General features: G+C 55.7%; 42 protein-coding genes, 2 tRNA genes, 1 pseudogene and 1 CRISPR repeat array (2 of these 46 only partly in view). Of the genes and pseudogenes, 26 read left to right on the forward strand and 19 right to left on the reverse strand.

The window, feature by feature from the left end:
• The 3 genes from mfd to ACUZ9P_RS14170 all read right to left on the reverse strand — a co-directional run.
• A protein-coding gene (gene mfd / locus ACUZ9P_RS14160) for a transcription-repair coupling factor (RefSeq protein ID WP_449250261.1) crosses the window boundary here: on the reverse strand, nt 1-1,340 show its 5' end (the start). 2,104 nt of this gene lie to the left of the window's left edge; only the first 1,340 of its 3,444 coding nucleotides appear in the window; it begins with the start codon at nt 1,338-1,340; its stop codon lies off the left edge, out of view.
• Between the two features lie 113 nt (nt 1,341-1,453).
• Nucleotides 1,454-1,771: an IscA/HesB family protein gene (locus ACUZ9P_RS14165; RefSeq protein WP_215647804.1), complete on the reverse strand. Its 318-nt coding sequence runs from the start codon at nt 1,769-1,771 to the stop codon at nt 1,454-1,456.
• 104 nt (nt 1,772-1,875) lie between these two features.
• The gene (locus ACUZ9P_RS14170; RefSeq protein WP_215647805.1) at nt 1,876-2,202 is read right to left on the reverse strand and encodes an IscA/HesB family protein; all 327 of its coding nucleotides are present in this window, start codon (nt 2,200-2,202) and stop codon (nt 1,876-1,878) included.
• A gap of 125 nt (nt 2,203-2,327) precedes the next feature.
• Between ACUZ9P_RS14170 and pyrR the strand changes: the two genes are divergently transcribed.
• The 5 genes from pyrR to ACUZ9P_RS14195 all read left to right on the forward strand — a co-directional run bounded on the left by pyrR (nt 2,328) and on the right by ACUZ9P_RS14195 (nt 6,217).
• Nucleotides 2,328-2,864: a bifunctional pyr operon transcriptional regulator/uracil phosphoribosyltransferase PyrR gene (gene pyrR, locus ACUZ9P_RS14175; protein ID WP_449250183.1), complete on the forward strand. Its 537-nt coding sequence runs from the start codon at nt 2,328-2,330 to the stop codon at nt 2,862-2,864.
• Nucleotides 2,865-3,232: 368 nt separating this feature from the next.
• A complete protein-coding gene (gene yedE / locus ACUZ9P_RS14180; RefSeq protein ID WP_449250184.1) occupies nt 3,233-4,327 on the forward strand; it encodes a YedE family putative selenium transporter in 1,095 nt (364 codons plus the stop codon).
• Nucleotides 4,327-4,545, forward strand: coding sequence for a sulfurtransferase TusA family protein (locus ACUZ9P_RS14185; RefSeq protein WP_449250185.1), 219 nt, complete (start codon nt 4,327-4,329; stop codon nt 4,543-4,545). The genes yedE and ACUZ9P_RS14185 overlap by 1 nt, the downstream gene beginning before the upstream one ends.
• 155 nt (nt 4,546-4,700) lie before the next feature.
• Nucleotides 4,701-5,327, forward strand: coding sequence for a DUF3343 domain-containing protein (locus ACUZ9P_RS14190; protein WP_449250186.1), 627 nt, complete (start codon nt 4,701-4,703; stop codon nt 5,325-5,327).
• On the forward strand, nt 5,315-6,217 hold the full coding sequence (locus ACUZ9P_RS14195) for an NAD(P)H-hydrate dehydratase (protein WP_449250187.1): 903 nt from the start codon (nt 5,315-5,317) through the stop codon (nt 6,215-6,217). The genes ACUZ9P_RS14190 and ACUZ9P_RS14195 overlap by 13 nt, the downstream gene beginning before the upstream one ends.
• A 182-nt stretch (nt 6,218-6,399) precedes the next feature.
• Here ACUZ9P_RS14195 and ACUZ9P_RS14200 read toward each other — a convergent pair whose 3' ends face one another.
• Nucleotides 6,400-7,959, reverse strand: a complete 1,560-nt coding sequence (locus ACUZ9P_RS14200) for a lysylphosphatidylglycerol synthetase family protein (protein WP_449250188.1) — start codon at nt 7,957-7,959, stop codon at nt 6,400-6,402.
• Nucleotides 7,960-8,356: 397 nt separating this feature from the next.
• Here ACUZ9P_RS14200 and greA point away from each other — a divergent pair, with 397 nt between their 5' ends.
• The 3 genes from greA (at nt 8,357) to ACUZ9P_RS14215 (ending at nt 11,306) form a co-directional block, all read left to right on the forward strand.
• Nucleotides 8,357-8,845 carry a transcription elongation factor GreA gene (gene greA / locus ACUZ9P_RS14205; protein WP_022660011.1) on the forward strand — a complete coding sequence of 163 codons (489 nt, stop codon included), beginning with the start codon at nt 8,357-8,359 and terminating at the stop codon, nt 8,843-8,845.
• Between the two features lie 369 nt (nt 8,846-9,214).
• Nucleotides 9,215-10,321, forward strand: a complete 1,107-nt coding sequence (locus tag ACUZ9P_RS14210; RefSeq protein WP_449250189.1) for an AI-2E family transporter — start codon at nt 9,215-9,217, stop codon at nt 10,319-10,321.
• The gene (locus ACUZ9P_RS14215; RefSeq protein ID WP_449250190.1) at nt 10,314-11,306 is read left to right on the forward strand and encodes a D-alanyl-D-alanine carboxypeptidase family protein; all 993 of its coding nucleotides are present in this window, start codon (nt 10,314-10,316) and stop codon (nt 11,304-11,306) included. Before ACUZ9P_RS14210 ends, ACUZ9P_RS14215 begins: the two co-directional genes overlap by 8 nt.
• A gap of 491 nt (nt 11,307-11,797) precedes the next feature.
• Here the strand turns inward: ACUZ9P_RS14215 and ACUZ9P_RS14220 are convergent, their stop codons facing one another.
• The gene (locus tag ACUZ9P_RS14220; protein WP_449250191.1) at nt 11,798-13,060 is read right to left on the reverse strand and encodes an O-acetylhomoserine aminocarboxypropyltransferase/cysteine synthase family protein; all 1,263 of its coding nucleotides are present in this window, start codon (nt 13,058-13,060) and stop codon (nt 11,798-11,800) included.
• A 438-nt stretch (nt 13,061-13,498) separates the two neighbouring features.
• Here ACUZ9P_RS14220 and ACUZ9P_RS14225 point away from each other — a divergent pair, with 438 nt between their 5' ends.
• From ACUZ9P_RS14225 to ACUZ9P_RS14235, 3 genes are all read left to right on the forward strand, one after another.
• Complete coding sequence (locus ACUZ9P_RS14225; protein WP_192112984.1) at nt 13,499-14,446, forward strand: hydrogenase small subunit; 948 nt, start codon at nt 13,499-13,501, stop codon at nt 14,444-14,446.
• 8 nt (nt 14,447-14,454) lie between these two features.
• Nucleotides 14,455-16,134 carry a nickel-dependent hydrogenase large subunit gene (locus ACUZ9P_RS14230; RefSeq protein WP_291444855.1) on the forward strand — a complete coding sequence of 560 codons (1,680 nt, stop codon included), beginning with the start codon at nt 14,455-14,457 and terminating at the stop codon, nt 16,132-16,134.
• A 227-nt stretch (nt 16,135-16,361) separates the two neighbouring features.
• Nucleotides 16,362-16,853, forward strand: a complete 492-nt coding sequence (locus ACUZ9P_RS14235; protein ID WP_449250192.1) for a HyaD/HybD family hydrogenase maturation endopeptidase — start codon at nt 16,362-16,364, stop codon at nt 16,851-16,853.
• 225 nt (nt 16,854-17,078) lie between these two features.
• On the opposite strand, the gene ACUZ9P_RS14240 is transcribed toward ACUZ9P_RS14235, so the two are convergent.
• The 4 genes and pseudogenes from ACUZ9P_RS14240 to ACUZ9P_RS14255 form a co-directional block, all read right to left on the reverse strand.
• Nucleotides 17,079-17,513 carry a DUF523 domain-containing protein gene (locus tag ACUZ9P_RS14240; RefSeq protein WP_449250193.1) on the reverse strand — a complete coding sequence of 145 codons (435 nt, stop codon included), beginning with the start codon at nt 17,511-17,513 and terminating at the stop codon, nt 17,079-17,081.
• Nucleotides 17,513-17,743 carry a hypothetical protein gene (locus ACUZ9P_RS14245; protein WP_324835265.1) on the reverse strand — a complete coding sequence of 77 codons (231 nt, stop codon included), beginning with the start codon at nt 17,741-17,743 and terminating at the stop codon, nt 17,513-17,515. The genes ACUZ9P_RS14240 and ACUZ9P_RS14245 overlap by 1 nt, the downstream gene beginning before the upstream one ends.
• A 277-nt stretch (nt 17,744-18,020) precedes the next feature.
• Entirely contained in the window at nt 18,021-18,185 is a 165-nt protein-coding gene (locus ACUZ9P_RS14250; RefSeq protein ID WP_022660002.1) for a hypothetical protein, read from the reverse strand.
• A gap of 20 nt (nt 18,186-18,205) precedes the next feature.
• Nucleotides 18,206-19,644 (reverse strand): annotated as a pseudogene (locus ACUZ9P_RS14255) (putative sulfate exporter family transporter).
• 446 nt (nt 19,645-20,090) lie between these two features.
• On the opposite strand from ACUZ9P_RS14255, the gene ACUZ9P_RS14260 reads away from it, so the two are divergent.
• The 4 genes from ACUZ9P_RS14260 (at nt 20,091) to cas2 (ending at nt 24,504) form a co-directional block, all read left to right on the forward strand.
• Nucleotides 20,091-20,165, forward strand: a tRNA-Gln gene (locus tag ACUZ9P_RS14260).
• A 10-nt stretch (nt 20,166-20,175) separates the two neighbouring features.
• Nucleotides 20,176-20,252 (forward strand) — tRNA-Glu (locus tag ACUZ9P_RS14265).
• Nucleotides 20,253-20,663: 411 nt separating this feature from the next.
• A complete protein-coding gene (gene cas9, locus ACUZ9P_RS14270) occupies nt 20,664-24,167 on the forward strand; it encodes a type II CRISPR RNA-guided endonuclease Cas9 (protein ID WP_449250194.1) in 3,504 nt (1,167 codons plus the stop codon).
• A gap of 19 nt (nt 24,168-24,186) precedes the next feature.
• Nucleotides 24,187-24,504, forward strand: coding sequence for a CRISPR-associated endonuclease Cas2 (gene cas2 / locus ACUZ9P_RS14275; protein WP_449250195.1), 318 nt, complete (start codon nt 24,187-24,189; stop codon nt 24,502-24,504).
• Here the strand turns inward: cas2 and cas1 are convergent.
• Nucleotides 24,501-25,424 carry a type II CRISPR-associated endonuclease Cas1 gene (gene cas1 / locus ACUZ9P_RS14280; RefSeq protein WP_449250196.1) on the reverse strand — a complete coding sequence of 308 codons (924 nt, stop codon included), beginning with the start codon at nt 25,422-25,424 and terminating at the stop codon, nt 24,501-24,503. The two genes, cas2 and cas1, sit on opposite strands and share 4 nt — an antisense overlap.
• Before the next feature lie 123 nt (nt 25,425-25,547).
• Nucleotides 25,548-26,440: a CRISPR direct-repeat array (repeat unit 36 nt; unit sequence AGTTTAGCAGGATAGATTTGGACAGACAACTATAGC).
• A gap of 112 nt (nt 26,441-26,552) precedes the next feature.
• Here cas1 and dpaL point away from each other — a divergent pair.
• Complete coding sequence (gene dpaL / locus ACUZ9P_RS14285) at nt 26,553-27,770, forward strand: diaminopropionate ammonia-lyase (protein ID WP_449250197.1); 1,218 nt, start codon at nt 26,553-26,555, stop codon at nt 27,768-27,770.
• Nucleotides 27,771-27,863: 93 nt separating this feature from the next.
• On the opposite strand, the gene ACUZ9P_RS14290 is transcribed toward dpaL, so the two are convergent.
• The 3 genes from ACUZ9P_RS14290 to ACUZ9P_RS14300 are packed head-to-tail and all read right to left on the reverse strand — an operon-like array spanning nt 27,864 to nt 32,817.
• Nucleotides 27,864-28,400 carry a GNAT family N-acetyltransferase gene (locus tag ACUZ9P_RS14290; RefSeq protein WP_449250198.1) on the reverse strand — a complete coding sequence of 179 codons (537 nt, stop codon included), beginning with the start codon at nt 28,398-28,400 and terminating at the stop codon, nt 27,864-27,866.
• A 46-nt stretch (nt 28,401-28,446) separates the two neighbouring features.
• Complete coding sequence (locus ACUZ9P_RS14295) at nt 28,447-31,587, reverse strand: efflux RND transporter permease subunit (protein WP_449250199.1); 3,141 nt, start codon at nt 31,585-31,587, stop codon at nt 28,447-28,449.
• 3 nt (nt 31,588-31,590) lie between these two features.
• Nucleotides 31,591-32,817 (reverse strand): efflux RND transporter periplasmic adaptor subunit, encoded by a 1,227-nt coding sequence (locus ACUZ9P_RS14300; protein WP_449250200.1) that lies wholly within the window; start codon nt 32,815-32,817, stop codon nt 31,591-31,593.
• 123 nt (nt 32,818-32,940) lie between these two features.
• On the opposite strand from ACUZ9P_RS14300, the gene ACUZ9P_RS14305 reads away from it, so the two are divergent.
• Nucleotides 32,941-33,756 (forward strand): MerR family transcriptional regulator, encoded by an 816-nt coding sequence (locus ACUZ9P_RS14305; RefSeq protein WP_449250201.1) that lies wholly within the window; start codon nt 32,941-32,943, stop codon nt 33,754-33,756.
• Nucleotides 33,757-34,091: 335 nt separating this feature from the next.
• Here the strand turns inward: ACUZ9P_RS14305 and ACUZ9P_RS14310 are convergent, their stop codons facing one another.
• The 5 genes from ACUZ9P_RS14310 to ACUZ9P_RS14330 are packed head-to-tail and all read right to left on the reverse strand — an operon-like array spanning nt 34,092 to nt 39,959.
• Nucleotides 34,092-36,272, reverse strand: coding sequence for a hypothetical protein (locus ACUZ9P_RS14310; RefSeq protein ID WP_449250202.1), 2,181 nt, complete (start codon nt 36,270-36,272; stop codon nt 34,092-34,094).
• Nucleotides 36,251-37,525, reverse strand: a complete 1,275-nt coding sequence (locus ACUZ9P_RS14315) for a hypothetical protein (protein ID WP_449250203.1) — start codon at nt 37,523-37,525, stop codon at nt 36,251-36,253. The genes ACUZ9P_RS14310 and ACUZ9P_RS14315 overlap by 22 nt, the downstream gene beginning before the upstream one ends.
• A complete protein-coding gene (locus tag ACUZ9P_RS14320; RefSeq protein ID WP_449250204.1) occupies nt 37,449-38,609 on the reverse strand; it encodes a HesA/MoeB/ThiF family protein in 1,161 nt (386 codons plus the stop codon). The genes ACUZ9P_RS14315 and ACUZ9P_RS14320 overlap by 77 nt, the downstream gene beginning before the upstream one ends.
• Nucleotides 38,606-39,733: a HesA/MoeB/ThiF family protein gene (locus ACUZ9P_RS14325; RefSeq protein WP_449250205.1), complete on the reverse strand. Its 1,128-nt coding sequence runs from the start codon at nt 39,731-39,733 to the stop codon at nt 38,606-38,608. The genes ACUZ9P_RS14320 and ACUZ9P_RS14325 overlap by 4 nt, the downstream gene beginning before the upstream one ends.
• 13 nt (nt 39,734-39,746) lie before the next feature.
• On the reverse strand, nt 39,747-39,959 hold the full coding sequence (locus tag ACUZ9P_RS14330) for a hypothetical protein (protein WP_449250206.1): 213 nt from the start codon (nt 39,957-39,959) through the stop codon (nt 39,747-39,749).
• A 584-nt stretch (nt 39,960-40,543) separates the two neighbouring features.
• Here ACUZ9P_RS14330 and ACUZ9P_RS14335 point away from each other — a divergent pair.
• The 9 genes from ACUZ9P_RS14335 to hmcF all read left to right on the forward strand — a co-directional run bounded on the left by ACUZ9P_RS14335 (nt 40,544) and on the right by hmcF (nt 57,337).
• Complete coding sequence (locus ACUZ9P_RS14335) at nt 40,544-40,840, forward strand: STAS domain-containing protein (RefSeq protein ID WP_209818972.1); 297 nt, start codon at nt 40,544-40,546, stop codon at nt 40,838-40,840.
• A 78-nt stretch (nt 40,841-40,918) separates the two neighbouring features.
• Complete coding sequence (locus ACUZ9P_RS14340; RefSeq protein ID WP_449250207.1) at nt 40,919-43,162, forward strand: SpoIIE family protein phosphatase; 2,244 nt, start codon at nt 40,919-40,921, stop codon at nt 43,160-43,162.
• Between the two features lie 109 nt (nt 43,163-43,271).
• Entirely contained in the window at nt 43,272-44,612 is a 1,341-nt protein-coding gene (locus ACUZ9P_RS14345; RefSeq protein WP_449250208.1) for a hypothetical protein, read from the forward strand.
• Between the two features lie 481 nt (nt 44,613-45,093).
• Nucleotides 45,094-49,230, forward strand: a complete 4,137-nt coding sequence (gene rpoB / locus ACUZ9P_RS14350; RefSeq protein WP_449250209.1) for a DNA-directed RNA polymerase subunit beta — start codon at nt 45,094-45,096, stop codon at nt 49,228-49,230.
• Nucleotides 49,231-49,348: 118 nt separating this feature from the next.
• Nucleotides 49,349-53,518: a DNA-directed RNA polymerase subunit beta' gene (gene rpoC, locus ACUZ9P_RS14355; RefSeq protein ID WP_449250210.1), complete on the forward strand. Its 4,170-nt coding sequence runs from the start codon at nt 49,349-49,351 to the stop codon at nt 53,516-53,518.
• Nucleotides 53,519-54,371: 853 nt separating this feature from the next.
• On the forward strand, nt 54,372-54,656 hold the full coding sequence (locus ACUZ9P_RS14360; RefSeq protein WP_022658301.1) for a hypothetical protein: 285 nt from the start codon (nt 54,372-54,374) through the stop codon (nt 54,654-54,656).
• Nucleotides 54,657-54,773: 117 nt separating this feature from the next.
• Nucleotides 54,774-55,181: a cytochrome c3 family protein gene (locus ACUZ9P_RS14365; protein ID WP_449250211.1), complete on the forward strand. Its 408-nt coding sequence runs from the start codon at nt 54,774-54,776 to the stop codon at nt 55,179-55,181.
• A 47-nt stretch (nt 55,182-55,228) separates the two neighbouring features.
• Nucleotides 55,229-55,909 (forward strand): sulfate respiration complex protein HmcE, encoded by a 681-nt coding sequence (gene hmcE, locus ACUZ9P_RS14370; RefSeq protein WP_298998004.1) that lies wholly within the window; start codon nt 55,229-55,231, stop codon nt 55,907-55,909.
• A 42-nt stretch (nt 55,910-55,951) separates the two neighbouring features.
• Nucleotides 55,952-57,337, forward strand: coding sequence for a sulfate respiration complex iron-sulfur protein HmcF (gene hmcF / locus ACUZ9P_RS14375; protein WP_298998002.1), 1,386 nt, complete (start codon nt 55,952-55,954; stop codon nt 57,335-57,337).
• A gap of 187 nt (nt 57,338-57,524) precedes the next feature.
• On the opposite strand, the gene ACUZ9P_RS14380 is transcribed toward hmcF, so the two are convergent.
• A protein-coding gene (locus tag ACUZ9P_RS14380; protein WP_449250212.1) for a response regulator crosses the window boundary here: on the reverse strand, nt 57,525-57,671 show its end. The gene runs 207 nt beyond the window's last position; only the last 147 of its 354 coding nucleotides appear in the window; its start codon lies beyond the right edge, outside the window; it ends in the stop codon at nt 57,525-57,527.

The raw sequence follows: 57,671 nt of genomic DNA on the forward strand, positions 1-57,671 counted from the left end.
TTGTCCCACGCCAGATCCGCCCCCTGGCGGAAGGGTGAAACAAGCGCGAAAAGACCTCGCTGGTCGGGCGCGTAGCGCTGAGCAGGAAGGATGCCGTCCTGCTCTGCCAGCTTCAGAAACTTGGCGCGGCTGCGGCCAGATGAAAAACTCAGCACCACCTGCCTGCGCGCGCCCTGCCACTCCTTGAGAGCGGCGGCAAGGTGCTGCCAGGGGCGATCCTGCGCACCGGAAAGGGGAAAAAGATCACTGAAGGAATGCAGAGTTCTTTCCGCAAAATCCAGACCGCGTTCCTCCACGCCCATGACTAGAGGTTCGGCGTACACGCGCTGAAAGGCGTTCCACGGCGCGGGCTGCGAGCTTTTACGCAGGGCCAGCGCCGCAGGTTGCGGCAGGGGCGCGTCCTCGGCCTCCAGCCGCTCCTTGAGGGCAAGGCGGCCATCCCGCAGGACCTCGGCGCTGTCGGCCTCTCCGGGCAGCAGCCACAGGCAATCCTGCGGCAGCCAGTCTTCCAGCAGGCTGGGAGATTCTACGGCGCAACCGGGCAGCAGGCCCGCGCCGCCAGCATCCAGCGATTTTTTAAAGGAATAGCAGTCGTTTTCGCCAATGCGGCCTTCGGCAAACATGCGGTCAAAACGCTTGCGCGTGGCATCGGTCTCGCGCGCATCAAAGGCCAGTGGGCTGACAGGCAGCAGGGTCAGTTCATCGCATCCATGCAAGGACCGTTGGGTCTCCGCGTCAAAGAAGCGCATCTCCTCCAGCGTGTCGCCAAAAAATTCCAGCCGCACGGGTCGGGCATAGCCAGAGGGGTACAGATCAAGAATGTCGCCGCGCCGAGCCATTTCGCCGGGCCGCGTGACCATGGCAACGCGCTCGTACCCCCACTCCACCGCCTGCTCCAGCAGCAGCTCGGGGGCGTAATCGCTGCCCTTGCCAAGTTCCAGTGTGCGCGTGTGGAAAAAATTGACCGGCATGTAGCGCAACAGCAGGCTTTCAACACTGACTACCAGCACTCGCGGTTTGCCAAGGGTGAGGGAATACAGCGCGGCAAGCCGGGCAGCCCATGATGGCTTGTCCTGCCACTGGCTCAGGGTTGGCAGCCCCAGGCAGGGCCACTGCCATGCAGGGCGCACAACTGCCGGATCTGCCAGAGAAATTTCGGGAGAAAAAAGGGCCGCAAGGGAGCGGGCCGCGTGGAATTCTTCGCGGGTGCGGGCCACAAGGGCCACGCTGCGCCCTTTGTCCAGAGCCTCGCAGGCAAGGCGGCAGCGTGTGACCATGCCGCTACGTTCCAGATATATCTGCCTGTCGTTGCTTGAGAGCAATGCGCCGAAAGTGTCCATGAACCTGTGGGGGTTATATAACAGCACAAGGGGCAGCCTGCGCCGCCCCGACGATAAACGGTCAAACCTGGCGGCAGCCGGAGGCCACCGCCAGGTTTGCAAGTCATTTGCTTCTAGTGTCCGCAGCCGCCGCCGCAGCTGCTGCAACCACCGCCCGTCTGGGGCAGGGGCACCGTGGGTTCAACTGTGAAACCCGCGTAGGAAAGATCAATCTTCACGCCTTCAACCTGAGCAAGAAGCTCCTTGTTGATGCAGAAGGTGAATCCGCCCTGATCTTCGCTCATATCTTCATCCGTCGCGGCGTCCAGGGCAAGGGCCAGATGCGGCCCGCTGCACCCGCCGGGGGCGAGGTAAACGCGAATGGTGCTTTTTTCCTTACCTTCAAAAAAGGCCGCCAGTTCCTTCTGGGCGCTTTCGGTCAGTTCAAGCATGGTTCCTCCGATGTTTTTCGATACGCTCGATATGTATATTATATGGTAGAGTAACGAAAAACAGGCTGGCCTGCTTCGTCCGGCCAGCGGGAAACCACCCCGCCTTACGCGTTGCTGCCGCAGCCGCTTGAGCAGCTGCTGCAACCACCGCTGTTGCCTTCAGAAGCGAAGGGCACTACGGGTTCAACCGCAAAGCCCATGTAGGTTAAATCAATTTTTACACCCTGCACTTCTGACAGAAGAGCACTGTTGATGCAGAAGGTGTAGCCGGCCTGTTCCTCGGTTTGATCCTGGTCGTTAGGCTCATCCAGAGCCAGGGCAAGGCGCGGGCCGCCTCAACCTGCGGTCATGTAGACCCGGATGGGATCCTTTTTCTTGCCGGTAAAGAACGAATCCAGTTCCTTACGGGCGCTGTCGGTCAATTCGATCATACGTCCTCCATGATTCGAGTGTTTTACTAACTAAGGTCATGCGTGGGGCTTGTCAATTACCGCAGGGCTTTTCTTTAAAGCCGAAAACAGCTAGAATGACGGGCATATCCACCCTTGGAGGAACCATGTCCACGACCCGGTTACTGGAAAAAGACGAAATGGCGCGCGTACTTGAACGCCTCGCCTCGCAGATACTTGAACGCCACGCGGCGTGCCAGGATGTAATGCTGGTGGGCATTGAACGGCGCGGCGCAGACCTGGCCCGGCGCATAGCTGCCCTGCTGCAAACACGCCTTGACCGCGTCATGCTTCTCGGAACCCTGGATATCAATCTGTACCGCGATGACTGGACAAGCCTTGTGGGCAAGCCCAGCATCGGGCAGTCGCGCATCACCGAAAGCGTGGACGAAAAGGTTATCATTCTGGTTGACGATGTGCTCTACACCGGGCGCACCATCCGAGCCGCCCTCGAGGCCCTGCTCGACTATGGCCGTCCGCGCTGCGTGGAGCTGCTGACCCTCATCGACCGTGGTCACCGCGAACTGCCCATCCATGCGGACTACGTGGGCCGCGTCATCAATACCAGCAGGCAGGAACACGTGGACGTCATGCTCGCCGAGCGCGACGGCGAAGACAGCGTGAACCTGACCACCGCATCGTAAAACAGACGCGAAAAATTGCCCCAGCGGCAGGCACGGCCCTGCGAAATGCCCGGCCCAGAAAAGAGCCTCAACAGGGATTTGCCGGACCATAAACCGCGCACAGGAACAGAAATTCATTCACCACGCTGACGTGCCGCTCCCCATCGGGCTGCGGCAGCAGATACAGAGCAGAGGAAACCATGCCCAAGCGCAAAACCTGACGCACAGCAAGGAGCTTCACGTTGTGGAGCTTACGCGAACGGCGGCCCGGTTTGGGGCTGGCGCATGGCTTTCCTGCCCTGCACCACTGACCCGACAAATCCTCCGTTCGCGCTGCCGTTTCATACATCGGCTTCGCCACGGGCCTGTGGCCCCAAAAGGAGGATTTCATGAAATCAGGCTTCAACTTTTTCTCCACCACAACAGGTATCATCGCCACCGGACTTGTGTTCGGCGTGCTTGCCGTATTGCTCCAGCAAATGGGCAATCCCGGCAACATGGGCATCTGCGTGGTCTGCTTTAACCGCGATATTGCTGGCGCGCTGGGCTTTCACCGCGCTGCCGTTGTGCAGTACCTGCGGCCCGAAATCATGGGCATGGTGCTTGGCGCATTTGGCGCGGCGCTGGCCTTTGGCGAATACAAGCCGCGCGGCGGCTCGGCCCCCATCACCCGCTTTTTGCTTGGGGGCATAGCGGGTATTGGCGCGCTGGTCTTTCTGGGGTGCCCCTGGCGCGTTATCCTGCGCCTTGCGGGCGGCGACGCCTTTGCGCTCTTTGGCCTTGCGGGCCTGATCTGCGGCGTGGGCATTGGCACCATATTTTTCCGCATGGGCTTTTCGCTGGGCCGCAGTCAGGGCCAGAGCAAAATTTCCGGCATGGTGCTGCCCGGCATCATGCTTTCCTTCGTGGCCCTGTATCTGCTCAATCTGCAGGTAGCAGAACAGCCGCAGAGCGGCGTGCTCTTCTATTCCGTCAAAGGCCCAGGCGCGCAGCATGCACCCTTTATACTCTCCATTGGCGTGGGGCTGATCGTGGGCTTTCTGGCCCAGCGCAGCCGCTTCTGCACCATGGGCGCGCTGCGCGACGTGATGCTGTTCAAGCAATGGCATCTGGCACTGGGATTTCTGGCCATGCTGGGCGCGGCCCTTGTTCTGAACCTGTACTTCGGCGCGTTCAAGCCCGGCTTTGAAAACCAGCCCATCGCCCAGCCCGACAACCTCTGGAACTTCCTCGGCATGGCTACTGCCGGTCTTGCCTTTGCCCTTGCGGGCGGCTGCCCTGGCCGTCAGCTCTTTATGGCTGGCGAAGGCGACAACGATGCCGCCGTATTTGCTGTTGGCCTGATCGTTGGCACCGCAGTTGCCCATAACTTCGGTTTGGCCTCCAGCCCCGCAGGGGTCGGCCCTCACGGCATGGCAGGCACCCTTGCTGGACTTGCCATCTGCCTGTGCATCGGATTTTTCAACTGCAAGAGAGGCGCGTAATGTCTACCACCATCGACACCCGGGGGCTTTCCTGCCCGCAGCCCGTGCTCATGTTTCTTACCGCTGCCAAGGCCGATGAACAGGGGCCTTTCAGCGTATTGGTGGATAACGACGCCAGCCTTGAAAATGTCAGTCGCGCTGCCCGCAACCGGGGATTTGCCGTCAGCACCACTGAAGAAGGCGAAGGCATAACGCGCATAGACATCCGCAAGCATTAACGGTCAGATTGGGGGACTGGCGGCGCGGGTGAACAAAAACGCCCGCGCCGCCACTGTCGCCTTGATCAGCCAATGATGGCTGCAAGCTGCAATTCCCCAGCTCTCGGCATGAGTGCTGCAACATATCCGGCGAGCCAGACGTTTCGGGAGTAATCATGACGCAGAACAGTTCCCAGACCAGCCTGCTGCAGGGCTTAGCGCAAAAACTGCGCGGCCTGTTTTCTCCCGGCGGCAAAGGTCCGGATATGGATTCTCGCGGCGGCGGCAAGCGCGGCTGTAATGACCGGGGCCTGCTGGTTTTTGACCACACAGGCGAGGTTATCCGCGCCGAGCGCCTGCTGCGCAAGGCCGGGCTGGATGTGGAAGTCAAAGGGCCACCGCCGGAACTGCGCACAGGCTGCGACATGGTGGTGGTTTTTGAACTGGTGAGTCAGGCGCGCGTTCTGGATGTTCTGGAGCGGGAAGGTCTTGCGCCCAGCCAGGTAGTCAGCGCCCACGATGTGCTGCTGGAGCCAGTGTCCCTGTTTCAGATAAAACATCTGGATGACCGCTGGCTGATGGTGCGCGCCGCCAACATGAAAATTACCCTTGATGCTGCTGACGGGCGCATTGTGAATATTTCGGGCGGCGGCTGCCCCGATGTGCCGTGGGTGGCGCATCGGCTGTGCGGCCTGCGCCTTGATGAAGCCCCGGACCCCCTGACTCTTGGGCAGACCCTCTGCTGCTACAGCCTGCAAAAGGCCTTTGAAGAATTACGGAGGCAAGTCGCATGTGGTGCATAGCAGGGACCCTGCCCGACCCTGATTTTGCACTCTGCCCTGCTGGGCTTGAGGACGAAAGCACGGTCGCAGGCGGCCTGCTCCACCTGCCCGATGGTCAGGCAGTGCCCGTGCAGCGGGGCACTGCGGCCCTTGCCGCCACTGCTATTCTTGCCTGCAAGGAACTGGGCATTGCTCCGCCGCGTCTGCTGCTGGCGGGCGACCCTGGTTCCGGCGCGGGCAGCCGAGCCATTTACGCATGGCTGGAACAAAACCTGGCGGGCATTGTCCCTGCGGGGCTGACCTTTCACTATCTTTTCCCTGATCAGGATTGGCACAACCGGGTGCTCATGGCCGTTCAGGCCCTTGCCGTGCCGCCAGTCATGGTGGCAGATGCGGGCTTTATGTATGTAGCGAAAATGAGCGGTTATGCCGATGCCTACGACCTTTTTACCCCTGATCTGGGCGAACTGGCCTTTCTGGCAGATGAAAAAGCCCCCCACCCCTTTTATACGCGGGGTTTTCTGCTGGCGCGCGAGGATGACGTGCCGCCGCTTTTGCAACGCGCTCTTGAGCACGGCAACTGCCCGAAAAACCTGATTATCAAGGGATCAAAAGATTACATTGTTGTGGATGGCCGCGTGGTCGCCAAGGTGGATGCGCCTTCGGTTCCGGCCATGGAATGCATTGGCGGCACAGGCGATCTGGTGACCGGGCTGGCAACAGCTTTTTTGTGCGGCGGCGCGGCAATGGGCGAGGCCTGCACGGCGGCGGCCCGCATGGCGCGCCTGCTGGCGCAGCTCTGCGCGCCCAACCCCGGCACCCAGATTGGCGAACTGATTGAAATGCTGCCAAAAGCCATGCGCGGTGCGCGCTCAGTGTGGCCGACCACTCTTTCTGCATCATCCGTCTAGTCCGCGCCGCAAGGCGCAGACATGCCCCGCGCTATCAGATTCGTGCAGACGGGCGCAGACCTCCTACCCGCCGGATCAGCAGACCCGCAAGCCCGTTTACAAAGAAAAGGCCCTCCGTAAGCACGGAAGGCCGCATTTTTTAATGAAATACAGTGCAATGCCGGTATACGCTCACCGCGCTATCAGTGATGCTCGGCCTTTTGCCGCCGGGCGCGCAATCGCAAGGCAACGCGCCACATCCAGCCCGCTGCCAGCCCCACGGCGATGCCAAGAAAATCAAACAGTGTTTGCGCGGCCATATGCGGGCGGTCAAAACCCCAGGCAGCGGCTTTATTCCACGAGGGATGGTAAAGCGCCCAGGCAATGGAAGCCATCAAGGCCAGCACCCCCAGCGCACCGAACAGCCAGTAGGCGGGAATGGGTTCTTCCCAGAAAAAGGACGAACGGTAAAAACGTCGCCGGGCCATGCACACAGTCAGCAGCACAATACTGACCATGGATGCGGTTATCCACGAAAAACCGTTGAGCAGGGCTCCCGCAATCCCCAGGCAAAGAAACAGCACCGCCATCTGGAACCCGCGCGACTGCCGCCGCTCAAGCCCGTATGAAACAAAGAGCAGCATCGCGCCCGAAATAGCCGTAAGAAAATGCCCCACAGCCAGCGCCTCGTAAGGAATCATGCTGCGCAAGGCGTGCAGCATATGCCTGCCGGGCGGCAGCATGGCGCAGACAAGCAAAATCACGCCCGCTGCAAAAACCATATAGGCAGAAATGGAATGCGAGAGTACGGAAAGCCAGCGGCCAGTCTCGCGCAGCATGTCGCTGCGCTGGCGCACCTCGTAAACAGCCAGCAGCAATGCGGCTGCCAGCAACGGAATGATAAAGTAAATGATGCGAAACAGCAGCACCGCCGCAAATACAGCCTGCGCCTGCGTTGTGTGGGTAAGGTGCAGAATGACAAGCTCAAAAACACCAACCCCGCCGGGGATGTGCGTAAGCACCACAGCCACCTGGGCCATGAGGTAGCTTGGCAGAAAATCAAGAAACGATATGCCCATGTTGCCGGGCAGCAGCACGTACATGCAGCCCGCTGCGGCGATAATGTCCACCCCGGCCACAAGGGCCTGGGCAAAGGCGATATGCGGCGGCGGAAAGACAAATTCCTTACCAAACAGGTGTACGGGCTTGCGCACGGTACAGCATAAAATCAGGTAGGAGCAGGCAATAAGCAGCAGCACCACGCCCAGAATGCGCACGTCTGTCATGGGCATTTTTGCCAGCAGATCATCAGGAATGGCAGGCGGGCTTATGATAAAAATCAGACCGCACAGCCCCAAAGCGCCCACCCAGAATGTGACCGCCAGCATCAGCACCAAGCGCACAATCTCTGCCAGCGAAAAACCCCAGGCTGAATAAAAACGGTAACGCACGCTGGTGCCGCCCAGCAGCGCGCCAAAGTTGTAGCTGACAGCCTGCCCCACAAATGAAACAAGCCCCACTCGGGGCAAAGGCAGGGTTTTGTGAATGGCCTTGAGCGCCAGCCAGTCGTAGCCCACAAGAATAATGTAATTGACCACCATCAGCAGCAACGAGCAGAGAATCCGCCCGTGCGATATCTGGCTTATACTTTCGCGAATCTGGGCTATGCTGTAACTTTTAAGCTTATGGTACAAAAGGTACACAGCCAGAAAAAACACCGCCGTGACAAGCACTGCCCCAAGATAACGCAAATATTTTTTCATAGTCTGCCGTTGTTCATACAGTTGTTATATGCCGCTCAAACCAAGCGTTTTACGCAGCTCTTCCCTGCGGGCGCAAGCGCCTGCCGCGTTGGGCGCATCTCCAACATATACGCAGGCTCACTGCCGCGCAAGCCTGAACCTCATGTCGATTACATGACATTATGCAGAGGCAGGGCAGGTCTTTCCCAGCCCGCGCGCTTCGGGGCTTGACCGTTTTGCGCCCAGTAGGTAGTGTGTACTTGCTGTTACGGATTATCGCCCGGTTAACGCAGCCGGGTTTTGCGCACAGTCACTGCGGCCCGTGCAGCCTTTTTCCCGGAAAATACCCCCCATTGCTTGCTCCGCTGCCTGGGCAGCGGCGCTTTTTTTTCGTTTGTGAGGTCAGATTATGGCAACCATGACAAGCATCCCCATTTCCGTGCAAGGCTACAAAAAGCTGGAAGACGAACTGGCCCGCCTGAAGAGCGAACGGCCCGCCATCATCCAGGCCATCAAAGAAGCCCGTGAAGAAGGCGACCTGCGAGAAAACGCCGGGTACGACGCCGCGCGGGAACGTCAGGGCATGGCTGAAGCCCGCATCAAATACATTGAATCCCGCATGGCGCTCTATCAGGTCGTTGATCTTGATTCCCTGAAGGGCGACAAGGTCATCTTTGGCTCTACAGTTGAGGTTGAGGATGTGGACAGCGGCGAAGCACGCTCCTTCACCATTCTCGGCCCCGACGAGGCCGACCCCGCCAAGGGTTCCATCTCGTTCCTTTCCCCTGTGGGCCAGGCCCTGCTGGGGCGCGAAGTAGGCGATGAAGTGACCGTGGATATTCCGCGTGGCCGCGTTACCTACGAAGTGATCAACATCAGCTTTAAAGGCAGCAACGTGCTGAACTAGGGCCGGGGCTGCTGCCCTGGTCTCCGCCAGCCGACGCCGCGCCTTTCTGGCTTCGCGGCAACGGTTTTATCCCAGACGTATTTTCCGCAGCGCGTCAACGCGCAAACATACCGCAGTGCGACCACATGGCGCGCTCTGGCCTCTCTGCACAACCGCAGGGCGGCGGGGCGCGCCTGACAAAAACTTTCCGGTCGGGCCGTTGCGCCGTGATGCTCACAGGCATATGCCGCACGGCTGCCAGCCCAGACCCGCACGGGCGTATTTATACCTATGCGCCTCTTGGCAGACCCCGCCCGCATTTGCTACTCTTGCGCGTTCCAACGTTCCGGCGCTGGTAAAAAAACAGCGCCACATAACCCAAGGCCTACTATGACTCTAACGCTGCCGCGTCTGCTCTACCTCTTGGCCGCGCTCGCGCTGTATATGCTGCTCTGGCACAATCCGGTGACCATATTCATGGCTGCCTGTCTGTCATGCCTTTCGTTGCCGCTTTACCGGACGCTACAAATGAAGGGCCGGATATGGCGCAAACGCCTTGAAAAAACTCGGAGCGGCCCCCGCTGGCGTAAATTCCGGCTTGGTCTCTCAAGCAGCCTGCCCCTCTATGCGTATATAACCACTCTCCTCTCTTCCATACTAGTTCCCATTGCCATGCTCGCCCTGCTGGTGACGCCGCAGGCGGCGGCTGGTTTTGCGCGCTTGCGCGAACTGCAAGCCAACAACTTTCAGTTGCCGCCCGAGTGGGTGGCCAATATTCAGCAATGGCGGCTAAGCCTTGCAGAATATCCGCGCGCAGAAAAGATGGTCAGCGACTTTCTGCAAAAACTGGATGCATTTTTTGGCGACGCCATGAGCCTGCTTTTGAGCCGAAGCATGGATTTTCTCGGCGGCACCATGACAGTGCTGTGGACAAGCTTTCTGTTCTTTACGCTCACGGTGATCTTTACCACTTATGCCCGCCACATCCGCAAGATTTCCGGCAGGATATTCCACATACCGCAAGCAATGCTCTGCCGCTTTACGGCTGCCATCCACCGGGCGTTACGGGGCATTCTGCTGGGCATTGTGCTGGTGGCTGCGGCGCAGGGCATCTTGTGCGGCATTGCCTTTGCCGTTGCAGGGGTGCGCCAGCCAGCATTCTGGGGCCTACTCGCCACGCTCGTGGCCCCCATTCCCGCCATTGGCACGGCCATAGTGTGGGCGCCGCTTTGCCTTTCGCTCTGGTTCACCGGCAACAGCATGGCAGCTGTGGGCCTGGCCCTTTGGGGAGTTGTGGTGGTGGCTGGCGTGGATAACATCCTGCGTCCGCTCTTTTTGCAGCAGGGCATCAAGGCCCCGTTCTTTGTATTGATCATCGCCATACTTTGCGGTCTGGCGAGCTTTGGGCCGGTAGGCCTTATTGTGGGCCCTGTGCTGCTGGCATTTGCCATCCAGGCAGTGGAAGAAGGCAACCGCACTTATAGGCACAATGGATAAGATAGACACCATACATTCCGGTTTTGGCAGGCTTGCCCCCGGCGATCAGCCCGGCAGATTGCAGCCCAGCAGACGTCCGCAAGACGGTAAACCCCGCGATGCTGTGTTTGCGCCATCAGCTCTGAGCTGCGTGCGGCGCGTGGCGGTATTCAGCATCCTTTTTTGCGCCATATGCGCAATGCTGCTTGCAGGTGCAACAGAATCTCGTGCAGCCAGAGGCGTGCGCGCGGCTATTCTAGTCAACATGGATACTGGCAAGGTGCTTTTTGAAAAAAACGCCGACATGTCCATCCCGCCTGCATCGCTCACCAAGGTGATGTCCATGTTCCTGACCATGGATGCCGTCAGCGCCAACCGGCTAAGCCTTGACGAAAAAATCCGCATCACACCTGCCGCGTCCACCGTGGGCGGCTCGTCCATGCACCTCCGCAACGGTGAGCGCGTGGCGGTCAGGCAACTGCTCACCGGTGCTGCCGTTGCATCCGGCAATGACGCCATTACGGCGCTTGCCCTGCGTGTGGCTGGCAACGAGCGGCAATTCGTGCGCGCCATGAATCAAAAAGCCAAAGGGCTGGGCTTGAACCGCACGGAATTCAAAAATCCCACGGGTCTGCCCGCCGCAGGGCAGCGCTCCACCCCTCGCGATATTGCCAGCCTGACCCGCGCCTACCTTCGCGCCCACCCCGGCGCGCAAAAATTTCACAGTACCCGCGTTTTTACTCACAGGAACAGACAAATGGCCAATACAAACGCGCTCCTTGGCTCTGTGCGCGGCGTCAATGGCCTGAAAACGGGCTGGACTGTGGCCTCGGGCTACAATCTTATTGTTACAGCCCAGCGCGGCAATACCCGCATCCTGGCTGTGGTTATGGGCGGCACAAGCCGCAATGCCAGGGATGCCATGGCAACACGGCTGATCGAAGCAGGCTTTGACGGCGGCGGCGACCCAAAGAAAATCCGGCGCGCCATGGGCTACAGACGCTAAAAAAATCTCAAAGATTCAAGATAGTTTTATTGTAAAAAGGTTGTGAGAAACTGGCCGGATATCTGGCCGATTTCCACAACCTTTTTATTTTTGGTACGCCATTGCGCCACTCATTGCCGCTTAGTATCAAACAAGGGATATATAAAATGATGCAGACATGAATGCGGCCACGCGGGGGGGGGGCCACAGACGTACATGCCCCAAGCAGAAAGTCCGTCTGACGCAGTCTACAGCAGCCATGCGCAGACTGCTTCCCGCCCTGCACAGTTCCCCGCGCTAAGAGAATTTTTGGCTGTTGACAAGAAAGGCGGGCTTTCTGTGCGGGGAGTGCACATAGGCGTGCATGACCCAAACAGAAAGCCCGCCTGACGCAGTCAGCAGCCAAAAAGACCTTAGCGCGTAAGGCGGATTCTCTGCGCGGGGAGCGCACATAGACACGTGCATGACCCAAACAGAAAGCCCGCCTGACGCAGTCAGCGGGCAAAAAGACCTTAGCGTCCCAGAGCTTGCTCCAGATCGGCGATAATATCGTTCACATGCTCAACGCCCACAGAGAGGCGCACCATGCCGGGGGTGATACCGGCTTCGCGCAGCTGATCATCGGTCAGCTGGCGGTGGGTGGAGCTGGCGGGATGAAGCACACAGGTACGGATGTCGGCCACGTGAACCTGGAGAGAGATCATTTTAAGGCTGTCGATAAAGCGTGCGCCTGCTTCCCGTCCGCCTTTAAGGGAGAGGGAGATGACGCCGCTGCATCCCTTGGGCATATACTTGTCAGCCATGGCTTTTTGCGGGTGGCCGGGCAGGCGCGGATAATTGACGGATTCCACGGCGGGATGCTTTTCCAGATAGGCGGCGATGGCCTCGGCATTGCGGCAGTGGCGTTCCATGCGCAGGGGCAGGGTTTCGAGGCCCTGATTGATGTAGAACGCGCCCTGAGGGCTCTGGCAGCAGCCCATATCGCGCATGAGCTGCACGCGCGCCTTGACTATGTAGGCGGCCTTGCCGAAAGCCTGGGAGTACACGAGGCCGTGGTAGGAGGGATCGGGTTCGGTAAATTCGGGGAATTTGCCGGAGGCCCAATCAAAGTTGCCGCTGTCCACGACAACGCCACCCACCTGGAGGGCGTGGCCGTCCATATATTTGGTGGTGGAATGGACTACGATGTCGGCCCCGAATTCAAAGGGGCGGCAAAGCACGGGCGTGGCAAAGGTGTTGTCGATGATCAGGGGCAGCCTGTGCCTGTGGGCCAGATTGGCAAAACGCTCAATATCCAGAACGTCCATGGAAGGGTTGGAGAGCGTTTCGCCAAACACGGCGCGCGTGTTGGGGCGGAAGGCCTTTTCCAGTTCCGCCTCGGAGGCGGTCTGATCCACAAAGGTAACTTCAATGCCCAGTTTTTTGAGGGTAACGGCAAAAAGATTGAACGTGCCGCCGTAAATGCTGGCGGCGCTCACCACATGGTCGCCACTCTGGGCCACATTGAGCAAGGACAGCATGCTCGCCGCCTGACCGGACGAAGTACACAGCGCGCCAACGCCGCCTTCAAGCGCGGCGATTTTCTGCTCCACGGCATCAACCGTAGGATTACCAAGGCGGGAGTAAAAAAAGCCCGCTTCGGCAAGATCAAAAAGCTTCGCCACTTCGGCGGTGGTGTTGTACTTAAAGGTAGTGCTCTGCACTATGGGCAGAACGCGGGGTTCGCCATTGCCCGGTTCATAGCCCGCGTGCAGACAAAGAGATTCCGTTTTCATGCCGTCCTCTGCTGTGCTTGTGTTGGAAATTGCCGCATGTCTCCGGCTGCAATGCCGTGCGATTCAGGCACCGTAGCGCAAGCAAAGGGGCGAGGCAACCACCAAGCCTGCCTGAAAAATTTCCTGTACGGCTGATGAAGAGAAAGCAAAAAAAGTTCCTTCCTATTGACCGTTTGCATGTAGAAGTATAGGATTCTAAGAAGCAGGTGGTCGCCCTGTGGCGTGTGGCATTCTGGGGATAGCTATGACAATACGCTCTGTGACGCACCGCCCGAGTTTCTGATTTTTGTTTGCTGACAGCGCCGCAAAAAGAGCGGCCTTTCGTACGTTGTAGCGCCGCTGTCTTGATGCGGAGTTGGCGCGATTTTGTTGCGCCGCAAGCGGGCCCTGTGGCGGGGCCGAGCAAAGCCTTTCACTCACTTTTGCCAGGAGGCTATTATGCGTATTGCCGTGGGTCTGGGCAAAAAAGGCGGAGAAGAGCGTTTAGAGCGCCAGGGCATAAGCCGCCGTGACTTCATGAAATTCTGCACGGCGGTGGCGGTGACGATGGGCTTTGGCCCCTCATTCGCCTCCGAGGTGGCCGCTGCGCTGACCGGGCGTCGTCCTTCAGTGGTGTATCTGCACGCCGCTGAATGCACGGGCTGTTCCGAAGCGCTGCTGCGCACTTACAAACCCTTTATTGATGCCGTCATTCTTGACACCATTTCTCTTGACTACCACGAAACCATCATGGCCGCCGCCGGCGAAGCCGCCGAACAGGCCCTGCATGCCGCCGTGGAAAACCCCAATGGCTTTGTCTGCATGGTCGAAGGCGCCATTCCTACGGGCATGGACAACAAGTATGGCTACATTGGCGGCCATACCATGTACGACATCTGCAAAGAAATTCTGCCCAAGGCCAAGGCCGTGGTCAACATTGGCACCTGTGCCTGCTACGGCGGCGTTCAGGCTGCCAAGCCGAACCCCACCGGCGCCAAGGGCGTGAACGAATGCTTTGCCAGCCTGGGCGTCAAGGGCATCAATATTCCCGGCTGCCCCCCCAACCCCCTCAATATGGTCGGCGCACTTGTGGCCTTTTTGCAGGGCCAGAAGATTGAACTGGACGAACTGGGCCGCCCGCTCATGTTCTTTGGTCAGAGCGTGCATGACCTTTGCGAACGCCGCAAGCACTTCGACGCCGGCGAGTTTGCGCCTTCCTTCAATTCGGAAGAAGCGCGCAAGGGCTGGTGCCTTTACGAAGTGGGCTGCAAAGGCCCGCAGACGTACAACAACTGTCCCAAGGTTCTCTTCAATGAGACCAACTGGCCGGTGGCTGCCGGGCATCCCTGCATTGGTTGCAGCGAACCCGGTTTCTGGGACGAAATGTCGCCGTTCTACCAGAACTAGGGGGAATCATGAGCCAGATCAAACAAACGCCCCAGAGCAGCTACACCGGGCCCATTGTGGTGGACCCGCTGACCCGCATCGAAGGGCATCTGCGTATTGAAGTTGAAGTTGAAGGCGGCAAAATCAAGGACGCCCGTAGCTGCGGCACACTTTACCGTGGCCTTGAAGTCATCCTGAAGGGCCGCGATCCGCGTGATGCCCAGCACTTCACCCAGCGCACCTGCGGCGTCTGCACTTACACGCACGCCCTTGCCTCTACACGCGCGCTCGAAGACGCCATCAACAAGCCCATCCCGGCCAACGCCACCTATATCCGCAACCTCGTGCTGGCCATGCAGTTCATGCATGACCACGTGGTGCATTTCTATCACCTGCACGCCCTCGACTTTGTGGACGTGGCCAATGCCCTGCAGGCCGACCCGGCCAAGGCAGCCAAGCTGGCCCAGTCCATTTCGCCGCGTCCGGCCAAGGCTGAAGACTTTGCCGCCGTGCAGGCCAAACTGAAGACCTTTATTGAAAGCGGCCAGCTTGGCCCCTTCACCAACGCCTACTTCCTGGGCGGCCACCCGAGCTACTACCTGGAGCCGGAAGCCAACCTGGTTGCCACCGCCCACTATCTGGAAGCCCTGCGCGCCCAGGTGGAAATTGCCAAGGGCATGGCCGTGTTCGGCGCCAAAAACCCGCACACCCAGTTCACCGTGGCTGGCGGCGTGACCTGTTACGAAGCCTTGACGCCCCAGCGCATCAAGGAATTCCGCGAATTGTACAAGAAGGCCCGCACCTTCATTGAACAGGTCTACATTCCCGACCTGCTCATGGTTGCCGGTCAGTACAAGGACTGGGCGGCCATTGGCGGCACCGACAACTTCATGGCGTTTGGCGAGTTCCCCGCTGCTGGCGGCGAACGCGACCTCAACAGCCGCTGGTACAAGCCCGGCGTCATTTATGACCGCAAGATCGGCTCGGTGCAGCCCTTTGATCCTTCCAAGATCGAAGAACACGTGCGCCACAGCTGGTACGAGGGCGACAAGGCCCGCACCCCCTACGAAGGCGAGACCAAACCCTTCTTCACCAAGATGGGCGACACCGACCGTTATTCCTGGCTCAAGGCTCCCCGCTATGCGGGTCAGTCCATGGAAACCGGCCCTCTCGCTCAGGTCCTGGTGGCCTACGCCCAGAACCACAAGACCATCAAGCCTGCGGTTGACGGCGTGCTGAAGGCCTTGAACGTGGGCCCCGAAGCCCTGTTCTCCACCTTGGGCCGTACTGCCGCCCGCGGTATCCAGACTCTGGTTATCGCCCAGCAGACCGAAAACTGGCTCAACGAGTACGAAAACAACATTGGCAAGGACAAGCAGATCGTCGAAGACTACGCTGTTCCTGCCAATGCCAAGGGCGTGGGCTTCCTGGATGCCCCCCGTGGCGGTCTTTCGCACTGGATCCGCATTGAAGAAGGCAAGATTGGCAACTTCCAGCTCGTGGTGCCCACCACCTGGAACCTCGGACCCCGGGACGCCAAGGGCGTTATGGGTGCTGCCGAGCATGCGCTTGTCGGCACCCCTGTGGCCGATCCCAAGCGCCCGGTTGAAATCCTGCGCACCATCCACTCCTTCGACCCCTGCATCGCCTGTGCCGTGCACGTTATCGATGGAGAAACCAACGAAGTGCACAAGTTCAAGGTGCTGTAGCAGCGCATTGAACACGCAGTAAATTGGCTTTGAAAAGGGCGGGGCTTCCCCGCCCTTTTTTATTTTGAGCCACCGCAGCAGCATTCCCACAAACAGCCTGCAACTCAGTTGCGCAAACAACATAGACCAGAGAAAAATATTTTGGCATACTGCACAGATATGCGGCATTGCATCCACCTGGGACGCCGTGCGCACACTGGCAGCAACCCCCACATGAGAGCGCCAACGTGGAACAAAAAAGAATAATGATTATGGGCGTCGGCAACATATTGCTGACAGACGAAGGCTTTGGCGTACGCGCCGTGGAATATTTGCAGACCAAGTATACCTGGCCGGAAAATGTTCGCCTTGAAGATGGCGGCACGCAAGGCCTTTTGCTTATGTCCACGCTGATGGATTGCGATACGCTGGTGGTTCTTGACGTGGTGCTTGGGCCGGAAAAACCCGGCACCATCTATATGCTGGAAGGTGAAGACCTGCGCAAAAGCCTGAGCTTCCGCGATTCCATGCACCAGACTGATCTTCTGGATACACTGATCACATGCAGCATGGCTGGGCATGATGTGCAGGCCGTTGTTTTTGGCCTACAGCCTTTTGACTATCACACCATGCAGGTTGGGCTGACCCCGGAAGCCGAAAAACTTCTGCCGGAATTTTGCACCAAGGTTGTTGCTGCGCTTGCAGAGCGCGGCATCGCCGCCGCACAGCCTGCCGCCTAAAAAAATTTGCTGCAACAAGGCATTCTGCGCGTATTTGAGGCTGAGCCGCCGCGCAGGCGCGAAAACGTATCGCGTCCGCGTGAGCTTGACACTCTGATTGTCTGCATCACGGCAGTCTGCAAAGCAGCGCTTTGTGCCACATAAATAAAACAGGCCGGACGCGTTATCGGAAATTTCCGACTCGCGCCCGGCCTTATCGCACTGGCAGCTTTTGTCTGATGCTGGTCAGGATTCGTCAGGGAGCGAGTCTTCGCTGAACAGAGCAAAGCCCTCAGAGCGCAGCATCTCTGCCCACACGCCATCCCCCGCACAAAACGTGTGGCTAAAGCTGCCATCATAAATACGGTCAAATCCGCAGGATGGCGAGCGGCTCTTTATAATTGCGGCGGTGCAGGCATTCTTGCGGGCAAGGTCCACAGCAAGAGCCGCGCCACGCTCAAAAGCATCCGTCACGTCTTGCCCGTCACGGTTCACAACGCGGTTGCCCAACCGTTCGCAGGGACTGCGCGGCGTTTCAAGCCCGCCCAGGGCCTCCGGGCAGACAGGCACTGCCCTGCCCTCTTCCACCAGCCGCACCACAAGCGCGCACGTATTGTCGCCGCCGTCATAGCGGCAGCGTTCACCAGCCAGACAGGCGCTGACTATGTAGCGCGGGGTCATTACTTGCTTTCACCTTCGGGCAGCAGGGCCGCTTCCCACATTTCCTGATAATACATGCAGGTGCCGGGATTCCAGGCCGTAGCCGTGGCGTGGTCATAACTTTCTGTTATGGGCCAGTCTGTGTGGGCCTTCAAGGCTTCCTCAAAGGAAGGGGCCTCCACAACAGCCTCAAATTCCAGATTCAGCGTATAATTGGGGCCTTTCATAAAGCGCAGATGATAATGCGGCATAGCCTTATCCTTCGCACTGTTTCGCCAGCAAATGCTGGACGAACGGTTATCAAGCCCGGTGCAACGGGCGGTCGAGTCGCGGACAGGAATGATGCGGGACAGGAGCACAGTGTACGCCCGCCCGTTGCATACCAATGGCGCGCAGCCTTGACCGTGGCGGTCAGCTTGACCCATGTGCACCTTGCAGCAACAATGCAATTTCGTTGCTGCCGTATCACACAAGAGCGCCGGGGAGGAAATCCTCCCCGGCGTTCATATCAATGGGCGTCAGGCACGTCTAGTGCGTGGTCATGACGAACTTGCTGATGACAAAGAGCACAACCAGCAGAACCACGCCGATGCCCCAGCTCCAGTGAACGAGCTTGAGTTCAACGGGATCCAGCGGTTCGTATTCCATCTTCTCGATTTCTTCGTGAAGCTTAACTTCAGTTTTCGTTTCCATAACTTACTCCGTATATTGGACTAGCCAGCCATCACAGGCGGGGTCATGCCGTGGAAGAAGGCATAAGAAATGAACAGGCCCACCCAGATGATGAAGCCGAACAGGCACACGATGTACACAACTGCCAGACGGCCAATGCCTTCTTCCTTCAGCTTGCGGAAGTTGGACACCAGACCGATGCTGAAGAAGGTCAGCAGGAAGAACATGACGCGGAAGCCGTTGAGGGCGCCGGCCATGGACTTGCCGAGCTTGTGCAGTTCAGGCGAAGACAGGCAGAAGAACAACAGGATCAGGAAGGTGCCAAGGTACCCCAGCACGAAGCGGGGGAAACGATCCATAACGTCGCTCCAGGTCATGGTGCGTTCGCCACGGGTTTTGTCGAACTTGGCAGTCCAGATGTAGGCGAGGACCAGGGCCCACACGCCGATGAACATGTCGATGAAGATTTTGACGGTGGTGGTCACCATCACGATCCAGCCTGGCTCCCACTTGGTGCCGAGGCCAGCCATCTTGGAAAGAATCAGGGATTCAGTAATGGCACCGCTGGCGATAGCGCCGCCGTCAGACTTAACGGCGAGGCCCATCCAGCCACCGGCCACCATGGGTTCGGTGTACAGGAAGTGCTGCGCGATGAAAGGCAGAATCAGCATTTCGATGCAGGTGAACACCACGACCAGCGAGGAAACCATGATCGGCACCACAGGCCGGGCGCGGATGGCGCCGCCGGTGGCAATGGCCGCCGAGACGCCGCAGATGGAAATGCCCGAAGCAAGGGGAGCGGCCCATTCCTTGTTGAACTTGAAGTACTTACGAGCCACGTAGTAAACAACGGACCAGTACAGCAAATAGGCTTCAACAATGGCGCACAGGCCTCGGAAAATAACGTGACCGGAAAGCCAGCGGCGTCGGCGGCCTTAACGCCAAGTTCGGCACCAAGAATAACGATGGCGATCTTGACGAAAAGTTCGGGGCGGCAGGCTTCGCGCAGGGATTCAGCAAAACCGGGCGTAAGGTTGCCCAGCAGAATACCCATGACCAGCGCCACAATAAGGCCAGCCTCGGTGCTCAGACCAAGCGACCAGGTGATGCCCTGCTTGGCGATTTCCGTGGGGTTGGCTGCAATGTAGGCGTTTGCGCCAACAGTGTAGCAGGCGATGGCAATGAAGAAAATGCAGGTAAAACCGTAAAGGAACTTGCCGATGTTGCCCTTCATGAGCTTGATGCCCACAGACATGACGGCGGCAATGAACACATAGCTGGCGATCAGAGCCCCCACGCCAGGCAACAAGCCTTTGGACGCCGATTTCCAGCAATCAAGCGGGCTGTTAACCCACATGCCCATTTTGAGGCCCCAGCCCAGCAGATCCAGGCCAGCGAACTTGCCCAGCGCCAGCAAGAAGATGAAGCAGCCGATAAGCAGGGCTACTTTGTCTTCATTATAGGCTTTTGTTGATGCCATACCCAAACTCCTCCGTACAGGTTAAGCTAAACAAACAAACTCCAGCCGCACCTACGCCGCACAGACCACCTTGTTCTATAAAGAACAGAGCAGTCTTTATGAGGCGTCTTGCCGCGGAAACAGCTGGAAACCGATACTTGCAGCACCAATTTTGCGGTCTGCCGACCATTGGCGCATGTGGAAAAACATACCTTTATGCAAGATATTGTCAAGCTTAAGTCCAAAGTTTAACAATCAGTCATCAAGTACCAGAGCTGTTTCGCCAGCGAGTAAAGCTAAAAAAACGCACCACCTCCTCGCCCTTCTATTCACATGCCTGCCCATGCGCCTCTTCTCCAAACCTCGTTCAAGGTGGAAGGCAGAGTATAAAAATGCAGGCTATAACATTTTTTTCAAATTTTCTGTTGACACTACCCAGCAGTTTCACATATACACGGTTCTCGCGTTGGGCTGTCGTTCAATTGGCAGGACGACGGATTCTGACTCCGTTAATCAAGGTTCGAGTCCTTGCAGCCCAGCCAACAACACCGCGTCCCCATCGTCTAGCCGGCCCAGGACAACGGCCTTTCACGCCGTCGACAGGGGTTCAAATCCCCTTGGGGACGCCAATCGAGAATAAAGGGTTACATTGAAAAATGTAACCCTTTTTTCGTGCCCTTTCTACAGCCCCACGGGGCGCATTCCCCGCAGCATTCATTTTTCTTCTACTCCGGCACCTTCTGCGCGTGAGGGCAAGCTGGCCTGCCCCTGTCTGCCATTTACTCTGGACGGACGCCATGCCCCGCCTTAGCGGCAGAGCAACCTACCATCAAACAGCCAGCAATCTCCAACATTCCCCAGCACGTGACCGCATACCCTCCCGACAAAAAACAAAAGGGCGGCCCCCGAAGGGAACCGCCAGATTTGTCGGTGGAATAAATCCACTTGTTATAGTTGTCTATCCAATTCTATCCTGCTAAGAAAAATCAGATGACATTTATTTAATACCAAATTTACACCACCATGTCAACGGGGATCGCATGCCTAAATATTACCGCTACAACCTGGGAATTGACCTTGGCATAGCCTCTATCGGCACAGCGCTGGTTCTCACTGATGGCTCAGGCAACCCCACCAAGGTGCTTGATCTTGGCGTGCGCACATTTGCAGTAACAGAAGGAGCAGCACGCAGACGTGAAAAGCGGCTTGAACGCAAGCATATACGCCGCAGACGGCAGCGCATAGCCAAGCTTAAGCTTTTTTTGCAGCAGCACGGCCTACTGCCCACCGACACCGGCCAACTGGCCAGCCTCATACGCAAAAACCCTTACCTTTTGCGTGCGCAAGGCACATCAGCCGCCTACCCATCGCTGTTTGACCTGGGCCGCAGCCTTCTGCACATGGCAAAATTTCGCGGAGCAGGCTTTTTAACGCAGTCGGAAGAAAATCCAGATGCCGAAATTGACGAAGAAAAGGAAAAGAAAAAAGACCGACAGAAAACCGCCAGCGTCTATCGCAGTCTGGAAGTAATCATCAAAAACAGCAAAAAAACATTGTCACATTTTTTTACGCAGCGGCTGGAGGAGAAAAGGCCCGTCCGCAGACGTCAGCATAATGTAAACACTCAGGCGGTAGATTACGCAGTTCCACGCTTTCTGGTAAAGGACGAATTTCGCAAAATATGGGCTAAACAATCACAGCACCACAAAAACCTCACTCCAGAGCTGGAACAAGCAATCTACAATCTTATTTTTGCCGACCACCCCCACGCGCCTTACGCCACAGGCTATTGCACGCTTATAGTGGGGCAAAAGCGCCTGCCTAGAATGCACAGGCTGGCAGAGCAAAGGCGTATTTACGAGCAGCTGGCCAATGTGCGCTACGTTACGCCCAAGGGCGAATATGCCCTGTCCAGAGAAATGCGCGACCACCTGGCGCAGCTGGCCTTTGGCGAAGGTACTAACCTTACAACAGCTGCCATAAAAAAATACATTGCTCAAACCGCTGGGCAAACGGTGGTTCGCGTCAATCTAGGGGATGATGACAAAACTATCCGTGGCTTCTGCCAGATTCGGGCTTTTGCCGACATACCCACATGGCAGACACTGTCGCAGCAAGAGCGCGACAATATAATTGATTTTATTGCCAACCCATCCGTAAAACCAGAGGAAGAAAACAGCGTACTGCTTCCAGAAGACGAAATGATAGCTGAGGTGTGCAAGCGCCTCGGCCTTGCAGTCGCAGGCAACGAAAAAGCCGTCAGCACTGCCATAGCCCGGCTAACCCCCGACAGAAGCAAACTTGGGATCGAGGCCACGCAGCGCATTCTGGAAAAGCTCATCGAGGGCCAGCAGGTAGAAACAGCCGACCCTATCACCGGCGAGGTTACATTGGTCTGGCGGCCCCATACCCACCGCACCGCTGCCGATGCCTGCGGTTTTGAATCGGAGGAGCAAGCCTTAAGCAAAAAATACGGCACTTTCTCCCAGCTTCCCTACTATGGCGAGGTGCTGCGGCAGGATGTAACGCCCATTCACCCGTGGCACACCAAGCAGGCCGCGCAGGAGGAGGCCGCGCACGGGCGCATTCCCAACCCTGTGGTGCATACGGCGCTCAACCAGCTGCGCAAGGTGGTCAATGAAATTGTGTCCCTCTATGGCAAGCCGCAGCGCATCCATATAGAGCTTGCCAGAGAGCTGGGCATGTCTGCCCCAAAGCGCGAGGAACTGACACGCGAATTGCAAAAACGCGAAAGGGAAAATGTTACCATTGACGAGGCGCTTGCAAACCTCGGCCTCTCCCCTACCCGCACCAACCGCACAAAATATCGGCTGTGGGAAGAACAGGGCAAGCGTAGCCTGTTCAGCTATGCCGAGATCAAGCAATCAGACATTGCAGCCTGCGAGATCGAACACCTCATCCCGCAATCGCACGGCGGGTCAGACAGTTACATGAATCTGGCCCTCGTGCACAGCAACGAAAACTTTGCCAAGGGCAACAGTTTTCCCTACCAGTTCATACAAAAAACAGCTCCAGACGCATGGCAGCATATTGCAAAGGTCATTGCAGACAAATCCTATCCCAAGGCCAAGGCGTGGCGTTTTTCGGCCGATGCCTGCAACCGTTTTGAGGAGCAGGGCGATGAGAATGCCACGGATAGCCGCCTTTCAAATACCAGCTATATGGCAAGAATTGCGGCACGGTATCTCCGCATGCTCTGTGCCGATGTAGTGGCTGTAAAGGGCGGCACCACGGCCAAACTGCGCCATCTGTGGGGGCTGGATGGCATTGAATATGAACTTCTTGGCCTGCCCATACGCAAGCACCAATACGACCCGGTCACGGGCGAGGTACAACTCAATAATTTTGGCTACCCGGTTCGCAATCCGTTATGGGTGGCAAAACCGCGCATAGATCATCGTCATCACGCCGTTGACGCCCTTGTGGCGGCCTGTACCACGCGCAGCATGGTGAGCCGCATGGTGCGCGATGAAAAGACAACTTGGCGCAAAAAAGATGGCGGGCCAGACTTTCCCTCACCCTTTGGCAGCGACACTGGCTGGTTCAGGCAGCAGATGCTGGAGGCCCTGAAAAAAGTGGTTGTTTCGCCCAAAAAGGAGCACGGCAAGGCGGGTGAATTACACGAAGACACCAAATGCCGTATCCTGCAGCAAGACACGCGCAATGGTTCCGATAAAATGCTTATCCGCTACCGCAGAGCGATGGACAAACTGAAAGACAAAAAGAGCGTGGCCGGAATATTGCCGGGGGCCACCATTCCGCACGATCTTCCAGCAGTGCAAACAGCGCATGCACAGTGCAAGGCCATTATCTACGCCATAGAATCCCGCTACGTTGCCGCCAGCGACAACCTTGAGGCAAGGCGGCAACAGGCCATAAAAGCGGGGGGCAGACTGCGCGACCTTACGCCACAGGCAAGAGAAACATCCATTGTGGCCGAGGCCATCGCCATGGCGCAACAGGCCGGGGCAATTGGGGCAACCTACCCGGCTCTTAAATTCAAAACCCTTGTGGCAGTCAATGATGCCTTGCAGTTCGGCTTTGAACCAAAAAACAATTACTGCATGGATTTTTATGAAACTACAGACGGCAAGATAGGCTGGGAATGCATTACCCGCATAGATGCCAACAACCCAAGCTTTGTGCCGGAATGGATGAGCAAAGGTGGACGTTTTATCTGGAATCTGTGCATTGACGATGTTATTGAGGTAGAGCTTACGCCAGAGCTTAAGGCCCACATTAAAGCACCCTGCCCCGTGGGAAAATGCTATATGGTGGTGCAAAGCATGAGCATCGATGGCAAACTTCAATGTAACCTGCTCAACGATGCACGCCCTCTCGATGGCAAAATTTCTACAGTAAAGAGCGGCACAGAAGTTCTTGCGGACTACACCCGGTGGACAAGTGGTGGACTTCGCCTGGGCCCATGGTGCAAGCTCAAGGCGCGCAAGGTGGATATTTCGCCCTTTGGCAAAATACTGCACAAACACAAAAAACTCTGGCATGGCAAAAAGGCGCCATAAACCAAGCCATTATGAGCTTATGTGGCTAGTCGTCATGTTTGACCTCCCAGTCAGCACCAAGGCTGAGATGAAGCGGGCCACGCTTTTTCGCAACAGTCTGCTGGAACTGGGGTTCAGCCGAAAGCAGTTTTCGGTCTACATGCGCCACTGCGAAACCCTCGAAAACGCGCAAAGCATGGCCCAAAAAGTGCGACACTGCCTCGTGCCCAATGGTTTTGTGTCTGTAATGTTTATTACAGACAGGCAATACGGCATGACACAAAACTTCTTTGGCGAAGCAAGGGAAGAAAACGAAGCAAAAACGCTGGAAAACACCAAACAACTGTTTTTGTTCTAGCAGGCCGCCTCGCCAGGCTGCTGCAAGAGCGGCAGCGACAAGGCGGGCTCTTTGGCAAGCACGCAGTCTGCAAAGGATTGGGCCACGGTATTTGTTGCGGGTATAAATGCCGTGGCCCCCGCCTTGCACTCCAGCTTGTGGGCAAGAATGGTGCTGAGGTGCTTTTTTGCCGGGGTATCGAGCGTTGCGGCAAACTCTGTGGCCTCAAGGTGCTGCAATACAAAGGCGTCCGCCACAGGACGCAGCGGCTCCATCAGGTCATCCACAAGGCAAAAGGCGTTGAGCGTGTTGCGGTGGTGCACGCCAAACATGGGCAACAGCCCTGCGGCGCACACGGCCCGCGCCACACACGAGCGCACAATGGCATAGGCATAGTTGAAAAGGCTGTTGCTGCCCTCCAGATCAGGCCGCCGCACAAAGCCCTTTCCCATAAGCGCAGGCCAGTACAGGCGCGCGGCCTGAGCTTCGTGGTTGTCCGTATCGCCGCTTTTCACCTTGCGCTGGAGCAGGTGCAACTTTGCAAGCACGGCCTGTTGCTCCGGCCTGTATGCGGCAAGCGTGGCTATCTGATTATGTATTTTGGCCTGTATAATACTTTTCCACAGTTGCTTGTGCAGCACGGGTGGGCACTGCACCTGCTGCTTTGCTATGGCAGTGTGCCTGTGGTGCGCCGCAAGAGGCGCAGCAATGGAAAGCGGCATATAATCTTTGCCGCAAATGATTATGGGAATATTAGCCTCGCCCAAGCGCACAAAAAACGATTTTGACAGAGTGGCACCCTCTGCGCTGATAATGGCCGCCAGCAAACTATCTATAGGAATACGCCCTATTTCGGCACTATCTTCGCAAATAATGACAAAACCACGGGAACAGTGCGCATAGCGAGAGCTTTCTGAAAGCTCCAGAATATAGTTACCCATCAGCCCCCCCTTTCAAAAAGACAAAAAAATCCGTTTACGCTGCTTTATCAGTATGCAGCCAGACGGATTTTTTTGCAGTTTTTTTGAAATAACCATAATTTTTTGTGGTGGTTACTCCAACAGAGTTTAGCAGGATAGATTTGGACAGACAACTATAGCTGAGGCGCGTCAGTTTATAGCGCCGGGCCAAGTTTAGCAGGATAGATTTGGACAGACAACTATAGCGGGGCGTGGAGTGTTACGCCCGCGTGAGGCAGTTTAGCAGGATAGATTTGGACAGACAACTATAGCAGTAGCCCCCTCTGCCGCCACGGCCCGGCAAGTTTAGCAGGATAGATTTGGACAGACAACTATAGCGGTGCGGTTTTGCGGGGGCCAAACAGCCAGAGTTTAGCAGGATAGATTTGGACAGACAACTATAGCTTTGTTCCTGGGGGATTAGCCGCATACGGCAGTTTAGCAGGATAGATTTGGACAGACAACTATAGCCCTTTCTTCTTGTTATTCTCCACAATCTTGAGTTTAGCAGGATAGATTTGGACAGACAACTATAGCTTGCAGGGCTTCACGCAGGCAACATGCGGGAGTTTAGCAGGATAGATTTGGACAGACAACTATAGCCCACAGCCGCCATTTGACCATACGCAGCATAGTTTAGCAGGATAGATTTGGACAGACAACTATAGCTAAGAATTGGGGCAATGCAACAGGATGTTAAGTTTAGCAGGATAGATTTGGACAGACAACTATAGCCATCCACTCAAAGGTATGTGTGCCATATGAGTTTAGCAGGATAGATTTGGACAGACAACTATAGCGATCACCCCGGCCACCCTGGCTCGGGCCAAAGTTTAGCAGGATAGATTTGGACAGACAACTATAGCGCTACCGCCGCAAGGTCAATCACCCCGGAAAGTTTAGCAGGATAGATTTGGACAGACAACTATAGCCTGCTGCCGCGCGGCAGTGTCCGCGCATGCAGTTTAGCAGGATAGATTTGGACAGACAACTATAGCTGACCAGCAATACCCTCCGCCGCTTCCCCCTTGCCCAGATGGGCAAACCGCCGCTATACTTGCCATTGCCCGGCCCTGAGGCCGCAGGCCAATCCCACCAAGGAAACCGCCCATGCCCGCATCCCTGTTGCTCAATCCCTTTCGCACCGCGCCCGCTCAGGGTGTGGACGTTAGCGATTTTTCGCCCGCCGTGGCCCGGCACGTCCGCGCGTACCACGCCTCTTTCAGCCAGTACCGCCCCACTCCGCTGGTGAGCCTGCCGGGGCTGGCGGCAAGCCTTGGCCTGAAAAACGTCTGCGTAAAGGATGAATCGCACCGCTTTGGCCTCAACGCCTTCAAGGTGCTGGGCGGCTCTTACGCCGTGGCCCGCTGCCTTGCCGAGCGCATGCGCCTGCCAGCCGAGGGCCTTGTGCGGGGCATGCTTGACGCCCCCGCCGCCAGAGCAGCCGCAGGGCAGATCACCTTTATCAGCACTACGGACGGCAACCACGGCAGGGGGCTGGCCTGGACAGCCCGCGAGCTGGGCTATCCCTGCATCATCTACATGCCCAAAGGGTCGGACAAAACCCGCCAGAACAACATTCTGGCGCTTGACGCGCAGTGCAGCATCACTGACCTCAATTATGACGACACCGTGCGCATGAGCTGGAATCTGGCGCAGGAAAATGGCTATGTGATGGTGCAGGATACCGCGTGGGACGGCTACGAGCAGATTCCCGCATGGATCATGCAGGGTTACCTTACCCTTGCCGCAGAAATTCTGGAGCAGATTGACGCAGCCGCCATTCGCCCGACGCACTGCTTTCTTCAGGCGGGCGTAGGGTCATTTGCCGCTGCTGTGGCGGGTTTTCTGGTGGCGGCCCTTGGCGAGGCGGCACCACGATTCATTGTGGTGGAACCGCATGCCGCCGATTGCTTTTACCGCTCCGCGCTGGCGGGCGACGGCAAGGCCCATGCCGTGGGCGGCGACCTGCAAACCCTCATGGCCGGGCTTGCCTGCGGCGAGCCGAGCAGTCTGGCCTGGAGCATCCTCAAGGATTACAGCACGGCCTTCATGTCCTGCCCGGATTACATGGCAGCCAACGGCATGCGTTTGTTGGCGGCACCCGTGAGGGGCGATCAGCCCATTGTTTCCGGCGAATCTGGCGCGGCGGGCGCGGGTGCGCTGCACTGGCTCATGAGCAGCCCCGCTGCGGCAGACCAGCGCGAAGCTCTGGGCCTGAACGCCGATGCCTCGGTTCTGCTCATCAGCACCGAGGGCGACACTGTGCCGCACATCTACAAAAAAATTGTCTGGCAGGGCGCGTATGCGGATGAGGAACGCGCCTGACAACAGCCGCACCCTTCAACCACACATCCGTCAGATGCGGCATCCATGCACAGGGCGCACTGCAACGGGTGTATATATGCAACCCCTGCGCCGTTAGCGGCTGTTTTTCCATTCCTTTTTCAGCAGGGCATAGAGGCATGTATTTTCGTATTTGGGCGTTCCATCGGCATTGCTGACAAATGAAATGAACTCCTTGAAAAGCCCTTCCCTGCGCATGCCCAGCCGCTCGCACAGTTTTTGCGAGCGGATATTGTCATCTTCCACATAGGCATATACCCGCCGTGCGCCCTTGTGGGTAAAAAGGATGTCAATGAACGCCCTTGCGGCCTCGCTCGCGTATCCCTTTCCCTCATGACTGCTGTTCAGATGCCAGCCCAGGCCATAGGTATCCGGCTCATCATTCGCGGCAAACATCAGCCCGATCATCACATCCTGCCCCTTGAGGCAAACTGCCAGTTGCACGGGGTCTGCGCTTCGCCGCGCAACGTCGGCAACCGCTGCTTCCATCGAATCCAGACGGTCAGGCGCAAAACAATGGACTCGTGGATGCGAAAGCATTTCAAACAGGCCTGCCGCATCCTTGGCTTCAAAAGGTCTCAGGACAAGACGTCCCGTTTCAAATTTTGCCACAGCAACCTCCTGTATTTCAAAATCATCATCTCTGTTCGTGCCATGCTCAATGTTGTTCTGGCTGCGCCGCAGGTTCGGCAGAAGGCTCTTTTCGCCGCAGCCTTCTGCTGAAAAAACGGGTCACGACGATGAAGAACAGCGGCGTGTAGTAAATGCCCAAACCTGTTGCGGTGATCATGCCTGTCAGCACTGCTGTGCCAAGGGCGTTTTGCGCGCCGGAGCCTGCCCCGCTGCTGAGCGCCAGCGGCACCACACCAAGAATGAAGCATAGCGAAGTCATTATGATGGGCCGCAGGCGAAGCCGGGAGGCCTCCACAGTGGCTGCAACCAGATCTTTGCCGCCCCGGTGCATTTCTCTGGCAAATTCCACGATCAGAATTGAGTTCTTGGCCGACAGGCCAATGATCGTCAGCAGTGCAATTTGCAGGTAAATGTCATTATTCATGCCGCGCAGGTACACACCGCCCAGTGCGCCCACAATGCCCGTGGGCACCGCCAGCAGCACCGCCAGCGGGATAGTCCAGCTTTCGTACAGGGCTGCCAGACAAAGAAAGACCACGATAATGGAAACAGCATAGAGCAAAGGGGCCTGACTTGCGGACACACGCTGCTGATAGGAAAGCCCCGTCCAGGCATAATCAAAACCGGGGGGCAGACTTGCCGCGCTTTTTTCCATTGCCGTCATGGCCTGCCCGGTGCTTTGCCCCGGTGCGGCGGCCCCTTCAATCTTTACGGACGGTATGCCCTGATAGCGGGTCAGGCTTGGTGAAGCCAGAACGGACTTTACGCCGATAAAACTGGAGAACGGCACCATCTCGTCCTTGGCGTTGCGCAGATAAAAGCGCCTGAAATCGTCTATTCCAGCGCGAACCGAAGGCTCCGCCTGAAGGTAGACCTTTTTTGTTCTGCCCTTATCCGAAAAATCATTGATATACTCGCCCGCCCAGTAGGCGCTGATGGCGCTGTTTATTTCGGCTCTGCTCAGGCCGTAAGCGCCAGCCTTGCTGTTGTCGATGACCAGATCGTACTGTTCGGTATCGGCCATGCCGCTATACCTTACGCTGGTAACAGCAGTGGATTTTGCCGCACTTTCCAGCAGGGCATCCTTGGCGTTGAGCAAGGCCGCGTGCCCTTTGCCGCCGCGATCCATCAGTTCCAGCTCAAAGCCGGAGGAAGTGCCAAGCTCCATGACCGCCGGGGGCGACATCACAACTATTTCCGCCCCGGCTATGGATGAAAACCGTTCCGTGGCGCGTTCCATCACGTCAGAGGCGCTCTGCCCCGGGCCGCGTTTGCTCCAGTCCTTGAGCAGGGGAAGCACCATGGCCGAGTTCTGGCCGGAACCGCTGAATCCCCAGCCGATAACGCTCATGACGCTTTCTATGGAATCCTTTTCGTCTTTGCGAAAGTAGGCATCAATCTCTTTGACAATCTTTTCCGTGCGCTCAAGTGACGCGCCCGGCGGCAACTGCACGTCAACATACAGGATGCCCTGATCTTCATCCGGCAAAAATGCCGAAGGCAAAAGCATAAACAAAGCCAGGCACCCTGCTGCCAAAACCGCAAATACCACACCCCACTGCAAGGGGTGCCGCACCATGCCGCTCACGCCACGGCTGTAGCGTTCCGTAAAGGCGGCAAACCATCGGTTGAAGCGCCCAAAGAAGCCTTCGCCCGTTCCTTTGCCATGCGTACGCAGCATGGTGGCGCACAGGGCAGGCGTAAGCACAATGGCAACCACTACAGAAAGTACCATTGACGCAACAATGGTCACGGAAAACTGCCGAAAGATTGCCCCGGTGGAGCCGGGCATAAAGGCCATGGGAACAAACACGGCGGATATGACCACGGCAACGCCCACAAGCGCCCCGGTTATCTGCTTCATGGATTTGAGCGCGGCCTCCTTTGGGGAAAGCCCCTCGTCGCGCATGAGGCGCTCCACATTTTCCACCACAACAATGGCGTCATCCACCAAAAGACCAATAGCCAGCACCATGCCGAACATGGTCAATGTGTTGATGGAAAACCCCATGGCCGCAAATACCGCGAACACCCCGAGCAGCACCACAGGTACGGCAATGGCCGGAATAAGCGTGGCGCGGTAGCTCTGCATGAACACAAACATCACCGCCACAACAAGGGCAATGGCCTCAAAAAGGGTACGCACAACCGACCGTATGGATTTTTCCACAATGGGCGCGCGGTCGTCAGCATAGGCATATTTCAACCCCGGCGGGAAAAATCCGGCAAGCGACTGCAATTCGGCCTTGATTCCCCTGGTGGTTTGCAGAACGTTGGCCCCCGATGAAAGCTTGAAAGCCAGCCCCGTACCCGCATGCCCGTTGAAAAATGTGGTGCCCATGGAACTTTCTTCATTCAGTTCGATGCGGGCAACATCCTTAAGCAGCACTGCGGATCCGTTTTCTTCCACCCGCAGCTGAATCTGTTCAAACTGTTCCGCTGTTTCCAGGCTGGATGAGGCGTTGATGGCAATATTGATCTCCTGCCCCGGCAAGGCAGGGGCCGCCCCCACCTGACCGCCAGCAACCTGGGCGTTCTGAGCGCGCACGGCAGCAATAATATCCTGAGGATTCAGCTTGTACTGGCGCATTTTGTCCGGGTCGCACCAGATGCGCATGGCATTTTGAAAACCGTACAGGGTGATTGCACCAACGCCCTGAACGCGGCTCAAGGGGTCAACCAGCGAGCTTGCCACGTAGTCGCTTATGTCATTGGGGCGCATGGTGTCGCTGGCATCGTAAAAAGCCACTGTCATGAACGAATTGTCCACGGCTTTGGACGCCTGAACGCCCTGCCGCTGCACTGTATCGGGCAGCAGGGAAAGAGCCTGCTGCACCTTGTTCTGCACCTGCACCTGCGCCGTATCAGCATCCGTGCCCGCAGCAAAGGTGAGGGTAATTTCCGTACCGCCGGAGGAACTGCTGGTTGATTTCATGTGCAGCAGGTTGTCCAGGCCTTTTATCTGCTGCTCAATGATCTGCGTTACGCTGCGGTCAACAATGGACGCGGTCGCTCCTGGGTACTGGGCCGAGATGGATATCTGCGGCAGGGCGATATCCGGATAATGCGCAACGGGGAGCCTGCCAAGAGCCAGCAGTCCGGCCAGCATAATGATGATGGCAATAACCCAGGCGAAGATGGGGCGATTGATGAAAAAAGCTGCCATACCCTACCGCGCCTCGGTGGCAGACGCCGCAGGGGCGGCCTTTGTTTGCAATGATTGCGCGGGTACGCCCCGCACAAGTTCACCGGGGGCCGCTTTCTGGAAGCCCTCAACCACCAGTATGTCGCCAGCGCTGAGGCCCGCGCCCACAATCCAGCGGTTGCCGTATGCGCGGTCAATGCTCACATCGCGCCGCGTCAGACGAAAAATCCCGTCTTCCGCGCCTTCTTTCTGCAACACGTAAACAGAATGCCCGCCAGTGTTGTTCACAAAGGCGGCCCCCTGCGGGATCAGCACGGCCTTGTCCACCGAGCCTTCTTCAATAGCGGCCTTAACGTACATGCCCGGCAGCAGCAGCCCGTCAGGGTTATCGACCACTGCCCGCAGCCTTATGCTCCCCGTGCTCTGCGCCACAGATATTTCAGAAAACAGCAGGTCGCCCTGTATCCAGGCCGATTCACCAGCATGCGCTGCTGTGGCCACTGGCGTATAGGGCGAACCGTCTTCAAGCGTCAGGCGGATTTTTGCTGTATTGCCCTTGGCGGATATGCGGCCCTGCGCAAGGGCGCGGCGCAGGCGGATAGCCTCCGCGCTGGATTGCGTCATATCAATATAGACGCGGTCAATCTGCTGAATGACGGCCAGAGGGGATGACTGGTTGGCAGTAACCAGAGCGCCGACCGTAACGGCAGAGGCCCCAATGCGGCCTGACACCGGGGCTTTTATTTCTGTATAGGCAAGATTGATGGCCGCTGTTTCAAGCTCGGCCTCCGCCCTGGCAACGCGGGCGCGGGCCTGACCGTGCTGCGAGATGGAATTGTCCAGCTCCTGCTGGCTTACGGCGTATTGCTTGATCAGCAACCGCTGGCGTTTTTCCAGCAGGGCAATGGCGGTAACAGCGGCCTTTGCCTCCGCAAGCGAGGCTCTGGCCGTGGCGTGGGCCGCCTGATAGATGGCCGGGTCTATGCGGTACAAGACCTGCCCTTTTTTTATATCTGCGCCTTCTTCAAAAAGACGCTCAATGATAATGCCGTCAACCTGAGGCCGAACCTCCGCCGTTACCAGCGCGGACACTCTCCCCGGTAGCGTACTGCTCAGGGTCAACTTTTCTTCCCCCAGCACAAGGTACTGCACCTCGGCATGGGCTGGGCCAGACTCCTCCGCCTTGTTGCAGCCAAGGGCGAGCACTGTCAGCCACAAGGGCACGAGCAGCCACAGTCGAAATTTTTTCATACTAAACCAGCGCATTACAAACACCTCTGTTCCAGTGTCGGCAAGCAATCTCGGGCTTGCCCTTTTGCCTGTAATTTGCCAGCGTAAACTATACAGTTACTTTAGAGTCAAGGGAAAAATGAAATGAAAAAGAATCTGCTCACCTCAGGCGAATTCGCCAGCCTGTGCGGCACGCAAAAAGGCACCCTGCTGTTCTATGAAAAAGAAGGGTTGCTGAAACCCAAGCACGTTTCAGAAAACAGGTACCGCCGATACGGGGTTGAGCAGTATTTTGAATTTGACCTGCTCTCCATGCTCAAGGAGGTCGGCAGCTCGCTGAAGGAGGTCAAGGCGCACCTGCACAACATGAACGGCGAGGACTTCTTGTCCTTCCTGCGGGAAAAACAGCTCGCCGCAGAAAAGGAACTGCGCCGAGTGGCCCAGCGCAGATTGATGCTCAAAGACATGACCGCCTGCCTGCGCGAAGCCCTGGATTTTGAATACGACACCATGACCGTGCGGCACCAAAAGGCAGAACGGCTGGAAATGACGCCAACAGGCGCAAGCCCCTCAGAGTCGCAATGGGAACTTGTGCAGCGCTTTGTGGAATATAATCGCGGATATGAGCAGCAGGAAGAAAAACCGCGTTACCCCTTTGGCGTTGTCTTTTGCCTGGATGACATACGGCAGGGCAGCTATGTTGAGCGATACTACTTCACCAAGGTGCGGCGCTCCACGCCGCCCTCCCTCCTCCATATAAAACCTGAGGGGAAATATGCCATTATGGCCCACAACGGCACGGACGCCTCGCACAGGCTGGCCCTTGCCGATATGCTGAAGAAGGTCAGCGCCGCTGGCCTGACCATGAAAAGCGATGTCTATGTGTGCGACATGATGAGTTACGTCATGCAGGAGGGCGGCGACTGCTACGCAGTGAAATATGCCATTCGGGTTGAATAGCGGCATGCGGCCTCAATTGACGGTTCCCCGTAATCAAGGCCCGCCAGCACGGCCCGTGCGCCCTCGCCCCTGCCCCGATGATGGCAAATCACCAACGGCAGAACGCCGAGGCTATGGGCCTGAACGCCGAATCCCTGGTTCTGCGCGTCAGCACAAGGGGCACACTGTGCAACACATCGAAAATGGTTGTCTGTCAGAGCACGTAGCGGATAAGGAGCCGCCTGGCAAAAATATGGATCCAAAGTTCCATGAGCAAAATAAAGAAAATAATTCAACTAGTAGGCTCAAAAAAATGCCCCATACGCCGATGCAAATGGCCGAAACAAGCCCAACTCTTAATCCTTACATAAATAATCTTTAATTACAGACTTTGAACCCGGCATATCTTGTATACGCCCCTGATATATTATGCTTCCGCCCCTATCTCCACCACCCGGTCCAAATTCTACAATGTAGTCCATATGCTTCAGTAAAAAGACATTGTGCTCGATAACCATGATGCCCTGGGTTGATGGCAACAACGAATCCAAAAAATCTAAAAGCAGCTTTGAATCATTTCTCTCAAGCCCCCGTGATGGCTCATCAACAATCAGGAACGTTTTTTTCAAATTTGTCTTAATCTGCGACAACAATCGAATGCGCTGAGCCTCACCGCCAGACAATTCCGAAGTTGCCCGGAAGAGATTAAGGTGCCCCAACCCAATTGACTGCATATCTTCAAATTTTGATGTAAGCAGAGCACTTTCTTTGAACAACGACCTTTCCACCAACTGGGCCACGGGCATGATCAAGATGTCATGAATAGAGCATCCCATGTACGAATGCGCCAGAACTTGCTGGTTATAACGCTGGCCGTTGCAGATATCGCACGGGTACCGAAAAGTATGGCTATAAGCAGCCTCCAGTTCAATAAAACCCTTACCCATGCAATTGGGACATTGGCTGTCCTCATTGTTAAAAAGAAAGGTCTTAGAAGCTGTACCAAGTTTATTGCATAAAAAAGCATCCAGCGGCTGCATCAACTTGAGGTACGTGCCCACTGTTGAATTACTGTTGCCATGGATACCACTTTGGTTGATATACGAGACGTTTTTCTGGCTCGATATGGCCTCGGCAAATGAGGATTTTCCGGAGCCAGACATACCGCAACACCCAACCAGACAGCCCATTGGAATTGTTACAGACAATTCTTTAATATTATTGACAGCTTTAACACTGAACTCTCTACTTCCCTTGGGGATGACAGGCGTTCTCTTAATAGAAATGGCCTTTTGTTCTTGCAGCCACTCAGCATCATCAATCACATTGCCATCATTCAGAGCAATTACCCGGTCTGATTTTTCAATAAATTCTAGTTTATGTTCGACCATAACCACTGTAGCGGGCTTATTTTTCAGGGCTTCAATCTGTTTGATAACATGAGCATACTCAGCAACATGCAATGATGATGAAGCTTCATCGACAACATAGAGCAAATTGCAGAAGTCTGCGCTTAAAATTGCCGCTAATTGAAGCCGCTGGAACTCTCCCCCAGAAAGTGACGGGATGGAACGCATGGGCGCAAGATAGCCGAGATTATTTTTTATTATATGCTCAAAGAGCGTAGCCAATCGGTGTATGGCAAAGTCCTTACCTGATAATGAGCGTACAAACGTAGCTAAGGCATCAAAATTAGCTGCCATGACATCCTGAACTGTCCAACCATTCAGTTTGAACTGCTGCAACTGCGGTGCAAAGCGCGCGCCGCCACATTGCGGGCAAGACTGCTCCAAAATGTAAGACTTGGCTTTTTGTCTGTTGCCCGGTTGCTGCAAATTATTGCAGCAGTCTTCGATTTCCCGGATCGCACCTATGAAAGGAATTTTTTTCTGCCGATAACGGGTCTTCTGCTTGTATTTCACAAGATAAACTTCATTACCTGGGCTGTTGAGCAGCAAATCGCGTTGAGCTACGGGCAATTCATCCAAAGATTTGGACATTGCAATTGCATGTGCAGCGCAAAACTGCTCCAGCAAGGGGTAATAATGCGCAGATAAAAAATTGTTCCAACTTAAAAAAGGGTGCGCAGACAACGGCTTGCTGTAATCAACGATACGCTTTGCATCAGGCTTAATGACCACACCCAAACCTTGGCAGGTAGGGCAATAATTATCCGGAGCATTCTGCGCCATAATATTGCGGCGCATATCAGGATTTGCACGCATAAATAACGGCAAGAACAGCTTATCCAGCCCAAGATACGTAAAAATACTGGACCTTGGGTTTACGTTTGTATTTTTTTGACGCAGCGATACTGCGGGCAGCAGATTTTCGTATGCGTGTACAACCGGGCGCAAACTTGCCGAAACACCAGAAATAGTGTCCAGCTCGTTTTTACACAATGCGTATAGACTGTGGAATGCCAGCGATGTTTTGCCAGCACCGCTGCCTCCTACGATGGCCGTAAGCTCCCCATGCGGAAAGGCGACATCAATGGACTGAAGATTGTTGGTTTCTACGCCGGAGAGCTTGAGCATGGGGCACCCTCACTATTTTCGGCTTCAAGATAAAAAAGTTCATTAATAGAAAGGTCATTTGCTTCTGGAAATACTCTCCTGGCCTCATTCTGCTTATCTGATATGCAATACAAGTAGCATAGCATTGTATATACGATTGTCTTTTGAACTGAATTTTCAATCAATTTCAACCGATACACCACCTCATCAATACCGGAAAAATCATTCCTCTCTACAATTCTTTTATAATTTTTTCGAATCCATGCTCCACAATAATACACGCCAGCTTCATAATTATCTGAATCAAACGAAGCCGAGTAAGCATCAAGAGCTTCCTTTAAATTCCTTTCATTATTTTCATTATCAACTATTGCCTGATACACCCTACCCATCTCAAATTTTATTTTTGATACATCATACCCGTATCTCAAAGCCATTTGATACTTTTCGACCACCTCCGTTGCCTTACCCGGTGCAATCTTAAAGTCAAATTCTTTCATAATAAACTGTCTTGATTTACTAAAAAAGTCTTCAAAATTCCATAACGGTGCATTCATCAAAGCAGCTCGTGTATCAGTCTTCCTTTCACTGTAAATTCTAAATAGGGCCTGTCCCCATCCATACCAAGCACGAGCTAAAGTGGAATCAATGTGAACCGCGTGTTCAAAATCTGCTATAGCTAATTTATAATATCCAGAATAATAGTATTGTTCCCCTCGGAGAACATATAACAATCCGTAATCTTTACATTTTTTTTCAACACGACTGAAAACTGTAACTGCACTTAAATCCTTCGTTGCAGTAACGGGATCAAAAGATGAGGCTTCGGTCATTTCTAGTAGGGCTTCAAATTTCTTCCTAAGATCAGTCATTTTTCTTTCTTCTTTTAAAATTTTTCTAAAAGAAAGATATGCCCCAAGCCCTGTAGACCCGATGATCAAGGCAAGAATACCAGTGAGGATAGTGATAAAATCCTGAGCTTTCATATTTGCGCTTTCAGCCGCAGGACAAAAAAATTTAAAAAATTCATAATCGGTAGCTATTGCAAGACCTCTATAAGAAATAACTATTATAACCAGAAGTGAAATGACAAACAGAGGAAAAATAATTTTTAGAATACCATCAAACAAACGTCCAATGAGCTCGGATAAATTTACAATGCACTCGAAAAAGCTAAAAAAAACAAATTTTACGCAATCAACAATCATCTTTGGAAAACTCAATATTCTTAAATGCATATTCCTCCACTCCATTCCCGCAGCACGGGCATTCATTCCACCGTTTATACTCTTCAAGAGTTAATTTTTTAGTTAAAAAATTAAACTCTCCCCGCTTGCCAAGCATAGTGGGTTGCATATACGGCGGCCCCACAAGCAGTTTCAGGCATTCATTGGCGGCAAATGATGCAGATATGGCCGCCAGGGGGCCAATATTACCCAGATTGCGATGTTCTTTGACTATGCGCTCCGCCCCTTCCAAGGCGTCCATGCCAACCTGTTCCATTGCGTGTGAGATACAGTAAAAACATGGCGACTCCCCAGGAATGACCGTTGGCCCCACAAGGCTGAGGTGCATATTGTAGCCGCCTGCAATGATGTACGGCACATGGCAGGCAAAGGCCGCGTCATTCACAATGGCAGATGTGTGGGAGACAGAGGGGTAATCGGCACAGTTGATCAGAACAGTCGGAGTGACTACAGCCTGCCGCAAGAGATCAACAAGTTGATGAGGGCTTTCAAGTTTGTCGCTGACCGATGTGACCGTGTAATAATTGTTTTTGCGCGCAGCGAGCATTTCAGCCAACGCCTGAGTTTTGGGAAAACCGAGGTTTCCATGGCCGAAAACAGAACGGTTCAAATTGTGCGGCTTGACAACGTCATCATCCAGCAACGAAAAATGCCGTATACCAAACTGGGCAAGAAGGGAGACCACCCAACTGCCCACTCCGCCCGCCCCGATGACGACAATATGCCCGTTGACAACCCGCTCCCATGCAGAATCCAGATGGTTGTAAGGCGCATAAGAGGCTATAAAATTTTTTACACGGCGAAAGGGATCATTTGCACGCGCCTGCACAATACGGAAGTCTTCCAACACACAGCGATCACAGAGAACTTCAAACAGCTTGTTCAGCCCCCGCACCTGTTGGTCGTTCAATCCATACTGTTGCACAAGCTTGGTAAAGGTCAGACTACCATCAAGAGCTCGTAAAATCGTTATGTAAATTTCATCCGCAAACTGCATATCGAAGCTTTGCCGAATATCAGAAAGAAAGAACTGATATCTCCCCGCTTGCGGCAAAGGAGTTAAAGAAACTGAGGGGCGTAGACGAAAATATTCCTGACTGAATTTGCTCATTGCTCTTCCTCCCCGCAGGACGGGCAATGGATATCGCGCTCCACGCTGAAAGTATCAAGACTGTAATCGTGAAAAAGAAATTCTCCACGCCCGCCACTGGCAGCCGCGCTCGCCGTATCGGGATTGATAAAATAGGAAAGCACCTCCAGCACTGCGGTTGCTGCGCTGAATGCAGACAGACTGCCAAGCCCGCCAAACCATTCGCTGCGCTCCTGCACAGGGTGCGTCACTGGCTTCCAGTTTTTCAGATTCTCATGAAAAAAGGTGGCATAGCAGTCGGCGCAGGGGGTTACGTGCGGAATCAGCAACTCACCAAGTGAAGCAAGATGCGCATCAAACCCGCCTGCCGCCACCATTGGCACGTTATGCTGCAAGGCATAGCGAGAAAGCCGGATATTGGTGTACCCGACATAAGGTTCATCAGCCGTATTGATTATGAGTGATGCGTTCTGGAGCAGCGGCTCAATTCTTGTCTGGGTAGTCAGCACAAGATCGTGTATTTGCACCTCAGGTTTGAAAGCGAGGTCATCAATCAGCTTTTTTGCAGCGATGGTCTTGGCCTTTCCCATCTCACAGCCAACGGCATACGGAGTGCGGGCCACATCATTTTTTTCAACTACGGCATAGTCCGCAATGGTAAAATGGCGAAAACCAACCATGCAAAGCTGCTGCAAAATATTGCTACCAACGGCCCCCAATCCCAATACAACAATGCAGGCATCGAAAATTCTTTTTTGCGCGGCAATTGCCAACTCTGGTTGCTTTAGAACATCCAGCAGAAAATACATCTGGCGCTTGTATTGCTCCACATACGCTGCTGGCAGCAAATCTGTTGCAATAGGATTCCCAAATGCGACAATGCCTTCCCCCTCAAGAAAGTTGAGAAAAGCTGCCGTACAGTCATCAAGATCAAGATGGGCTTGCGCCAACGATGCTTCCAAAGACTGATCCTTGGCAATCTCTTTGAGCAACACTGCAAACTGATGCCTACAAACAATTTTCAAGCGACGACGGGTGCCAAGAAACAAAAAAAGAACCTGACATTTGCCCTCGCATGGCGGGTAAATAAAAACCTCCACCCCATCGCGCAGATTCAGGGTGGAGGCTAAAAAACGCTGTTTCATGGTTTGCCCGGTTCTAGTATTGAACCTGCCCACCCTTGACAGCCAGGTACTTCTCCCAGGCTTCTGCATTTTCGACAAAGTTAGCATCAGCCGAGCACACGCGGGTGCAACAATCAGAACGGCTGCCAGAACACGTGGCCGTGTAGGCCACGCTGTCCATGCCATCTTCATCGGCAACAATGGAAAAGCCAAATTCTTCCAGATTCTTTTCTGTCTTGTTTTGCATATCTCAATCCTCAAACAGGGTTATATAAAAAACTTTAAATATCAATATGTGAAACACGCTAACAAGTCAAGAGCACAATCTCGGATAAAGTTAATTATGCCTTGTAAAAAGAAATTATTCGCAACCTATCAATCTCAGTATAGCCTAAAATACAGACATAAAACACAGTGTAACAAATGGATAACGCAACACTTATCATTCAATTAATATTATAGCTACACATTACACCATCAATACTACCTTAACATTATTCAAATAATTTTTTATACACATTAATATACACATACACCACACAGAAAAAAGGCAAAACTACCAATCCTCCTCTAAATGACGATAAATAAAGCAGAAGGGCATATTTTGACTGCACGGAGCACCACCTAACAATACAACGGACAACTGATCAAGTTTATGAATACCTTTAACTATAAAAACAGATTCATTATACATGCTAGCTGCTAGCCATTATTTATCTCCCCACCCAAGCCCCGCCGATACGTATTTTCCTCTTGCGGGCGGGGCGCTGTAATCGTAGAGATATGCAAGAGCTATACGATTGCTCCACCAAAATCATTATGAGGCCCCACATGCAGGTTTGCAAAAAATTGGCTGACGGCGTTTTGCATGTCAGCATAGCGGGCAAGATCGACACCGTGACGGCTCCGGCGCTGGACAGGGATTTGCAAGAAGACTGCGGCGCTGCGGACGAGCTGGTGCTTGATTTCAGCGAGGTGGACTATATTTCAAGCGCAGGCCTGCGCATTTTGCTGCGCCTGCACAAGCGCATGGTTCAGCGCAAGGGAATGCGCATCATCCACGCCAATGAAACCGTGAGAGAAGTGTTCAGCATCACAGGTTTTGTGGATCTGTTTACCATAGAATAGCCGCACACCCGCAAGCCCGCGCCGCCAGGTTCGGGCTTTCCTCATGCTGAGCGGGCAAGCCCGCAAAGGCGGGCCGCCATGCACAAATTATTTCACAAATGGCTTTTTATCTGCATCTTTCCTGCCTTTTGCCTCACACTTGCCGCATCCTACCTGTTGCAGACCCGGCAGGCCGAAGAAAACGCCCGCCATATGCTTTCCAGCAACCTGGACGATGGGGAAAAATATCTGCGCATGGTCATCACCAATGCCGCCTACATCCGCGAAATTTCGGATGCTGGCGCGCTGGCCAAGGCGCGGGCCTTTGCGGCCATAATCACGCAAAACCCAAACATCCTTAACGTCCCAACCATCTTACACTTTTTGCGCAAACTGCTGGATGTGGAAGAGCTGAACGTTGCGGATGACCGGGGCGTGATCATAGCCTCCACGGGCCCCTTTGCGGACTACGACATGGCGTCCTCGCCGCAGTCTGCGGCATTTTTGCCAGCCCTGCGCGATCTGGATTTTGCCCTTGTGCAGGATATTGAAGAGCGCGGCGCAGACCACGAACCCTTTCAGTATGCTGGTGTGGCCCGCCGCGACTGCACTGGCATTGTGCAGATCGGCTATTCACCCAAGCGACTGACAGCCGCCTTGCGCTCCGCTGCGGTGGATCAAATCGCACCGCGCTACCATATTGGCTCCAACGGTTTTATGGCCATCGCCATTTACGGAGCCGTCATCAGCACGGGCAACGAGACCGCTGTTCCCCTTGGGGCGAATGTGGACGCCCTCGGCCTCATACAGCCAGAAGGCAAGGGGCTGGTTTCCATTCTCGGCAAGCAGTACATCTGCCAGAGCATCGAGGTGGAGGGCTACACCCTCTTTGCCCTGCTGCCCCGCAGCGAGGTATTTTTTTCGCGCGACAGCATGCTCCTGTACATCGCGGCCTGCAATATGGCGCTGTTTGCCGTGATTTTCTGGATGGTGTCGCATCTGGTCAAACGGCTGGTTATCAACGATGTATACCGCGTCAACGAAGACCTGCAAAAAATCACGTCCGGCAATCTGGATGTGGTGCTCAACGAGCGCACCACGCCGGAATTCGGGCTGCTCTCGGACGGCATCAACAAGACCGTGCAGAGCCTCAAGGCGGCCATCAGCGCCGCAGCGGGCCGCATAGACGCAGAGCTGGAATTTGCCCGCGCCATCCAGTGCTCCTCGCTGCCAAGCGTTTTCCCCGCCTATCCAGAGCGGGAAGACTTTGACATTTTTGCCGTCATGCGCGCCGCCAAGGTGGTGGGCGGCGATTTTTACGACTTCTATCTGCGGGATAAAAACCAGCTTGTGATTGTGGTGGCCGATGTGGCGGACAAGGGCATCGGCGCGGCCCTGTTTATGATGACGGCCAAGACCCTCATCAAGAGCCTTGCGGAATCGGGCCTTTCCCCGGCAGAGATTTTCACGCAGGCCAACAAACGCATCACGGCGCACAATGATCAGGATATCTTTCTCACTGCCTTTCTGGCTGTGCTCGACCTCACCACCGGGCGGCTGATCTGCGCCAATGCCGGGCATGAGCATCCGCTGGTATTCAAACACGCCGAAGGCCGCTACGCATGGCTTGAAGCAGGCCATGGCCTGCCGCTGGGGGCAATGCCCAATTCTCGGTACAAGGAGCAGACCTTCCAGATTGCCCCCGGCGACCGTCTGCTGCTCTATACTGATGGCGTCAGCGAGGCGGAAAACAGCCGGGGCGAACGTCTTGGCCTCAGCGGCATAGAAAGCGCCGTGATGGGTACCGAGCGTATGGATGCGGAGCAGACCGTGCAGGCCCTGCTGCGTCGGGTGGACGACTTTGCCGCTGGCGTTGAGCAGGCGGACGACATCACCATTCTGGCGCTGGAATTTACTGGTCTGGCTTGGGATGAACTGCTCATAACGGCGGATGACGCTCATCTGGAAACTCTGCTGGCCTTTCTGGAAGAAAAGCTCAAGGTCGCCCAGTGCCCTGCCGCCACCCTGCCAATGCTGCTGGTTACTGCGGAAGAAGTCTTTGCCAACATTGCCCACTATGCCTATGCCCCGGATCAGGGAACAGTGCTGGTGCGCTGTCGGGCGCGCTCCGGGCCTTTCCAGGCCGTGATGCAGTTTCAGGATACAGGCCGCCCCTTCAACCCCCTTCACCAGCCGGACCCGGATACAAGCCTGCCCGCCGAGCAGCGCCGCGAGGGAGGCCTGGGCATTGCCATGATGCGCAAGATCATGAGCAGGATGGAATATGCCCGCACCGCGGACGGCAAGAACATTTTAACCCTCTGGAAACAGGAAGACGCCTGAGTCCGGGGCCTGGCTGGGTCCGTCTGATTTAGCCCACGCCAGCCTACCGCATCAGGTGCGGTATCTTCGCGGGTTGCCGATTCTGCCAATGCCCATAGGGAGTAGCATCATGGAAGCAAAAAAAGCCATCATCGAGACAGTGGCAGAATACCTTGCCCCCCTCTTCGGCCCAGCCACAGAAATTCTGGACGATGACTACACCAAAGAAAATTTTGAAGACCTCGCCGAGATGAACGGCAGGCGCTTTATGCTGCGGGTCGCCCTTACCGGCCAACCGGAGGATGAAGTGTACCTCTTCCGCGCCATTCCGTTTACAGAAACGGAGCAGGCCATTGCCCGAACCATCCTTGATGAATGGGAAAAAATCTTCACCACGCCCCATATAGATGATTACGCCGCTGTGTGCATACGGCAGGCGCAGATCATCGGCATTGCCAAAATACTCTCGCCAGAGCGCCACACAACGGTGCTGCGCATGCTGAATCTGCTGTCGTTCTGGTCGAGTGAAACGTATGAAGGCGACAAGATCTCCTTCTGCGTGGGCATTGACGAAGACGACCTCCGCCCCGGCAGCGTGAATTTTTTTGATGCCTGCAAGGAAGACTACGCCAAGGTGCTCACCTCCGGCTGCGACACCCTGCTTGTGTGCAATGCAGAGGGCGGCATAACCGCCTACTGCGAGGCGGCATTGCCCGCAGAGGCCGAGGCGGCCCATGTTTACGCGCCTCTGTCCTTTCTGCCCGTGGCCTATTGGACATCACAAAACAGGTGCGCCTTTTGCCTCAGCAGAAACGGCGACATCCTCATCTTCAAAAACAGGCAGTTATTTTTTGCTAAAAGGCGCGGCAAGTGGCTGCATTTTTCGCATCAGGCCTACCTTGCCGAGCTTGGCTATCAGGGGCAAGGCGGCAGCAGGGGCACCATTGAGGCGCTGTACCTGAGCCTGCTCGACGTTTCATTCAGGCACAAGGGCGCGTGTATCGGCTTTTTCCGCACAAATGCCGTTACTCCGTGGATGATAAACGAGCGCCGCAATCAGCGCATTGGGCAGAACATTTCTCAGGATGAACTGGTGCGTATTTCGCAAGACAGGCTGCACGACTACCTGAACGAAATAGTCAGCCAGGGCGACATGCTAGGGCACGATGCCAGCAGCAAAACCGCACTGCTGCGCTCGGCCCTGCCAAGCCTGAATTTTGCGCAGATTCCGCGCAAGCTGCGGGCCGAACTTCTTTCCATTGATGGCGCAACCCTGATCTTTGACGATGGCAGCGTTTTTGCGGTGGGGGCTATCCTCAAGATTCCCGGCGGCAGCAGCAGCGGTGGGCGCAAGGCGGCAGCCATGACCCTGGCCGAGCACGGCATCGGCATCAAGGTTTCCAACGATGGGCATATCACGGCCTGGAGCCGGAGAGCCGAGGAGGGGCAGGCCCTGTTTGAAATAGGTTAAGGCGCGGCCAATTTTAAGGCGGCTGGAAAAAACGTTCTTTTATGCGCCTGCCAGTGCGGTTTGTGTGCTCAAACGAGAATAACCGCTCCACCCGGCGATTTTTTTGTCTTGTCATGAAGTTCCCACTGAGGTAAATTAGTGAACAGAGGCTTTTTTATTTTTCTCTCCCGCTTTTTTTGCTTGCCAAGGACTCGGATTCCTAGTATGCATCCTCTTTCAACGATTGGTGCGGGAGGCTCCTTTCTGTTTTTCAATAACTTACTGACCAAGCATATATATTAAAGGTAATGCCCTGACCCCAGCCCTGTTTACCCAGACAGGGATGGGTTTTTTACGCCTTGCCCGCAGTAAGTTCTTTTTAGCCTTCCCACCAGATTACGCTTTCAGGGTGCAGTGACAGCAAGTTTTTTGCCCGCCGGCTTAGGCATGCTGATTTGTCTCGCGCAGCCGGGGCGCAACCGCTACCTATCTTGAGGTACCCATGGGCCAGCTCACCAAACAGTTCGGCAAGATCAAGGTTTCCCTCCCTATCCCACATCTGCTGAATCTGCAGATAGATTCTTACCAGAAATTCCTTCAGGAAGGCGTTTCAGATGCCGACCGCAGCCCAGAGGAAGGGCTGGAAGGTGTGTTCCACACCGTCTTCCCCATTGAGGATTTCAATAAGACCGCCAGTCTTGAGTTCGTCAGCTATGAAATCGGCGAACCCAAGTACGACCAGGCCGAGTGCATTTCCAAGGGGCTGACCTACGAGGCACCCATGCGCATCAAGGTGCGCCTGGTTGTCTATGACACCGATGAAGCTTCGGGCAACCGCACCATCCGCGACATCAAAGAGCAGGATATCTATTTTGGCACCCTGCCCCTGATGACGGAAAAGGGCACGTTTATCATCAACGGCACCGAGCGCGTCATCGTTAACCAGTTGCAGCGCTCGCCGGGCATCATCTTTGAGCACGACGGCGGCAAGACCCACACCAGCCGCAAAGTGCTCTACTCCTGCCGCATCATCCCCATGCGCGGCTCGTGGCTCGACTTTGACTTCGACCACAAGGATATTCTGTACGTCCGCATCGACCGCCGCCGCAAGATGCCTGCCACCATCCTGTTCAAGGCCATGGGCATGAGCAAGGAGCAGATTCTTGAATACTTCTACTCGCAGGAGCACTACCGCATTGAGTCGGCCAGCAGCCTGTTCTGGGAAGTGCGCAAGGACCTGTACCGCAAGGACAACGCCTACGCCGACATCATCGATGCGCAGGGCAATGTCATTGTCAAGGCTGGCAAGCCCATCACCAAGCGCAGCTGGCGCCTGATCTGCGAAGCGGGCATTGAAGCTATTGAAGTTCGCCCCGACACGCTGGACGCCATGTTCCTGGCTTTGGACGTGGCCGATCCCAAGACCGGCGAAGTGCTGGCCGAAGCCGCGGACGAAATCACCGCAGGCCTGCTCGACCGCTTCCGCGAAGCGGGCATCACGCGCATTGCCGTGCTGCACACCAAGGGCACGGATACGTCTTCGTCCATCCGCGATACTCTGGTTCAGGATCGCATCCCCGACCAGCAGAAAGCGCAGGAAGAAATCTACCGTCGTCTGCGTCCGTCTTCTCCGCCTACCCCGGAAATTGCGGCCAGCTTCTTTGACAACCTGTTCCGCAACGGCGACTACTATGACCTGTCGCCCGTGGGCCGCTATAAACTCAACCAGCGTCTGAGCCTGGATGAGGCTGACGACCTGCGTACGCTGACCGACCACGACATCCTCACCGCCATCAAGGTGTTGGTGCAGTTGAAGGACAGCCACGGCCCCGCCGATGATATCGACCACCTTGGCAACCGCCGTGTGCGTCTGGTGGGCGAACTGGTGGAAAACCAGTACCGCATCGGCCTTGTGCGTATGGAACGCGCCATCAAGGAGCGCATGAGCCTTCAGGAAATTTCCACGCTCATGCCCCACGACCTTATCAATCCCAAGCCTGTGGCGGCTGTGCTGAAAGAATTCTTCGGCACCTCGCAGCTTTCGCAGTTTATGGATCAGACCAACTCGCTCTCCGAAGTGACGCACAAGCGCCGCCTTTCGGCTCTGGGCCCCGGCGGTCTTACCCGTGAACGCGCGGGCTTTGAAGTGCGCGACGTGCACACCTCGCACTATGGCCGCATCTGCCCCATTGAAACGCCTGAAGGCCCGAACATCGGTCTGATCGTTTCGCTGACAACCTTTGCCAAGGTGAACGACTACGGCTTTATCGAAACGCCTTACCGCGTTGTGCGCAATGCCCGCGTTACCAATGATGTGGTGCACCTCGATGCATCCCGCGAAGGCGGTCAGGTTGTGGCCCAGGCCAACGCCCGCACCGACGCCGATGGCAATCTGCTTGACGAATACGTTACCGTGCGCGTCAAGGGCGAAGTGGAAATGAACCTGCGTGAAGAAGTGACCCTGATGGACATTTCGCCCAGCCAGATGGTCTCCATCTCTGCCGCGCTCATTCCCTTCCTGGAACACGACGACGCCAACCGCGCGCTCATGGGTTCAAACATGCAGCGTCAGGCCGTGCCGCTTCTGCGCGCCGAAAAACCCCTGGTGGGCACCGGCATGGAAGTGGACGTGGCCCGCGACTCCGGCGCGTGCATCGTGGCTCCCGCTCCGGGCAAGGTGGAATATGTGGACGCCGACCGCCTCATCGTTTCGTACGAAGGCGATGTGTTCCCCAAGCAGGGTGGCGTGCGCGCCTATGATCTGCTGAAGTTCCACAAGTCCAACCAGAACTCCTGCTTTGGGCAAAAGCCCACCTGCTACCCCGGCATGCCCGTGAAAAAGGGCCAGATTCTGGCTGACGGCCCCGGTATTGACGAAGGCGAACTGGCCCTCGGCAAAAACCTGGTGGTCGCCTTCATGCCCTGGTGCGGTTACAACTACGAAGACTCCATCCTCATTTCCGAGCGCACCGTTCGCGAGGATACCTTTACCTCCATTCATATTGAAGAATTCGAGGTAGTGGCCCGCGATACCAAGCTTGGACCGGAGGAAATCACTCGCGATATTCCCAACGTCAGCGAAGAAATGCTGCGCAACCTGGACGAAAGCGGCATCATCCGCATCGGCGCAGCGGTCAAGCCCGACGATATCCTTGTGGGCAAGATCACGCCCAAGGGCGAAACCCAGCTTACCCCTGAAGAAAAGCTGCTTCGCGCCATCTTCGGCGAGAAGGCGCGGGATGTGAAAAACACCTCCCTCAAGGTTCCCCCGGGAGTGGAAGGCACCATCATTGACGTGAAGGTCTTCAACCGCCGCTCCGGCGAGAAGGACGACCGCACGCTGACCATTGAAAGCCACGACACATCCGTGCTGGACCAGAAGGAATCTGATCACCTTCGCGCTTTGTCCGACCGCACCCGCGTTCAGATTGCCCCGCATGTGCTGGGCAAGCAGATCGCAGCCGCAGTGCCTGGCAAGAAGAAGGGCGAAGTGCTGGCCGAAGTGGGCGCAGCCCTGACTGAAGACGTGCTTGAACAGATCCCCGTGAAGAAACTCGCGGGCCTGTTCAAAAGCAAGGAAGTCAACGACGCCGTGGCCGATGTGCTCAAGTCTTACGACCAGCAGGTTGAATACCTGAAGGCCATTTACGACTCCAAGCGCGAAAAGGTTACGGAAGGCGATGATCTGCCCCCTGGCGTCATCAAGATGGTCAAGGTGCACATCGCCATCAAGCGTAAGCTCTCTGTGGGCGATAAAATGGCTGGCCGCCACGGTAACAAGGGTGTTGTTTCCTGCATTCTGCCGGAAGAAGACATGCCGTTCTTTGCCGACGGTCGCCCCGTGGACATCGTGTTGAACCCCCTGGGCGTGCCTTCACGTATGAACATCGGGCAGATCATGGAAACCCACCTTGGGTGGGGCGCCAAGGAACTGGGTCGGCAGCTGGCCGAACTGGTTGACTCCGGCGCGGCCATGCAGGTTGTGCGCGAAGAATTGAAGGGCGTTTACAATTCGCCTGAAATCAACGCCCTTGTGGACAGCATGAACGATGAGGAATTCAAGGCCTCCGCCCTCAAGCTGCGCAACGGCATTGTTACCAAGACCCCGGTGTTCGACGGCGCGACCGAAGAAGAAATCTGGGGCTGGATGGACAAGGCTGGTCTTGCCAACGACGGCAAAACCACCCTGTACGATGGCCGCACGGGTGTTCCCTTCAAGAACCGCGTGACCACGGGCGTCATGTACATGCTCAAACTGCACCACTTGGTTGACGAAAAAATCCATGCCCGTTCCACTGGCCCCTACTCGCTGGTGACGCAGCAGCCCCTCGGCGGTAAAGCCCAGTTCGGTGGTCAGCGTCTTGGCGAAATGGAAGTGTGGGCTCTGGAGGCTTACGGCGCGGCCTATTTGCTGCAGGAATTCCTTACGGTCAAGTCGGACGACGTGACCGGGCGCGTGAAGATGTACGAAAAGATCGTCAAGGGCGACAACTTCCTTGAAGCCGGTCTGCCCGAATCCTTCAACGTGTTGGTGAAGGAACTCATGAGCCTTGGCCTCAACGTGACCCTGCATCAGGAAGAAGGCAAGAAAAAGCCCAAACGCGTGGGCTATATGAAAGAACGCGAGGAAGAGGCGTAACAGCCCCTTTCTGCGGCCCCGGAAACGCGTTGCGTTGGCCGTGAGCGGTTATGCCTCTCACGGCCAACGACAGCATGGCTAACGATTTCAACGAGCTTTTTACAAAGCAAGGTATACTATGAGCCTGGACGATCTTTTCACCGCACGCGGCGCGTCGACCAACGTGACGAACATCCGCAACCTGAAAGCCATCCAGATTTCCATCGCATCGCCCGAGGCCATTCGTGAATGGTCTTACGGCGAAGTGAAAAAGCCGGAAACCATCAATTATCGTACCTTCAAGCCGGAGCGCGACGGCCTGTTCTGCGCCAAGATATTCGGCCCCGTGAAGGACTATGAATGCAACTGCGGCAAATACAAGCGCATGAAGCACCGCGGCATCGTCTGCGAAAAGTGCGGCGTTGAAGTTATTGCCTCCAAGGTGCGCCGCGAGCGCATGGGCCACATTGAGCTGGCTGCGCCCGTTGCCCACATCTGGTTTTTGAAGACCCTGCCTTCCAAGATCGGCACCCTGCTCGACATGACCATGGCCGATCTGGAAAAGGTGCTGTATTTCGACTCCTACATCGTTCTTGATCCCGGTCAGACCAATCTGCAGAAGCGTCAGGTCATTTCTGAAGACCAGTACCTCCAGATTCTTGACCACTATGGCACGGACGAAGTTCTGACCGTGGGCATGGGCGCCGAAGCCGTGCGCAGCCTGCTGGAAGAGCTGGAGCTGGAAAAGCTGCGCGCCGAACTGCGCGAAGAAGGCGAATCCACCAAGAGCCAGACCAAGAAGAAAAAGATCACCAAGCGCCTCAAGATTGTCGAAGCTTTCCTTGAGTCGGACAACAAGCCCGAATGGATGATCATGGAAGTCATTCCTGTCATCCCGCCGGAACTGCGTCCTCTGGTGCCGCTGGACGGTGGCCGCTTTGCCACCTCTGACCTCAACGACCTTTACCGTCGTGTGATCAACCGCAACAACCGTCTGAAACGGCTGATGGAACTGGGCGCGCCCGAAATCATCATCCGCAACGAAAAGCGCATGCTTCAGGAAGCTGTGGACGCGCTCTTCGACAACGGTCGTCGTGGCCGCGCCATTGCAGGCACCAACGGTCGCCCGCTCAAGTCGCTTTCCGACATGATCAAGGGCAAGCAGGGCCGCTTCCGTCAGAACCTGCTCGGCAAGCGCGTTGACTACTCCGGCCGTTCGGTTATTACCGTTGGCCCTTACCTCAAGCTGCACCAGTGCGGTTTGCCCAAAAAGATGGCTCTTGAGCTGTTCAAGCCCTTCATCTATGCCGAACTTGAAAAAAGAGGCCACGCCTCCACAATCAAGAGCGCCAAAAAGATGGTGGAGCGTGAAGAGCTGGTAGTGTGGGATATCCTTTCGGAAGTGGTGCGCGAATACCCCATTCTGCTCAACCGCGCCCCTACCCTGCACCGTCTGGGCATTCAGGCCTTTGAACCCCTGCTGGTCGAAGGCAAGGCCATCCGTCTGCATCCGCTCGTCTGCTCGGCCTACAACGCCGACTTTGACGGTGACCAGATGGCCGTGCACATTCCCCTTTCGGTGGAAGCGCAGATCGAATGCCGCGTGCTCATGATGAGCACCAACAACATTCTCTCGCCCGCCAACGGCGGCCCTGTCATTGTGCCTTCTCAGGATATCGTGCTTGGTCTGTACTACATGACCGCCGAGCGCAGCTTTGAGCAGGGCGAAGGCATGAGCTTCTGCGCCCCCTGGGAAGTGGAAGCCGCCTATGACGGCGGACAGGTTTCGCTGCATGCCCGCGTCAAGGTGCGCATGCCCGATGGTCACATGTACGACACGACCCCCGGCCGCGTGCTGGTGAGCGACATCCTGCCCGAAAAGCTGGGCTTCGAAAACGTCAACTGCGTGCTCACCAAGAAGAACATTGCGCGTCTCGTGGGCGCGGCCTACCGGCAATGCGGCATCAAGGCCACGGTCATTCTGTGCGACCGCCTCAAGGACATGGGTTACGAATTCGCCACCAGGGCGGGCGTGACCATCGGCGTGAAAGACCTCACCATTCCTGAAAGCAAGAAGCACATTCTGGCTGCCTCGCAGGCGGAAGTGGACGACATTGAACATCAGTACCGCGACGGTATCATCACCCGTACTGAAAAGTACAACAAGGTGGTTGACGTGTGGACCAAGGCCACACAGGACGTCTCGGCAGAGATGATCAAGGATATCTCCTACGACATCCTCACTGATCCCAAAACCGGCAAGCAGGAAAAGAACCAGAGCTTCAACCCGATCTTCATGATGTCCAATTCGGGCGCTCGTGGTAACCAGGACCAGATGCGTCAGCTCGCAGGCATGCGTGGTCTTATGGCCAAGCCTTCTGGTGAAATCATTGAAACGCCTATCACATCTTCGTTCCGCGAAGGTCTGTCGGTGTTGCAGTACTTCACCTCCACCCACGGTGCTCGTAAGGGTCTCGCCGATACCGCCCTCAAGACGGCCAACTCCGGTTACCTTACCCGCCGTCTGGTTGATGTTGTGCAGGACGTTATTGTCTGCGAACACGACTGCGGCACTGTGGACGGCATCGAACTGACTCACCTCAAGGACGGCGGCGATATCAAAACCCCGCTGGCCGAGCGCGTCATTGGCCGTGTGCTGCTCTACCCCGTGTTTGATCCCGATGATCCAAACACCGTGCTGATGCCCGAAAACACGCTTATTGAGGAAAAGGAAGCCCAGCTTATCAGCGACAAGGGCATTTCCTCCATCACCGTGCGCTCGCCCCTTACCTGCCAGGCCGAACGCGGCATCTGCGCCCTCTGCTACGGGCGTGACCTTGCCCGCGGGCACCTGGTCAACACGGGCGAAACCGTGGGTATCATCGCGGCCCAGTCCATCGGTGAACCTGGCACGCAGCTTACCATGCGTACCTTCCACATCGGTGGTACCGCCTCGAGCACTATTGAAAAGAACAAGTTTGAAGCCCAGAACGCGGGTCGCGTTATCCTGAACCGCGTGCGCGCCGTCACCAACCGCGACGGCGTGGAACTGGTGCTCGGCAAGAGCGGCCAGCTCACTATTGTGGACGCTCAGGGCCGCGAACGCGAAAAATACATTCTGCCCAACGGCGCACGCCTGCTTGTCCATGACGGGCAGGAAGTGACCAAGGGCGTTGTGCTGGCCGAATGGGATCCGTTCAACGAACCCTTTGTCTGCGAAGAAGAAGGCGTTATCCGTTTTACGGACATCATCGACGGCAAGACCGTGCAGGAAAAGGTGGACGATATTACCCGTCAGGCATCCCTGACCATTATGGAATACCGCACCACCAACTTCCGCCCGTCCATTTCCATCTGCGATGAACACGGCAGCGTCAAAAAGCGCAGCCACGGCGGCACGGCGGCGGTCTACACCCTGCCCGTCGGCTCCATCATCATGATCAAGGACGGCGCAGACATTCAGGCCGGCGACATCATCGCCCGTAAGCCCCGCGAAACATCCAAGACCAAGGATATCGTGGGTGGTCTTCCGCGCGTGGCCGAGCTCTTTGAAGTTCGCAAGCCCAAGGACATGGCCGTGGTTTCCGAAATCGCGGGTACTGTCACCTACGCTGGCGAATCCAAGGGCAAGCGCAAGCTGGTGGTTACGCCTGAGATCGGCGAGGCCAAGGAATACCTGGTACCCAAGGGCAAGCACATTACCGCTGCCGACGGCGACTTTGTGGAAGCGGGCGATCCGCTGACCGAAGGCTACCCCGAACTGCACGATATTCTGCGCACTCGTGGCGAAAAGTACCTTGCCCGCTACCTCGTGGACGAAATCCAGGAAGTGTACCGCTTCCAGGGCGTGGGTATCGACGACAAGCACATCGAAGTTATTGTGCGTCAGATGCTCAAGAAGGTTACGGTTCTCGATTGCGGCGGCACCAGCTTCCTCGTGGGCGAGCAGGTGGACAAGGCCGAGTTCAGGGCTGAAAACCAGAAGGTCATTGCCGAAGGCCGTGTGCCAGCGACAGCGGAACCGCTGGTGCTGGGTATCACCCAGGCTTCGTTGACCACCTCTTCGTTCATTTCGGCGGCCTCTTTCCAGGAAACCACCAAGGTGCTTACCGAGGCGTCGCTCAAGGGCAAGATGGACTACCTGCGCGGCCTTAAGGAAAACGTCATTGTGGGTCGCCTCATTCCTGCCGGTACCGGCTACCGCGAATACGTCAACGGCGATATCGTGGTTCCCGACCAGAAGGAACGTCCCGACAAGTTCCTTGAAGACCTTGAAGAAAATCCTGTTCTGGTTGACCTGAACAACTAGGCAGACAGAATAAACCGGGCCATGGCCTGGAGACTGATAGCCCCCTTTGGAAGTTCACTTCCGAAGGGGGCTTTGCGTTGGCGCGCGTGAGAGCCAGCGGGGCATCAACGTCTACGCACTGGCCCGTCCACGGCCTGTATACGGCCTGTATACGGCCTGCTGCCTCCACGGAGGCAGTTTCACCCACGGCATGCCCCTCTTGCCGCAGTAAACTTCTCTATTCCAAAATCCTGCCACCACATGTTGCTTGTCGCCTCAGGTGCCAGCCACATCAGCCAAGGCCTCCTCACGCCACACACTAGCCCCTAGAACAGTCCAATCAGGTTCACAGGAAGCACAATCCATATTGAGCGCCATAAATAAAGCCGCCCCCCTTTATACACGCAAGCGCCTGCAGTTATGCGTTGTGCAGATTATCAAGATGCTAACCGGGCATTTGCGTTGCGGATATTTTAAGATTGTACACACAAACACCATTACTTATAGAAACAATAAGCAATCTTTTAACTACGTTTATACGCAAATCATCTACACTTCTTCATCAAAATATTTTTTAAAACATTAATTGTATCGTTTTACTATGCAATGGCAGTGTTTATTACAATATCAATACATTAGCTTTTACGCCGATTGTGCATTTTTTCTCATTCAAAATAGATTGTCAATCCTTTCAGTAGTTGAGCTTAACTTGAAGTTTTTTGCATAAAAAAATCCATACCTCGTTGACACAGTATCTTTAATATGAGAATAGTTTTGTACGGATTAATTACATCAAGTTTTTTATTAATTAATTGCTCTTTTTAACCGCCTCATATAGACTGGGGCGCGACTGCGGAAGACGCAGGGGGTTGTTATGTCAGCTTTGTCAGAACGCGATTATCTGGCCGATGAAATTTGCGAACTGTTCACCAAGCTCACAGGCGATGCGTATGCCGAAGACATGGCACGTGCGCGCAAGCTGGCCGAAGGGGGAAACCCTCACGATCACTGGCTGCACACCACCAGGCTTGACTACGAATCGCGCCTCTTCATGTACATGGCGGCGGCTTTTGCCATGCGTTGCATGAAGGGCGAACCCTACAAGTGCGCCGTCTTCATGCGCAGCGCGGCCGAGGCCCTTAGCCAGCCCCAGGACTAGGCGAATGTCGACAACGGGAAATCCCGACGCATGTGCGCGGGATTTCCCCAATTGTGCCCGGCACAATTCAGGCCGGGAAAACACCAGCTGGATTTTGTCAGGAAGCAAGGATCCATCATGCGGGAAAAACTTATCAGATTCAGAACCACTCTCCCCTGCCTGTTATTATTGATCTGCGGCCTGGCGGCTTTGCCCGGCGCGGCGTGTGGCAACGAGCTTGTGCCCGTTACCACGCCCGCAGTGAGCAAGCCAGAGATGCCCAAGGTCTTTTTTCCCCATGACAAGCATGTGGACGCAGTGGAGGCCAAGAACGGCGACTGTTCAACCTGCCACAACATGACAGATGCAGGCATGTCTGAAACCCTCAAGGACGTAACATCGGTTCCGGCGAAAAAGCAGGTTGCTTACATGCACACCGCCTGTACCGATTGCCACGTCAAAGCTGGCAAGGGCCCGCGTCTTGTGGACTGCCGAGTCTGCCACAGCGAACGCACCGCATCTGAGTTTGCCGGCAAGAAGAAATAGCCAGTAGGCTCAAGGTACACCGAAGAATACGTTAGGAGGCAGATCAGATGCTGGATTTCATTACCGGACCACTTTTCATTATTTCAATTGCCGTATTTGTTGTCGGCCTGCTTGCACGCGCCGTCTTGTATGTGCGCGGCCTTGATGCCCGCCTTGAGCGGGTGGCATACAGCTATCATACCGAGCGCTCCATCCCGGGTGCGCTTGCTTCCATTTTCAAATGGCTTATCCCTGGCGGCACCAGCGGCTGGCGCGCCCAGCCGGTTGCCACCATTCTTTTCTTTCTTTTGCATTTCGGCGCTGTGCTTATACCGCTGTTTCTTCTTGGGCACACGGTTTTGCTTGAAACCTATGTGGGCATAAGCCTGCCGTCGCTTCCCGGCGGCGTTGCCGATGTGCTTGCCATCATGGCTCTTTCCGGCATTGTTCTGCTCGCACTGCGGCGTCTTGCATCACCGGCGCTCAGGCAGCTCAACAGCGGCCAGGATTGGCTTATTCTGCTTTTGACCTTTCTGCCCTTTGCCACGGGTCTTATGGCGCGCCTTGACGGCGGCGCCTACCAGACGTGGATGATAGCCCATGTGCTCAGCGGCGAACTGTTTCTTCTGCTGGCCCCCTTCACCAAGCTTTCGCACATTGCCCTCTTCTTTATGTCCCGTGCGCAGATCGGCATGGACTTTGCCATTAAAAGAGGCGGCGCAACGCGCGGCGGCGCTTTCCCCTGGTAATCGGGGCAAACGAATTATCTTTTCGCCTGAAAGGAGCGAACCATGTCCGAATTGCTGTGCACCCCAACCCCCGTCACCACCAAGGAAGGTATCCTTGATCTGCTGAAGGACAAGGGCGGGGCGCAATATTATGCCCAGATGAAGGAACTGAAGGTCGATCAGGAAGCCCTGGCCCGCGACCTCGAGCAAACCTGCAAATCGCGCACCCGCACATGGCTCAGCGTCTGTGCGCACTGCGCCATGTGCGCGGATAGCTGCTTTTTCTACCGCACCAACAACAACGATCCCACGCAGATTCCCTCGTACAAGATTCAGGCGACGCTGGGCGAGCTGCTGCGCCGCAAGGGCAAGGTTGACGCCGCGTTCATGATCAAATGCATGGACGCTGCCTGGGGCAAGTGCACCTGCTGCAACCGCTGCGCCGTTTACTGCCCGCACGGCATTGATACGGGCGTTATGTTCAGCTATTTGCGCGGCATCCTCTTCAAGCACGGCTTCATCCCGTGGGAAATGAAAATCGGCTCCGGCATGCACCGCGTTTACGGAGCGCAGATGGACGTGACCGAAGAAGACTGGGTTGAAACCTGCGAATGGATGGTCGAAGAACAGCAGGATGAATGGCCTGACCTGGAAATCCCTGTTGAAAAAGACAACGCGGACGTCATGTACATTCTCAACGCCCGCGAAGTGAAGCACTATCCTGAAGATATCGCTCAGGCCGCCATTCTCTTTCACGTTACAGACACCAACTGGACAGTGCCGCGCGAAGGCTGGGAGAACACCTCTCTCACCATGTTCGCTGGCGACTGGGAAGGCTGCGCGCAGAACGTCAAACGCATCTACGCCGCCATTGAGCGCCTCAAGCCCAAGGTGGTTGTAGGCACGGAATGCGGCCACGCCCACCGCGCCACCGTTGTTGAAGGCCCCTACTGGGCCGGACGCGAAAGCGGTGATCCGCCGGTGCGGTTCATGCATTATGTGGAATGGGTTGCAGAAATGTTGCGCACGGGCAAGATCAAGATTGACCCTGCCAAAAAGCTCAAGATGCCCTGCACCCTTCAGGATTCGTGCAACTATGTGCGCAGCCACGGGCTTGGCAAGGCCACGCGCGAAATCATGAGCTACATTGCGGAAGACTTCCGCGAAATGGACCCCAAGGGCGACCACAACTTCTGCTGCGGTGGCGGCGGCGGCCTTAACGGCATTGGCCTGTACCGCAAAGAGCGCAACGTGGGCCTGAAAAACAAGCTGGACCAGATCAAGGCAACCGGCGCGGAACTGGTCATAAGCCCCTGCCATAACTGCTGGGACGCCATCCGCGACATGATGGAAGTCTACGAGGAACACAACATCAAGTGGTCGTTCCTCAAGCCGCTGCTGGTTGATATGATGATCATTCCGGATCACATCAACCACAACGAAGTATAAAAAAATGGGCCGTCTGTGCGGCAGACGGCCCAACAAAACAAGAGTTCCTCAAAAGAACCTGAAAAAACTCGCCGTCTGCCGCGCCAGCATTTGTCCTTTTGCCTGACGCGGATAACGGAGCGAACCACAGCCCTGACGGTCGGGTACTATCCCAGCCCGACCGTCAGGCGAGTATCAAACAAAAGCGCTATGCCATTGCGGCGCTGACGGTAGAAAGCAGCGCTTCGCTCGAACAGTTTTTTGAAAGAACGGGAATCCCCGTTCCAAAGCTCACAGGCCGGGGCCCAACAGATGTGCACACCACCGCCGGAAGCGACCTGGTGTTCGCATTGCG

The organism is Desulfovibrio intestinivivus, assembly GCF_053570665.1.

What these genes read in the sequence shown, in the direction of transcription:
- ACUZ9P_RS14165 (WP_215647804.1), bottom strand. Translation starts at nt 1,771, where the DNA reads ATGCTTGAACTGACCGAAAGCGCCCAGAAGGAACTGGCGGCCTTTTTT.
- pyrR (WP_449250183.1), top strand. Translation starts at nt 2,328, where the DNA reads ATGTCCACGACCCGGTTACTGGAAAAAGACGAAATGGCGCGCGTACTT.
- yedE (WP_449250184.1), top strand. Translation starts at nt 3,233, where the DNA reads ATGAAATCAGGCTTCAACTTTTTCTCCACCACAACAGGTATCATCGCC.
- ACUZ9P_RS14185 (WP_449250185.1), top strand. Translation starts at nt 4,327, where the DNA reads ATGTCTACCACCATCGACACCCGGGGGCTTTCCTGCCCGCAGCCCGTG.
- ACUZ9P_RS14190 (WP_449250186.1), top strand. Translation starts at nt 4,701, where the DNA reads ATGACGCAGAACAGTTCCCAGACCAGCCTGCTGCAGGGCTTAGCGCAA.
- ACUZ9P_RS14195 (WP_449250187.1), top strand. Translation starts at nt 5,315, where the DNA reads ATGTGGTGCATAGCAGGGACCCTGCCCGACCCTGATTTTGCACTCTGC.
- ACUZ9P_RS14200 (WP_449250188.1), bottom strand. Translation starts at nt 7,959, where the DNA reads ATGAAAAAATATTTGCGTTATCTTGGGGCAGTGCTTGTCACGGCGGTG.
- greA (WP_022660011.1), top strand. Translation starts at nt 8,357, where the DNA reads ATGACAAGCATCCCCATTTCCGTGCAAGGCTACAAAAAGCTGGAAGAC.
- ACUZ9P_RS14210 (WP_449250189.1), top strand. Translation starts at nt 9,215, where the DNA reads ATGACTCTAACGCTGCCGCGTCTGCTCTACCTCTTGGCCGCGCTCGCG.
- ACUZ9P_RS14215 (WP_449250190.1), top strand. Translation starts at nt 10,314, where the DNA reads ATGGATAAGATAGACACCATACATTCCGGTTTTGGCAGGCTTGCCCCC.
- ACUZ9P_RS14220 (WP_449250191.1), bottom strand. Translation starts at nt 13,060, where the DNA reads ATGAAAACGGAATCTCTTTGTCTGCACGCGGGCTATGAACCGGGCAAT.
- ACUZ9P_RS14225 (WP_192112984.1), top strand. Translation starts at nt 13,499, where the DNA reads ATGCGTATTGCCGTGGGTCTGGGCAAAAAAGGCGGAGAAGAGCGTTTA.
- ACUZ9P_RS14230 (WP_291444855.1), top strand. Translation starts at nt 14,455, where the DNA reads ATGAGCCAGATCAAACAAACGCCCCAGAGCAGCTACACCGGGCCCATT.
- ACUZ9P_RS14240 (WP_449250193.1), bottom strand. Translation starts at nt 17,513, where the DNA reads ATGACCCCGCGCTACATAGTCAGCGCCTGTCTGGCTGGTGAACGCTGC.
- ACUZ9P_RS14245 (WP_324835265.1), bottom strand. Translation starts at nt 17,743, where the DNA reads ATGCCGCATTATCATCTGCGCTTTATGAAAGGCCCCAATTATACGCTG.
- ACUZ9P_RS14250 (WP_022660002.1), bottom strand. Translation starts at nt 18,185, where the DNA reads ATGGAAACGAAAACTGAAGTTAAGCTTCACGAAGAAATCGAGAAGATG.
- cas9 (WP_449250194.1), top strand. Translation starts at nt 20,664, where the DNA reads ATGCCTAAATATTACCGCTACAACCTGGGAATTGACCTTGGCATAGCC.
- cas2 (WP_449250195.1), top strand. Translation starts at nt 24,187, where the DNA reads ATGTGGCTAGTCGTCATGTTTGACCTCCCAGTCAGCACCAAGGCTGAG.
- cas1 (WP_449250196.1), bottom strand. Translation starts at nt 25,424, where the DNA reads ATGGGTAACTATATTCTGGAGCTTTCAGAAAGCTCTCGCTATGCGCAC.
- dpaL (WP_449250197.1), top strand. Translation starts at nt 26,553, where the DNA reads ATGCCCGCATCCCTGTTGCTCAATCCCTTTCGCACCGCGCCCGCTCAG.
- ACUZ9P_RS14295 (WP_449250199.1), bottom strand. Translation starts at nt 31,587, where the DNA reads ATGGCAGCTTTTTTCATCAATCGCCCCATCTTCGCCTGGGTTATTGCC.
- ACUZ9P_RS14300 (WP_449250200.1), bottom strand. Translation starts at nt 32,817, where the DNA reads ATGAAAAAATTTCGACTGTGGCTGCTCGTGCCCTTGTGGCTGACAGTG.
- ACUZ9P_RS14305 (WP_449250201.1), top strand. Translation starts at nt 32,941, where the DNA reads ATGAAAAAGAATCTGCTCACCTCAGGCGAATTCGCCAGCCTGTGCGGC.
- ACUZ9P_RS14310 (WP_449250202.1), bottom strand. Translation starts at nt 36,272, where the DNA reads ATGCTCAAGCTCTCCGGCGTAGAAACCAACAATCTTCAGTCCATTGAT.
- ACUZ9P_RS14315 (WP_449250203.1), bottom strand. Translation starts at nt 37,525, where the DNA reads ATGAATGCCCGTGCTGCGGGAATGGAGTGGAGGAATATGCATTTAAGA.
- ACUZ9P_RS14320 (WP_449250204.1), bottom strand. Translation starts at nt 38,609, where the DNA reads ATGAGCAAATTCAGTCAGGAATATTTTCGTCTACGCCCCTCAGTTTCT.
- ACUZ9P_RS14325 (WP_449250205.1), bottom strand. Translation starts at nt 39,733, where the DNA reads ATGAAACAGCGTTTTTTAGCCTCCACCCTGAATCTGCGCGATGGGGTG.
- ACUZ9P_RS14330 (WP_449250206.1), bottom strand. Translation starts at nt 39,959, where the DNA reads ATGCAAAACAAGACAGAAAAGAATCTGGAAGAATTTGGCTTTTCCATT.
- ACUZ9P_RS14335 (WP_209818972.1), top strand. Translation starts at nt 40,544, where the DNA reads ATGCAGGTTTGCAAAAAATTGGCTGACGGCGTTTTGCATGTCAGCATA.
- ACUZ9P_RS14340 (WP_449250207.1), top strand. Translation starts at nt 40,919, where the DNA reads ATGCACAAATTATTTCACAAATGGCTTTTTATCTGCATCTTTCCTGCC.
- ACUZ9P_RS14345 (WP_449250208.1), top strand. Translation starts at nt 43,272, where the DNA reads ATGGAAGCAAAAAAAGCCATCATCGAGACAGTGGCAGAATACCTTGCC.
- rpoB (WP_449250209.1), top strand. Translation starts at nt 45,094, where the DNA reads ATGGGCCAGCTCACCAAACAGTTCGGCAAGATCAAGGTTTCCCTCCCT.
- rpoC (WP_449250210.1), top strand. Translation starts at nt 49,349, where the DNA reads ATGAGCCTGGACGATCTTTTCACCGCACGCGGCGCGTCGACCAACGTG.
- ACUZ9P_RS14360 (WP_022658301.1), top strand. Translation starts at nt 54,372, where the DNA reads ATGTCAGCTTTGTCAGAACGCGATTATCTGGCCGATGAAATTTGCGAA.
- ACUZ9P_RS14365 (WP_449250211.1), top strand. Translation starts at nt 54,774, where the DNA reads ATGCGGGAAAAACTTATCAGATTCAGAACCACTCTCCCCTGCCTGTTA.
- hmcE (WP_298998004.1), top strand. Translation starts at nt 55,229, where the DNA reads ATGCTGGATTTCATTACCGGACCACTTTTCATTATTTCAATTGCCGTA.
- hmcF (WP_298998002.1), top strand. Translation starts at nt 55,952, where the DNA reads ATGTCCGAATTGCTGTGCACCCCAACCCCCGTCACCACCAAGGAAGGT.